47 protein-coding genes, 1 tRNA gene, 1 other RNA gene and 1 pseudogene (1 of these 50 running past the window's edge) are annotated in these 57,671 nt (G+C 42.5%); 28 read left to right on the top strand and 22 right to left on the bottom strand.

The features are described 5' to 3' along the window. Nucleotides 1-219: 219 nt before the first annotated feature. Nucleotides 220-1,515: an MATE family efflux transporter gene (locus ACFO6W_RS19370; protein WP_379999484.1), complete on the top strand. Its 1,296-nt coding sequence runs from the start codon at nt 220-222 to the stop codon at nt 1,513-1,515. Nucleotides 1,516-1,549: 34 nt separating this feature from the next. Next, nucleotides 1,550-2,047: a flavodoxin gene (locus tag ACFO6W_RS19375; RefSeq protein WP_291113102.1), complete on the top strand. Its 498-nt coding sequence runs from the start codon at nt 1,550-1,552 to the stop codon at nt 2,045-2,047. Between the two features lie 152 nt (nt 2,048-2,199). Here ACFO6W_RS19375 and ACFO6W_RS19380 read toward each other — a convergent pair whose 3' ends face one another. From ACFO6W_RS19380 to ACFO6W_RS19390, 3 genes are all read right to left on the bottom strand, one after another. Beyond that, nucleotides 2,200-2,892: a YjjG family noncanonical pyrimidine nucleotidase gene (locus ACFO6W_RS19380; RefSeq protein ID WP_379999486.1), complete on the bottom strand. Its 693-nt coding sequence runs from the start codon at nt 2,890-2,892 to the stop codon at nt 2,200-2,202. 122 nt (nt 2,893-3,014) lie between these two features. Next, nucleotides 3,015-4,349 (bottom strand): NCS2 family permease, encoded by a 1,335-nt coding sequence (locus tag ACFO6W_RS19385; RefSeq protein WP_379999489.1) that lies wholly within the window; start codon nt 4,347-4,349, stop codon nt 3,015-3,017. A 13-nt stretch (nt 4,350-4,362) separates the two neighbouring features. Next, the gene (locus ACFO6W_RS19390) at nt 4,363-5,076 is read right to left on the bottom strand and encodes a DUF5020 family protein (protein ID WP_379999491.1); all 714 of its coding nucleotides are present in this window, start codon (nt 5,074-5,076) and stop codon (nt 4,363-4,365) included. Nucleotides 5,077-5,301: 225 nt separating this feature from the next. Between ACFO6W_RS19390 and ACFO6W_RS19395 the strand changes: the two genes are divergently transcribed. The 16 genes from ACFO6W_RS19395 (at nt 5,302) to xylE (ending at nt 27,266) form a co-directional block, all read left to right on the top strand. Beyond that, nucleotides 5,302-5,376, top strand: a tRNA-Pro gene (locus tag ACFO6W_RS19395). A 239-nt stretch (nt 5,377-5,615) separates the two neighbouring features. Beyond that, on the top strand, nt 5,616-8,270 hold the full coding sequence (gene mgtA / locus ACFO6W_RS19400) for a magnesium-translocating P-type ATPase (RefSeq protein WP_379999494.1): 2,655 nt from the start codon (nt 5,616-5,618) through the stop codon (nt 8,268-8,270). 496 nt (nt 8,271-8,766) lie between these two features. Next, complete coding sequence (locus ACFO6W_RS19405; protein ID WP_379999497.1) at nt 8,767-9,876, top strand: efflux RND transporter periplasmic adaptor subunit; 1,110 nt, start codon at nt 8,767-8,769, stop codon at nt 9,874-9,876. Nucleotides 9,877-9,883: 7 nt separating this feature from the next. Next, nucleotides 9,884-12,985 carry an efflux RND transporter permease subunit gene (locus ACFO6W_RS19410; RefSeq protein ID WP_379999500.1) on the top strand — a complete coding sequence of 1,034 codons (3,102 nt, stop codon included), beginning with the start codon at nt 9,884-9,886 and terminating at the stop codon, nt 12,983-12,985. After that, a complete protein-coding gene (locus ACFO6W_RS19415) occupies nt 12,975-14,225 on the top strand; it encodes a TolC family protein (protein WP_379999502.1) in 1,251 nt (416 codons plus the stop codon). Before ACFO6W_RS19410 ends, ACFO6W_RS19415 begins: the two co-directional genes overlap by 11 nt. A 38-nt stretch (nt 14,226-14,263) precedes the next feature. Then, nucleotides 14,264-14,953: a response regulator transcription factor gene (locus ACFO6W_RS19420; RefSeq protein ID WP_379999504.1), complete on the top strand. Its 690-nt coding sequence runs from the start codon at nt 14,264-14,266 to the stop codon at nt 14,951-14,953. Next, nucleotides 14,950-16,326: a HAMP domain-containing sensor histidine kinase gene (locus ACFO6W_RS19425; protein ID WP_379999506.1), complete on the top strand. Its 1,377-nt coding sequence runs from the start codon at nt 14,950-14,952 to the stop codon at nt 16,324-16,326. The genes ACFO6W_RS19420 and ACFO6W_RS19425 overlap by 4 nt, the downstream gene beginning before the upstream one ends. Nucleotides 16,327-16,436: 110 nt before the next feature. Continuing rightward, on the top strand, nt 16,437-17,918 hold the full coding sequence (gene proS, locus ACFO6W_RS19430; protein WP_379999508.1) for a proline--tRNA ligase: 1,482 nt from the start codon (nt 16,437-16,439) through the stop codon (nt 17,916-17,918). A gap of 247 nt (nt 17,919-18,165) precedes the next feature. Then, complete coding sequence (locus ACFO6W_RS19435; protein WP_379999590.1) at nt 18,166-18,570, top strand: DUF3836 domain-containing protein; 405 nt, start codon at nt 18,166-18,168, stop codon at nt 18,568-18,570. A gap of 302 nt (nt 18,571-18,872) precedes the next feature. Next, nucleotides 18,873-19,319, top strand: coding sequence for a DUF3836 domain-containing protein (locus ACFO6W_RS19440; protein WP_379999510.1), 447 nt, complete (start codon nt 18,873-18,875; stop codon nt 19,317-19,319). A 127-nt stretch (nt 19,320-19,446) separates the two neighbouring features. Beyond that, a complete protein-coding gene (locus ACFO6W_RS19445; RefSeq protein ID WP_379999512.1) occupies nt 19,447-20,289 on the top strand; it encodes a patatin-like phospholipase family protein in 843 nt (280 codons plus the stop codon). Between the two features lie 248 nt (nt 20,290-20,537). Further along, complete coding sequence (locus ACFO6W_RS19450; protein ID WP_379999514.1) at nt 20,538-21,254, top strand: NUDIX hydrolase; 717 nt, start codon at nt 20,538-20,540, stop codon at nt 21,252-21,254. A 57-nt stretch (nt 21,255-21,311) separates the two neighbouring features. Continuing rightward, nucleotides 21,312-22,790, top strand: coding sequence for a xylulokinase (locus ACFO6W_RS19455; protein WP_379999516.1), 1,479 nt, complete (start codon nt 21,312-21,314; stop codon nt 22,788-22,790). Between the two features lie 33 nt (nt 22,791-22,823). Further along, nucleotides 22,824-24,239 carry a glycoside hydrolase family 30 protein gene (locus tag ACFO6W_RS19460; protein WP_379999518.1) on the top strand — a complete coding sequence of 472 codons (1,416 nt, stop codon included), beginning with the start codon at nt 22,824-22,826 and terminating at the stop codon, nt 24,237-24,239. Between the two features lie 44 nt (nt 24,240-24,283). Continuing rightward, entirely contained in the window at nt 24,284-25,612 is a 1,329-nt protein-coding gene (xylA, locus tag ACFO6W_RS19465) for a xylose isomerase (RefSeq protein ID WP_379999521.1), read from the top strand. Between the two features lie 97 nt (nt 25,613-25,709). Beyond that, nucleotides 25,710-27,266 (top strand): D-xylose transporter XylE, encoded by a 1,557-nt coding sequence (gene xylE / locus ACFO6W_RS19470; protein WP_379999524.1) that lies wholly within the window; start codon nt 25,710-25,712, stop codon nt 27,264-27,266. A 91-nt stretch (nt 27,267-27,357) separates the two neighbouring features. Here xylE and ACFO6W_RS19475 read toward each other — a convergent pair whose 3' ends face one another. From ACFO6W_RS19475 to ACFO6W_RS19525, 11 genes are all read right to left on the bottom strand, one after another. Further along, on the bottom strand, nt 27,358-28,788 hold the full coding sequence (locus tag ACFO6W_RS19475; protein ID WP_379999527.1) for an MFS transporter: 1,431 nt from the start codon (nt 28,786-28,788) through the stop codon (nt 27,358-27,360). 21 nt (nt 28,789-28,809) lie between these two features. Next, complete coding sequence (locus ACFO6W_RS19480; protein ID WP_379999529.1) at nt 28,810-29,475, bottom strand: bifunctional 4-hydroxy-2-oxoglutarate aldolase/2-dehydro-3-deoxy-phosphogluconate aldolase; 666 nt, start codon at nt 29,473-29,475, stop codon at nt 28,810-28,812. A gap of 45 nt (nt 29,476-29,520) precedes the next feature. Next, nucleotides 29,521-29,910 (bottom strand): four helix bundle protein, encoded by a 390-nt coding sequence (locus ACFO6W_RS19485; protein WP_379999531.1) that lies wholly within the window; start codon nt 29,908-29,910, stop codon nt 29,521-29,523. Between the two features lie 76 nt (nt 29,911-29,986). Next, the gene (locus ACFO6W_RS19490; protein WP_379999533.1) at nt 29,987-30,781 is read right to left on the bottom strand and encodes a gluconate 5-dehydrogenase; all 795 of its coding nucleotides are present in this window, start codon (nt 30,779-30,781) and stop codon (nt 29,987-29,989) included. An 88-nt stretch (nt 30,782-30,869) separates the two neighbouring features. Continuing rightward, a complete protein-coding gene (locus tag ACFO6W_RS19495) occupies nt 30,870-31,907 on the bottom strand; it encodes a PfkB family carbohydrate kinase (RefSeq protein ID WP_379999535.1) in 1,038 nt (345 codons plus the stop codon). 18 nt (nt 31,908-31,925) lie between these two features. After that, nucleotides 31,926-33,080 (bottom strand): DUF4861 domain-containing protein, encoded by a 1,155-nt coding sequence (locus ACFO6W_RS19500; protein WP_379999537.1) that lies wholly within the window; start codon nt 33,078-33,080, stop codon nt 31,926-31,928. A 105-nt stretch (nt 33,081-33,185) separates the two neighbouring features. Beyond that, on the bottom strand, nt 33,186-34,028 hold the full coding sequence (gene kduI / locus ACFO6W_RS19505) for a 5-dehydro-4-deoxy-D-glucuronate isomerase (RefSeq protein ID WP_379999539.1): 843 nt from the start codon (nt 34,026-34,028) through the stop codon (nt 33,186-33,188). A gap of 103 nt (nt 34,029-34,131) precedes the next feature. After that, nucleotides 34,132-35,538, bottom strand: coding sequence for a glucuronate isomerase (gene uxaC / locus ACFO6W_RS19510; protein WP_379999541.1), 1,407 nt, complete (start codon nt 35,536-35,538; stop codon nt 34,132-34,134). Between the two features lie 87 nt (nt 35,539-35,625). Next, the gene (uxuA, locus tag ACFO6W_RS19515) at nt 35,626-36,801 is read right to left on the bottom strand and encodes a mannonate dehydratase (protein ID WP_379999543.1); all 1,176 of its coding nucleotides are present in this window, start codon (nt 36,799-36,801) and stop codon (nt 35,626-35,628) included. Nucleotides 36,802-36,890: 89 nt separating this feature from the next. Continuing rightward, nucleotides 36,891-37,706, bottom strand: a complete 816-nt coding sequence (locus ACFO6W_RS19520; protein WP_379999545.1) for an SDR family oxidoreductase — start codon at nt 37,704-37,706, stop codon at nt 36,891-36,893. Nucleotides 37,707-37,708: 2 nt separating this feature from the next. After that, nucleotides 37,709-38,788: a LacI family DNA-binding transcriptional regulator gene (locus ACFO6W_RS19525; RefSeq protein WP_379999547.1), complete on the bottom strand. Its 1,080-nt coding sequence runs from the start codon at nt 38,786-38,788 to the stop codon at nt 37,709-37,711. 1,112 nt (nt 38,789-39,900) lie between these two features. Here ACFO6W_RS19525 and ACFO6W_RS19530 point away from each other — a divergent pair. The 9 genes from ACFO6W_RS19530 to queF all read left to right on the top strand — a co-directional run bounded on the left by ACFO6W_RS19530 (nt 39,901) and on the right by queF (nt 45,166). After that, nucleotides 39,901-40,122, top strand: a complete 222-nt coding sequence (locus ACFO6W_RS19530; protein WP_379999549.1) for a 4Fe-4S binding protein — start codon at nt 39,901-39,903, stop codon at nt 40,120-40,122. Nucleotides 40,123-40,136: 14 nt separating this feature from the next. Then, nucleotides 40,137-40,520, top strand: coding sequence for an Asp23/Gls24 family envelope stress response protein (locus ACFO6W_RS19535; RefSeq protein ID WP_379999551.1), 384 nt, complete (start codon nt 40,137-40,139; stop codon nt 40,518-40,520). Between the two features lie 6 nt (nt 40,521-40,526). Further along, a complete protein-coding gene (locus ACFO6W_RS19540; RefSeq protein ID WP_379999553.1) occupies nt 40,527-41,093 on the top strand; it encodes an RNA polymerase sigma factor in 567 nt (188 codons plus the stop codon). 224 nt (nt 41,094-41,317) lie between these two features. Further along, nucleotides 41,318-41,812 (top strand): RNA polymerase sigma factor, encoded by a 495-nt coding sequence (locus tag ACFO6W_RS19545; protein ID WP_379999555.1) that lies wholly within the window; start codon nt 41,318-41,320, stop codon nt 41,810-41,812. Nucleotides 41,813-41,820: 8 nt separating this feature from the next. Then, the gene (locus tag ACFO6W_RS19550; RefSeq protein ID WP_291113181.1) at nt 41,821-42,249 is read left to right on the top strand and encodes a hypothetical protein; all 429 of its coding nucleotides are present in this window, start codon (nt 41,821-41,823) and stop codon (nt 42,247-42,249) included. Between the two features lie 11 nt (nt 42,250-42,260). Then, the gene (locus ACFO6W_RS19555; protein ID WP_379999558.1) at nt 42,261-42,743 is read left to right on the top strand and encodes a DUF6108 family protein; all 483 of its coding nucleotides are present in this window, start codon (nt 42,261-42,263) and stop codon (nt 42,741-42,743) included. 104 nt (nt 42,744-42,847) lie between these two features. Continuing rightward, nucleotides 42,848-43,684 (top strand): hypothetical protein, encoded by an 837-nt coding sequence (locus ACFO6W_RS19560; protein ID WP_379999560.1) that lies wholly within the window; start codon nt 42,848-42,850, stop codon nt 43,682-43,684. 283 nt (nt 43,685-43,967) lie between these two features. Further along, nucleotides 43,968-44,621 carry a 7-cyano-7-deazaguanine synthase QueC gene (queC, locus tag ACFO6W_RS19565; RefSeq protein WP_379999562.1) on the top strand — a complete coding sequence of 218 codons (654 nt, stop codon included), beginning with the start codon at nt 43,968-43,970 and terminating at the stop codon, nt 44,619-44,621. 77 nt (nt 44,622-44,698) lie between these two features. Next, nucleotides 44,699-45,166 carry a preQ(1) synthase gene (gene queF / locus ACFO6W_RS19570; protein ID WP_379999564.1) on the top strand — a complete coding sequence of 156 codons (468 nt, stop codon included), beginning with the start codon at nt 44,699-44,701 and terminating at the stop codon, nt 45,164-45,166. An 86-nt stretch (nt 45,167-45,252) separates the two neighbouring features. Here the strand turns inward: queF and ACFO6W_RS19575 are convergent, their stop codons facing one another. From ACFO6W_RS19575 to ACFO6W_RS19585, 3 genes and pseudogenes are all read right to left on the bottom strand, one after another. Further along, the gene (locus ACFO6W_RS19575) at nt 45,253-46,626 is read right to left on the bottom strand and encodes an MATE family efflux transporter (RefSeq protein WP_379999566.1); all 1,374 of its coding nucleotides are present in this window, start codon (nt 46,624-46,626) and stop codon (nt 45,253-45,255) included. A 26-nt stretch (nt 46,627-46,652) separates the two neighbouring features. Beyond that, nucleotides 46,653-47,972 carry a YihY/virulence factor BrkB family protein gene (locus ACFO6W_RS19580; RefSeq protein WP_379999568.1) on the bottom strand — a complete coding sequence of 440 codons (1,320 nt, stop codon included), beginning with the start codon at nt 47,970-47,972 and terminating at the stop codon, nt 46,653-46,655. Between the two features lie 309 nt (nt 47,973-48,281). Further along, a pseudogene (locus ACFO6W_RS19585) lies at nt 48,282-49,017 on the bottom strand (hypothetical protein). Nucleotides 49,018-49,144: 127 nt separating this feature from the next. Here ACFO6W_RS19585 and ACFO6W_RS19590 point away from each other — a divergent pair. Beyond that, on the top strand, nt 49,145-49,687 hold the full coding sequence (locus ACFO6W_RS19590; RefSeq protein WP_291113172.1) for a hypothetical protein: 543 nt from the start codon (nt 49,145-49,147) through the stop codon (nt 49,685-49,687). A 76-nt stretch (nt 49,688-49,763) separates the two neighbouring features. Here ACFO6W_RS19590 and rnpB read toward each other — a convergent pair. The 5 genes from rnpB to ACFO6W_RS19615 form a co-directional block, all read right to left on the bottom strand. Beyond that, nucleotides 49,764-50,123: RNase P RNA component class A (gene rnpB, locus ACFO6W_RS19595), an RNA gene on the bottom strand. A 142-nt stretch (nt 50,124-50,265) separates the two neighbouring features. Further along, nucleotides 50,266-51,558: an alpha-l-rhamnosidase gene (locus ACFO6W_RS19600; protein ID WP_379999570.1), complete on the bottom strand. Its 1,293-nt coding sequence runs from the start codon at nt 51,556-51,558 to the stop codon at nt 50,266-50,268. Nucleotides 51,559-51,581: 23 nt separating this feature from the next. Continuing rightward, a complete protein-coding gene (locus ACFO6W_RS19605) occupies nt 51,582-53,546 on the bottom strand; it encodes a family 43 glycosylhydrolase (protein WP_379999572.1) in 1,965 nt (654 codons plus the stop codon). 80 nt (nt 53,547-53,626) lie between these two features. Next, nucleotides 53,627-55,630 (bottom strand): RagB/SusD family nutrient uptake outer membrane protein, encoded by a 2,004-nt coding sequence (locus tag ACFO6W_RS19610; RefSeq protein WP_379999574.1) that lies wholly within the window; start codon nt 55,628-55,630, stop codon nt 53,627-53,629. A gap of 13 nt (nt 55,631-55,643) precedes the next feature. After that, a protein-coding gene (locus ACFO6W_RS19615) for a SusC/RagA family TonB-linked outer membrane protein (RefSeq protein WP_379999576.1) crosses the window boundary here: on the bottom strand, nt 55,644-57,671 show its 3' portion. 1,293 nt of this gene lie beyond the right edge of the window; 2,028 of the gene's 3,321 nt are visible here — the last part of the coding sequence; its start codon lies beyond the right edge, outside the window; its stop codon occupies nt 55,644-55,646.

Here is a 57,671-nt window from a genome sequence, read left to right on the forward strand (position 1 = left end):
ATATGTAAATTTTGTACATTTGGTTCTGTGTTTTGTGCGATTTGGTTTTTGCAATAATAAATAAATTCTTTTTACTACTTAATAATGAAATATATTGAAAAAAGTGTCAAGTTTGTCAACTTTTTAATGAGCTGAAATTAGACGGTAAAATAAAGAATGCCTGATTATCAATTTTTCATTCTTTATTATTAACCGATTCCTGTTATTTTTGTAACCATTATGAATAAAAGCATCCTGCGTCTGGCAATTCCGAATATTATATCCAATATTACTGTGCCGCTTTTGGGTATGGTGGATATGTATATAGTGGGCCATCTCGATTCGGAGGATTATATCGGGGCAATTGCGCTTGCGACAATGATCTTCAATTTTATTTATTGGAGTTTCTCTTTCCTGCGCATGGGGACAAGCGGATTTACGGCCCAGGCGTATGGTGCGGGTAACCAACAGGAGCAAACCAATATCCTGCTTCGTTCGCTCGCTGTAGCAACGGGGGCCGGTGTAGCTATTATACTCCTGCAATATTTCATTGCCCATGTAGGTTTTTATTTGCTGAATGGAGAGCCTGCGGTAAAAGGATACGCCCTCGACTATTTTTATATATACATCTGGGCTGCCCCGGCTATTCTGGGTATGTACACATTTAACGGCTGGTATGTGGGGATGCAGGATGCCAAAATGCCGATGGTTGTAGCCATTGGGGTTAATATAGTCAATATCGGGCTGAGTTTTGCCTTTGTCTATGGCTTTGGGATGAAGATAGAAGGGGTGGCATTGGCTTCCGTATGCGCACAGTATACGGGGCTTCTTTCGTTCCTCCTTGTCTGGAATATAAAATATGGCTGGCTGAAACAATATGCCAATCTGAAGGTGCTGAAAGATTTATCGTCTTATATTCCGTTTTTTAAGGTCAACAGTGATATTTTTATCCGTACGATGGCTCTTGTAGCCGTTACTACCTTCTTTATGTCTGCCTCCGCAAAGTCGGGTAAAGATGTATTGGCCTCCAATGCCCTATTGATGCAGTTGTTTATTCTGTTCTCATATATGATGGATGGGTTTGCCTATGCTGCCGAGGCGTTGACAGGCAGATTTATAGGGGCTAAAGACAGGATCAAGCTAAAATTCCTTGTCAGACGGCTGTTTGTCTGGGGTATTGTTATCGCTTCGTCCTTTACCCTTATCTATGTCCTCTTTCTGGATCAGATATTGGGTATTTTGACCGATAAGCAGAATATTATCGAATTCAGCAGGCAATTCCATGTCTGGGTGTATATGATTCCCTTTGCGGGCTTTTCTGCTTTCCTTTGGGACGGGGTATTTGTGGGGGCGACGGCTTCCCATCAGATGCGTAATTCCATGCTCATAGCAGTTGCCGGATTTTTTGTATTGTATTTTGCTTTTTCAGATATTTATGCGAACAATATCCTGTGGATTGCGTTTATTGTGTATCTGGCTTTGAGAGGGATAGTGCAGAGTTTTATGGCTTCTGCTATTTTGAATGATTCCAGATAGTTGATAATCAATTTAATAAATTACTTAACTTGTTATGAGCAAAATTGCAATAGTTTACGGTTCATCTACCGGGGCCACAGAAGCGGTAGCAGAAAAAATTCAGGCATTGTTTGACGATGCTGCACTTTTCAATGCGGAAAGTGTAAGCGTTGATGATTTGAAACCTTATGACTTTTTGATTTTCGGGGCATCTACGACAGGAGTAGGCGATTTACAGGACGATTGGGAAGTTCTTCTGCCTAAGGTTGAAAAGATGGATTTTACCGGAAAAAAAGTTGCTCTATTCTCACTGGGAGACAGTGCTTCATTCTCCACAAGTTTTGCGGGAGCAATGTATTACATATATAAAGCGCTGAAAGGAAAAGTTGAAATCGTGGGTTCGGTATCTACCGACGGTTATACATTCGACGACTCAGATGCTGTTATCGACGGCCGCTTTGTCGGTCTGGCATTAGATGAAGATAACGAGTACAACGAAACCGATGCACGTCTTGCTGCGTGGGTGGAAGATTTGAAGAAATATCTGGACTGATATATTATTTAAGGTTACAGACCTTTTATTACTTTGACTGGTAAAATAGCTTAAGTCAGTTAGAGCTAATAAATATAGTATTGATATTTACTGTTATTTAGTTTGTGTATATAGTAAGAAGCCGGATAATATCCAATATCCGGTTTCTGTCTTTACAGAATGTCCCTGATCTCTTCCAGTCTGGCGACTGTGTGGGTCGGCTCGAAATCTTCGGAGGACTTGTTTTTGGGGTTATACCATATCTGGTCCAGTCCGCTGTTGTAGGCCCCGCCAATGTCTGTAAACAGGTTGTCACCAACCATTATGATGTTTTCGGGTTTAACCCCGATTTCTGTCAGGGCATAAGTGAATATATCCGGATGCGGCTTGTTCACCCCGACTTTGTCGGACAGGATAACCTTATCGAAGTAAGATGAAATACCGGCGCTTTCCATCTTTATGTATTGCATTTCGGTGAAGCCGTTGGAGAGAATATGTATCCTGTAACGGGGATGCAGGTAGTCCAGCAGTTCTTTTGCGCCTTCTACCAATACGCCTTTTTTCATTATCCGGGCTATGAAATCGTCGTTTATAGCCAGAGCCTGCTCTTCGGAGACTTCTTCTATGCTGTTCAGAGGGCCTATAAAGCGTTCGCGTTGCAGTGTCTGCTTGGTGATCTGTCCTCTGCCGTAGAGTTCCCACAAATGGCTTACATTTGCGTAATAGATGGTATAGAAGTCATGGAAGGACGGGAAGTAGCGGCTGAATGCATAGTCATCATATATTTCTGTTAATGTGAGGCGGGTATTCTCTATGGTGTCTATCAGTGTGTCGTCTAAGTCGAGAAGTATGTCGCTGTATTTCATATAGGGATTATCTTTTACGCAAAGATAAGCATTTTAGTGGCAAATTGCAGATATAAAAACCAGAAGTCCCTCCGGTCGGTTAAGAGGGGAGGGACTGTGAGTTATATCATCATGTTGTTTGTTCAACCGGCGGCATTACTCATGATATGAGATGCATCCAGAATTATCTTTAACAGGAATAATATGGCGATTACATATACTGTGGCTGATACATCTTTGTATTTTCCGGCGCATACCTTAATGAAAGCGAAGCTTAGCATACCAAATACAATACCTTCGGCAATGCTATAAGTGAAAGGCATAAATACGATGGTAAGGAATGCGGGAAGTCCCTCGCTCATGTCACTGAAGTTAATCTTGGCTACAGAAGAGATCATAAACAGCCCGACAATAATAAGAGCCGGAGATGTAGCTGCTGCCGGAACCATCAGGAATAACGGAGCAAAGAACAGGGCAAGTATAAACATCATAGCGGTACTGACAGAGGTTAGTCCGGTACGTCCGCCCGATGCTACGCCTGATGCGCTTTCCACATATGCGGTAATGGTGCTTGTACCTAAGATAGAGCCTACTGTAGTTCCTAATGCATCGGAGAACAGAGCTTTTTTCATTTGAGGGAAGTTGCCGTCTTCATCGGCCAGCCCTGCTTTGGAAACAACGCCGATCAATGTGCCTACAGTGTCGAAGAGGTTAACGAACAGGAGGGTGAATACCACCACTAGCATATTGAACGATAAGATATGGTCCCATTCGAATTGGGCAAAGATAGGTGCGATAGATGGCGGTGTACTGATGATACTGGAGTCTGGTAGTGTTACATCGCCCAGAATGATACCGAAGATAGTTGCCACAACTATTCCGATCAGTATGGAGCCGTTTATGTTCCTTACGAATAGTACAGCAGTAACAATCAGACCTAAGAAGGCGATCCATACGCTATGTTGGGAAAAGTCACCCAGTGCGACCAGTGTGGCCGGGCTTGACACCACTATTCCGGCATTCTTTAGTCCGATCAGAGTGATAAAGAGACCTATCCCGACAGGTATGGCGTCTTTCAATACCTTCGGTATGCTCTTTACTATCAACTCCCGTACATTGAAGAATGTGAGGAGTATAAAGATGATGCCTTCGATGAATACAGCAGTCAGGGCAAATTGCCAGGAATATCCCATTACGCCGCAGATGGTGAATGCAAAGAAAGCATTTAAGCCCATTCCGGGAGCTTGCGCTATCGGAAGTTTGGCGTAGAGAGCCATCATCAGGGTCGCGAAGATTGTAGCCAGAGCTGTTGCAGTGAACAGGGCGTCTTTGTCCATACCGGTAGTCGATAATATACTAGGATTGACTATCAGTATGTATGACATGGTCAGGAAAGTAATAAGCCCGGCAAGAAGTTCCTTGCGGATGGTGGTCTTATTCTCTGTTAGTTTGAACGTTTTTTCGAGGAGATTTTTCATTGTTTTTCAAATCTTAGAAGTTCCACTTAGCGGCTATTGTAGGGTTGATATAGGCCTTGTCTTTCTTCGTGAGGAAATTATTGCTGATTTCTATTTCACTACCTAAAGCCAGGTTAGGGGTAACATTATACCAGAACTGAGGTTCGGTCAGGAATACGATTTCTTTACCGCTTTGGGTATCCGCATGGGATTTAGCCTTGTTTTGTGTCCAGACATCCATGAAGCCGCAAACCCTGAATTTGTTGTCGCATAAGTCGACACCCCATGTAACGGTCCATTGTACGTCATTACTTACTTTCTCAAAAGCATTGTATTTATATACAACATACGTTCCTAAAATGGCTTTACCTACCATTGTAGAGTATGATGCACCGGCCATGTACGCATTTGCTATTGAGAACCCAAAGCTTTTGGCATTTCCTACTCCTCCATTAAACTCGACATGAGCCATAACGGGACTTTTGCCTAATTTAATGTCGCGGGCAATTTCGAGATACATAGTACCAATGTTTCCCCGGCTTTGGTTAAAATCCAAATCCACAAACATAAATGTCGAACCCCATTTATCAGGCTTGAACATTTCAAATGTTGCCGTGAAATAGTTTTTTTCGGAGATTTTGTCTCCATGTAATGCATGACGCGGATCGAAATGCAGTTGAAGATTTTGCGCATACGCTGAAAATGAAAGCATTAGTAGCCCTAAAGAAAAGAATACCTTTTTAACCATAATTATAAGATTTGAGATTTAGATGCAAAAATAAACAAAAAAACCACCTGTTGATATTTCATCTGCTATTTAACAGAATAAATTTATCTATGCTATTTTATATGGTATTAAAATGCTTATTTATATAAGAATTAAAAAGTGACGAAAAATATGTTTCGTAATTTTTTGTTTATTTGTTTTGAAATATAAAAAAATGTCATACCTTTGCACCGCTATACGAAAAAACGGGATGTAGCGCAGTCCGGTTAGCGCACCTGCTTTGGGAGCAGGGGGTCCCAGGTTCGAATCCTGGTATCCCGACGGAAAACAGCAAGGGGGTCAGATATTATATCTGACTCCTTTTTTATATCCCAGAAAAGTCAAAACAAAAAATTTCCGAACTTTGTTTGGCTTTAACACCTGTTCTACCAATTTTAACATAAGGAATAAATCTCTAATACATTTCTAATAATATTCTAATACATCTCTAACAGTCTTCCGGATATCATAACCCTACTTTTGTGGCAAAAAAAATAAGAACCATTAAAAGTTATGATATTATGAGGCTTTTCAAATGGAACAAAACGCAGAATACCCAGTATCAATTCAATAGCGAAAAACTATTCCAGGCAGCATCACACTCTAACAAGCACATTTACTCTTTGCTGGATTCGCGAAGAGAAGGGTTGTATGTTGCAGAAGCTGCGGAAAGACTGAGGATTTTCGGCAAAAATGAGATAATAACAGAGAGCAATAATAAGTGGTTTATCATACTCATAAAAGCTTTTATCAATCCATTTATCGGAATATTGATGTTTTTAGCGGTCATCTCCATTATACTCGATGTCATTCTGGCTGCACCCGACAAAAGGGAATGGATAACCGTGGTAATCATAACTTCCATGGTAACATTGAGTGGTCTGCTCCGTTTCTATCAGGAGTGGAAGTCTAACAAGGCCGGCGAAGCCCTCAAAAAGATGGTAAACAATAAAGTCTCCGTTTTCCGTAAAGGTTCGGAGGCATATACCGATATAAATATAGTCGATCTGGTTCCCGGAGATGTTATATTCCTTTCGGCTGGCGATATGGTCCCCGCAGATGTCCGGATTGTAGAAGCAAAAGATTTATTCGTTAGCCAGTCTTCTCTTACGGGAGAATCCGATGCAGTGGAAAAGACCCCTCACCTTATAGAGCATTCTCCGAAAACAGGAAGTGTTATAGAACTGAACAATATATGTTTCATGGGTTCGAATGTGGTTAGCGGCTCCGCTAAGGCAATCGTTATCAACACCGGCAGTAATTCTTATCTGGGAACTATTGCCCGGAATATTGTGGGAAAACGTTCCCAGACCAGTTTTGACAGGGGGATTAACAATATCAGCCTTCTCCTTATACGGTTCATGTTGTTGATGGTCCCTTTTGTATTCTTTATCAATGGATTTACAAAAGGGGACTGGTTCGAAGCTTTTCTTTTTGCTATATCGGTGGCTGTGGGATTTACTCCTGAGATGCTTCCGATGATAGTTACCTCCAATCTGGCTAAAGGGGCCGTCAAGATGGCCAGGCATAAAACGATTGTGAAGAATCTCAACTCTATCCAGAATTTCGGGGCTATGAATATTCTTTGCACAGATAAAACAGGCACTTTAACACAAGATAAGATCATACTTGAAAGATATCTCGATGTCGAAGGCAATGATAGTTTGAGAGTGCTCCGGCATGCCTATTTCAACAGCTTCTTCCAGACAGGGCTGAAGAATCTGATGGACAAAGCTATACTGGCCCATTGCGAAGAACTTCAGTTTCAGGATTTAGGCAAAGAATATAATAAGGTAGATGAAATACCTTTCGATTTTAACCGCCGCCGGATGTCTGTTATTGTTGAGGATAAACAAGGCAAACGGCAAATTATAACGAAAGGGGCTATCGAAGAGATTGTGTCTATCTGTAAATATGCTGAATTTGAGGGCAAGGCGGTTACGATAACAAAACAGATAAAGGACAATTTGCTTAATGTAGGGGCGCAACTCAACATGAAGGGAATGAGAGTGTTAGGTATCGCTCATAAAAGCTGGGTGCAGAAGGAGCATTCTTTCGCTGTAGAAGATGAATCCGAAATGGTACTTATAGGTTATCTCGCTTTTCTCGATCCTCCTAAAGCGTCAGCCTCTGAAGCTATCAAAGCTTTGTACGAACATGGTGTGGAAGTAAAAGTGCTTTCGGGAGACAATGCCTTGATAACTAAAAATGTCTGTATGCAGGTCGGTATTAATGCCGGGAATATTTTATTGGGGCCACAGATTGAAACGATGGACAATGATGAACTTGAAAAAAAAGTTGTCAAAACCAATATTTTCGCAAAGCTGACCCCTTTACAAAAGTCGAGGATAATAGAAATACTGCAAAGCCATAACAATACGGTAGGCTTCTTGGGAGACGGGATAAATGATGCTGCCGCATTGCGTCAGGCTGATATCGGTATTTCTGTGGACACGGCAGTGGATATTGCCAAGGAGTCGGCGGATATTATTCTGCTCGAGAAAGACCTGATGGTGCTGGAAAGGGGTGTTGTCGAAGGAAGAAAGATATTCGGGAATATCACGAAATATATCAAGATGACAGCCAGTTCCAACTTTGGGAATATGTTCAGCGTTCTTGCGGCAAGCGCATTTTTGCCCTTTCTGCCAATGTTGCCAATACATTTGCTCATTCAGAATCTGCTTTACGATATTTCTCAGATAACTATTCCCTTCGACAACGTGGACAAAGAGTATCTGCGGAAACCACGCAAATGGGATGCTTCGGATCTCAGGCGCTTTATGATACGGATAGGGCCGATAAGTTCTATATTCGATATTGCGACTTATCTGGTGATGTGGTATATATTCAAATGTACCACTCCCGATGATCAGTCGCTGTTTCAGTCGGGCTGGTTTATCGAAGGACTGCTTTCCCAGACGCTTATTGTACATATGATACGTACCCGGAAAATACCATTCATACAAAGCCGGGCTTCACTGCCTGTTATGATGACCACTTTTGCCGTAATGGCAGTAGGGATTGTCATTCCATTTACCGGCCTTGGTGCATCTATAGGTTTTGCTCCGCTGCCCTGGTCTTATTTTCCTTGGTTGATAGGCATCCTTTTGAGTTATTGCTTTTTGACTCAACTGATAAAGGGTTGGTATGTCCGCAAATTTTTGAGATGGCTGTAAAAATATAAATAACAATGATTTCATTTACAACAAATATAGGACTGGCTCTATTCCTGGGCATGTATAGGACTCGAATGCCAGTTGCGTCAACGTGTGGCAGGATTGCGTACTAATGCGTTCGTAGCTTTCGGGGCGGCCACATTATGGCGCACCGCAGCTATAGGTGCATTCTGCGGACTCGGTTATATCTATGAGCCATTGATTGGAACTGCATTTATTGTTGCAATACATATATCAGTTAACAGTAAACAGTTAGCAGTAAACAGAGAACTAACTTGTAACTCGTAACTGCCCTAGGGCGAAGTAACTCGTAACTGCTTTAATCAATACGTCAAAGATCTACCAGCTATCAGCTACCTATATAGATAAATTATTTTCCAAAAATCAAACATTCTCTTCTAATGGTTTTCTAATGATATCCTAATACTTCTCTAACATTCTGAGAAAACGTAATACCCTACTTTTGCAGCGAAATAATAATCCTAAAAAGATGAATATGAAGTATCAGGTACAATTGCAGGTTGTATTACTGTCATCGGTAATATGCTTTACTGCCTGTAAAAACAAAGATGTGGAAAATGAGGTGAAAGGCTATCACGTGAAAGGGGATACTGTTTATATAGGCAGTGATAATATCCTTACTTCAAAGATAAAATTATCGGATGTAGAGGTAGAGCCATATTCGAGAGAAGTGATAACGGCAGGAACAGTTCAGCCTATTCCTACGCAGTTTGCATACATAGCGCCGCCTTTTTCGGGACGGATTGTCAAATCGTATATTAAAATGGGGCAGCGTGTAAGTGCAAATACCCCTTTGTTCGAGATAAATTCCCCTGACTTTACATCGGCTCAGAAAGATTTCTATCAGGCGCATTCAGCGAAAGAACTGGTCCAAAAAGAATTGAAGCGCAAAGAGGATCTGATAGAGAACGGAGTCGGTTCACAAAAGGAGTTGGAAGAAGCATTAAGCGCTTTGCAGATAGCCGAAAAAGAGTACGAAAATGCACATGCCGCGCTTCTGGTCTTTCAGGTAACCCCTGAAAATATGGTGCTGGGGCAATCTTTGATCGTACGTTCCCCGATTTCGGGGAACGTTATCGGAAACAATATTGTGACGGGGCAATACATCAAAGATGATTCCGAACCCATAGTCACTATTGCCGATCTCTCACAGGTGTGGGTCACAGCTCAGGTAAAAGAAAAGGATATACGGTTTATCCACGAAGAAGATGATATTGAAATGCATATACAGGCATATCCCGGCAAAATTGTCAAAGGGAAAGTATTCCATATAGAAGAAGCTGTGGACGAAGCTACCCGTTCTATAAAAGTATTGTCTGTTTGCGATAATAAAGAAGAATTACTCAAAATAGGGATGTATACCACTGTACACTTCCTCGACAAATCGTCAGGCTTTGTCCATATACCTGAGACAGCCTTATTGCAGGGCGAGAAATACAGTTATGTATATGTACTATCAGCACCCGATACCTATGTGCGTACACCGGTGGAAGTAGAGGTTTCGAAAAACGGAAAAGCCGTGATCGCAGAAGGACTGGGATCTGGCAGTAAGATAATCAGTGAAGGTGGATATTATTTAAAATAAACGAGTTATGAAAAAAGATTTAATGTTGACAGTGATCCAAAAGCGCTGGGTTATACTCTGCCTTTTCATTATACTCTGTTTTTTCGGATATTATTCATGGAAGCAGTTATCCATCGAAGCCTATCCCGATATTGCCGATGTTACCTCTCAGGTAGTGACCCAGGTGCCGGGACTGGCAGCGGAAGAGGTAGAGCAACAGATAACAATACCTATCGAAAGGGCCTTGAACGGCTTGCCGGGTATGCATGTCATGCGAAGCAAGAGTACTTTTGGATTGTCGATGATAACTGTCGTGTTCGAAGACGGAACAGAGGATTACTGGAGCCGCCAACGGGTTCAGGAAAGGCTCGATGAAGTGGAGCTGCCATATGGCGCTGTGCCGGGACTGGACCCGCTGACGTCGCCGACAGGAGAAATTTATCGCTATATCATTGAAAGCGACAAACACTCTTTGAGAGAGATCACTGACCTGCAAAACTGGGTAATCATCCCACGGATAAAGCAGGTGCCGGGTGTGGCCGATGTAAGCAACTTCGGAGGGATAACCACCCAGTATCAGGTAGAGGTAGACCCTCAGAAACTGGAGCAGTATCACCTTTCTCTAAATCAGGTGATTGATGCTATAAAGAACAATAATTCCAATGTCGGCGGCAGCGTGCTGAACCGTGGCGACTTGGGCTATGTGGTACGTGGTATCGGCCTTATATCCGGTTTGGAGGATTTGGGTAAAATTGTCGTTAGCTCGGAAAACGGTGTTCCGGTCTTCTTGAATGACATAGGTAAGCTTAAGTATGGAAATCTTGAAAGAAAAGGTGTTTTCGGATACACCGACCGTAAACGTGAATATTCGGAAAGCATAGAAGGTATAGTCCTGCTACTGAAGCATGAAAATCCTTCCACTGTACTGGAAGGCATCAAAAATGCAGTAAACGAGCTGAATAATGAGATCCTGCCCGATGGGGTAAATATCCATACCTTTCTCGACCGTACCGAACTGGTGGATACAACCCTTCACACCGTATCACGGACCCTGCTCGAAGGAATGGTCTTGGTTACCGTTGTACTTATCGTCTTTCTGGGAAGCTGGCGCGGAGCTTTGCTGGTGGCCGTTACTATCCCTGTATCGTTGCTTATAGCCTTTATATTGATGCATTTGACCGATATTCCCGCTAACCTGCTGTCATTGGGCGCTATTGATTTCGGTATCATAGTTGACGGGGCTATTGTGATGCTGGAGACGATACTCAAAAAGCGGGAAGATCATCTACAGGAATATCTGGACGAAAAAAGCATATCGAAACGTGTTATAGAGGTTGCCAAGCCAATTGCTTTTGCCACTGTCATTATTATCACTGCATATCTGCCCCTTTTTGCTTTCGAGCGTGTCGAACGCAAGTTGTTTACACCTATGGCATTTACTGTGAGCTATGCCCTTTTTGGAGCCTTGTTGGTAGCTTTGTTCCTGATGCCGGGCATCGGATATGCTTTGTACTGTAAACCGAAGAAAGTATATCATAACAAATGGCTGGAAAAACTCACTTTGAAATATTCCGCTGCGATAAACAAGATATTGGAAAAACCCCGAAAAGTGATTGCATCCGTTGCGGTGATTTTCATTTGTGCCATTGGCCTGACTATGTTTGTCGGAAAGGATTTTCTTCCGGTACTCGACGAGGGTTCGATCTGGATGCAGGTAAACTTGCCACCGGGGATATCAGTGGAAAAATCGAGGGAGCTGTCCGATACGCTTCGTCAACGGACAATGAAATATGCCGAAGTTACATATATTGCCGTTCAGGCGGGACGGAACGATGATGGAACAGACCCTTTCACCCCATCGCATTACGAAGTGTCGGTAGGCATAAAGCCATATAATGAATGGCCCGGAGGGAAAACCAAGAACGACCTGATAGACGAATTGGCGAAAGAGTATGAATCGTTACCGGGTTTCCGTGTAGGTTTCAGTCAGCCTATGATCGACGGGGTAATGGATAAAATTGCAGGGGCTCACAGCGAACTGGTTGTCAAAGTGTATGGCGACGAATTTAAAGAGACACGGAGGATTGCCGAAGATATAATGAACACATTGAAAAGTGTGGAGGGCGCGGTAGATCTGGATATAGACCAGGAACCGCCTTTACCCCAGCTCCAGGTTTACATGAACCGGGATGCCATTGCACGCTATGGTTTGAATGTTTCGGATGTAAGCGACCTGATCGAAGTTGCCATCGGAGGGAAAGCTATATCGCAGGTTTACCAGAACGACAGGGTATATGATATTACCTGCAAGTATGAAGAAAATTCGCGCAATACGCCTGAAAAAATTGCAGGACTGATGCTTACATCGCCTGCCGGAGCAAAGATCCCCTTGTCGCAGGTCGCGGATATTAAAATGAGCACGGGAGAGAGTACCATTACACGCGAAATGAACAAACGTCATCTGACGGTGAAATTAAATCTTCGCGGGCGGGATCTGGCTTCATTTTTGGATGAGGCGCAACGCTCCATTGAAAAGAATGTAAAATATGACCACAATGATTATCATATCAAATGGGGAGGGCAGTTCGAAAATAAGAACAGGGCTTATTCCCGGTTGGCGGTTATCGTTCCGTTAGCATTGTCCATAATGTTTGTCCTTCTTTATACCGCATTCGGTAAGTTCCGGCAGGCAGGCCTTGTGCTTTCCATTGTTCCGCTTGCTCTGTTCGGGGGTATGCTGGCGCTGAATGTACGGGGCATGACCCTGAACGTATCTTCTGCCGTTGGCTTTATCGCCCTGTTCGGGGTAGCTATCCAGAACGGGGTGATCATGATCTCGCATATCAACGGTTTGCGCAAGAACGGTATGCCTCTCCTGAAAGCGGTATCCGATGGTTCCCGCCATCGTTTCCGCCCGGTGCTGATGACTGCTACGGTAGCCATATTGGGTTTGCTGCCTGCTTCCCTGGCAACAGGGATAGGTTCCGATGTGCAGCGTCCGCTGGCTACAGTTATCGTTTACGGGCTGATATTCTCTACCGTTATTACATTATTTGCCCTGCCTGCTTTCTATTATCTGATAGAGTCGAGAGTTGAAAAATCAAGAAAAGAACCTGAGTATGAAAATTAATAAATTGAAATCCATAATAATAATAAGTTTCATCTCTGTGAATTTTGTGACTGGTATCCGGTCGCAAAATTCTGTGGATGGGACGCAGCAAGCGATATCTTTCTCCGAATTTCTAAACCGGGTCGGCAGAAATAATCTCGGTTATTTAGCGGAAAAATATAATGTAAGTATAGCCGAAGTGGAAATAATTGCCCAAAAGGTATTGCCCGATCCCGATTTGGTGTTTGAAGCCGCCGATGAAACTTTCACTTTAGGTCTGGCCTATAACCTGGAGTTGGGGAATAAACGCGGTGCAAGGGTACGGCTTGCTAAAAGTAAGGCAGAACTGGAAAATCTGGCTTTGGAATATTATTATCAGGAATTGCGGGCTGAGGCAGCCAACTTGTTTCTGGATGCTATTCAGCAAAAAGAGCTTCTGTCCGTGAAAAAGAGTTCTTATGAATACATGCTCCAACTGAGCCGGTCGGATAGTGTCCGCTTTAAACTGGGGGAAATAACGGAAACAGATGCAAGACAATCGAAACTGGAAGCCGCAACTTTGCTCAACGATGTATTCGAACAGGAAGCAGTCTATAAATCCGCTTTGGTTGTTCTCAATCAGTTTATGGGAAGATCATCCGACACATTGAACATTCCATCGGGAAAGTGGGATCTTTTAAACAGGGATTATATGCTCCCGGAGCTTACTGCCACAGGGCTGTCCAATCGTATAGACCTTCTTGCCGCCCGCAAGAATGTTGAGGTCTCGGTCAATCAGCAAAAGTTGGTGAAGGCGGAACGGAAAACGGATCTGGGTTTGTCCCTCAACTACGAACGCGACTGGCATGGATTTATGCCACCTTCCCGTTCCTATACGGCTGGCATCTCTATTCCCCTGAAAATATCCAATCTTAACAAGGGGGCGGTAAAGGTTGCGCAACTGGGTATTGAACAATCGGAAGTGCAGAGGCAAAATACGGAATTGCGGCTTCATTCTGAGATTTCACAGGCTTTTTTTCACTTCGAGGCAGCAAAGAAAAAGGTAAGGCAGTATCAGACCGGCCTTCTGGAAGAATCGTATAAAATACTGGACGGGATGGTTTACAAGTACAAAAGAGGGGAAACCAGCATTATGGAGGTATTGATCGCTCAGCGGACATATAACGAGGTTCAGGAGCAATACCTTGAAACGATGAAAGGGTATGCTTCTTCACTGGTCGATTTGCAAAAAACATGTGGTATATGGGATATTGAGTTTTAAAAAAGCTATCTTTGCTTTATACCTTTTGCCCGTAAAGTATGAAAAAAATACTTGTTATAGAAGATGAGAAACGGATAGCCGAACTTCTGCAAAAAGGTTTAGCGGAATTTGGGTTTGAGGTTAACGTGGCTTTTGACGGAGATACCGGAAAACGGCTGATTAACTCAGATTCCTATGATCTGGTTATCACAGATATTATCCTGCCGCACTACAACGGATTCGAACTGACCCAGATAATTAAAAGTAAATATCCGGATACTCCTGTTATTATGCTTACGGCTCTGGGAGCGACAGATGATAAGCTGGATGGATTTGATGCCGGTGCGGATGACTATATGGTAAAGCCATTCGATTTACGGGAGTTGAACGCCCGGATAAATGTCTTGTTGAAAAGGCATACCGGCCAGACGGAAAAAATTGTAACCGCCGAATTAAGATATGATGATCTGGTCATGCAGCTGAACACCCGTAAGGTGTTCCGTATGGAAAAAGAAATAAAACTGACCCCGAAAGAGTTTAATCTCCTGAAATATCTGCTCGAAAATCCTGAAAGGGTATTGCCCCGTACCGAAATAGCCGAAAAGGTATGGGATACACACTTCGATACAGGTACTAATTTTATAGATGTATATATTAACTACCTGAGAGGCAAAATTGATAAAGGTTTTGATAAGAAGCTTATCCGTACAAGCCCGGGTGTCGGATTTATTCTGAAATCGGAAGAATGAAAATAAAGACTAAAATAGCGCTCAGGTATTCCATTGTCACAGCAGTACTGGTTACAGTTTTTGCGACCATAATCTATTTTGTTTCAGCTCACGACAGGAAAATTGAGTTTTATGACGATCTGTATAAGGAAGGTATCTCTAAGGCTAATTTGTTCTTTGAAGCTAAAGCCAGCCCCGAAACAATGCATTCCATCTATAAAAACAATATCGAGTATATTGATGAAGTGGAAGTCGCTATCTACGACACGCAGTTTGGCCTCCTGTATCACGACGCGAAAGATATAGATATTGTAAAGGAAACACCCGAGTTGATAAGAAATGTAATTAACAGTAAAAAGAACATTGATTTTTATGTGGGGAAATATCAGGCTGTAGGTTTTATTTTTCACTATAATGCTTCCCGATATGTAGTCACTGCAGCGGCATATGATGGGTACGGCTATAATAAGTTGCACAGGCTTGTCGTTAATCTGGCTGTATTGACTTTTGGGTGTATCATATTGTCTTTTTTACTAGGGTATTTCCTTGCCAGAAGGGCATTGAAACCTGTTTCCATGATGTCTGACAAAATGAAGGATATTACCGCAAAGAATTTACACCTGCGTTTGCTGAATTACAATCAGTACGATGAATTCGGAGAACTTGCCGCTTCTTTCAACAAGACACTCGACATTATCGAGTCTTCATTCGAATCGCAAAAGATGTTTGTCAGCAATGTATCCCACGAATTGCGGACTCCGCTTGCTACCTTGATCGGCGAGATAGATTATGCACTTTTGAAAGAGCGCACTGTCGGGGATTATATCAATACCTTACAAAACTCAAAATATGATGCTGCCCGGTTAATTAAGCTGGTCAACGGATTATTGGATCTTGCCAAAGCAAGCTACGAAGAAAGTAAGATATCCATGAGCGAAGTGCGTATCGATGAAATAGTGCTGGATGCCAGGGAAGATGTATTGAAATCCAATTCTTTGTATAAAGTTGAACTGCAGTTCTCCCATCCCACGGAGAGTGATGCGGAGCTAATCATTACAGGTAATGAATATTTACTCAAAACAGCCTTTGCCAATCTGATGGAAAACAACTGTAAGTTCTCGGATAATAAGAAATCTACCGTTAAAATATCTTCGGAAGAAAATGTTATTCATCTAAGTTTTACCGACACAGGTATCGGCATTCCCGCCGAAGACCTGGGTAATATTTTTAAGCCGTTTTACAGGGGTAAAAACAAGGAGTTCATTGATGGAAATGGGATAGGACTGGCCCTTGTTGACAAAGTTATCAGAATTCATAAAGGAAAGATCAGCATTGATTCGGTTACGGATATGGGGACTGTATTTAATATTGATATGCCTAATATCAGGCAGTAGTTTCTTACCTTCCAACGGGATCTTATTAGTTTGATAAATCTGTTTGTTACCTATAGTTTAATTAATGGCTTTTGTTAACTTTGTAGCGATTTTGAGAAATTCAACAAAATATGGCAAAAGAATTAAAAGAACTGACACCAAGAAGTAAGGATTACAGTCAGTGGTACCTCGATTTGGTATTGAAAGCGGATTTAGCGGAGAATTCCGCTGTGCGTGGTTGCATGGTGATCAAACCATATGGCTATGCAATATGGGAAAAAATGCAGCGTCAGTTGGACGATATGTTCAAAGAAACAGGGCATATGAATGCTTATTTCCCGCTTTTCATCCCCAAATCATTTTTAAGCAAGGAGGCCGACCATGTGGAAGGTTTCGCCAAAGAGTGTGCTGTAGTAACTCATTACCGCCTGAAGAACGATCCGGACGGGAAGGGTGTAATCGTAGACCCTGAAGCAAAACTGGAAGAGGAACTGATTGTACGTCCTACATCAGAGACTATTATATGGAATACTTATCGCAACTGGATACAGTCTTATCGTGATTTGCCTATTCTGGTAAACCAGTGGGCGAATGTTGTCCGTTGGGAAATGCGTACACGCCTGTTTCTTCGTACAGCCGAATTTTTGTGGCAGGAAGGGCATACCGCTCATGCAACAAGAGAAGAAGCTGAGGCGGAAACTGTACAGATGCTGAATGTGTATGCGCAATTTGCCGAAGAATATATGGCAATGCCTGTTATTAAGGGTGTAAAATCGGCTTCGGAACGTTTTGCAGGAGCTGTCGATACATATACTATTGAAGCTATGATGCAGGATGGTAAGGCTCTGCAATCGGGTACATCACACTTCTTAGGCCAGAATTTTGCCAAAGCATTTGATGTAAAATTTGCGGACAAGGAAGGTAAAATGGATTATGTATGGGCTACTTCATGGGGCGTTTCTACTCGTTTGATAGGCGCATTGATAATGGCACATTCAGATGATAATGGTCTGGTGCTTCCTCCAAAACTCGCTCCGTTTCAGGTTGTAATTGTTCCTATCTATAAAGGGGAAGAACAATTAGCCCTTATCAATGAAAAAGTGGATGGTCTTGTAAAATCGCTGAAAGCATTGGGCATCAGTGTTAAATATGATAATGCCGATAATAAGAAGCCGGGCTGGAAATTTTCGGAATACGAATTGAAGGGGGTGCCGGTACGTCTGGCAATGGGTGCGCGCGACATGGAAAACAATACCGTAGAAGTTGCCCGCCGTGATACACTGACAAAGGAGACTGTGTCGTGCGACGGACTTGATGTATATATCAAAAACCTGCTGGATGAAATTCAGGCGAATATATACAAGAAGGCTTTCGACCATAGAACTGCGCAGACCATCACTGTCGATTCTTATGACGAATTCAAGGAAAAAATAGAAGAAGGTGTCTTTATTCTTGCTCACTGGGATGGAACAGCCGAAACAGAAGAAAAGGTAAAAGCCGAAACCAAAGCTACTATCCGTTGTATTCCTCTCGAAGGAGGTAAAACACCGGGTAAGTGTATGGTGACAGGTAAGCCGTCGGCTCAGCGGGTGGTATTTGCACGCGCATATTAAAAATATAATATACTTACTTAAGCCTTTGAAATTCTGATTACAGAATTTCAAAGGCTTTTGTTTTATCTATTTTCATGAAATACGCAATCAAACATTAAGCAATGCGGATTGAATTACATGTTCTTTTTTAAGATCTCCTTATTTTTCCACAAGAATCTGTAACGTTTTATTTTTATATGCGTCATATATAATAGAAAGCGCTTCAATAAAATTCAGTAAAAGGAAATTTTAAACCAAAAAGAGTGTAATCATGAAAACGATATTTTTATCCATTATATTAGCTGTGTTGTTCTCTGTAACAAATCTATATGCAGGCGAGCCGGAACCTAAAATTTTTACCAATGTAGAACCTACCGGATGGGGTACATTGAAAGAATATACTTACTTTGATGACAGCGGTCTGAAAGCTGTTAAGAAGGAAGTTTGCAGTTATGATAAATCAGATAAGCTATTCAATAAGACAATTTATAAGTGGGATGGCGATTCCGGATGGACAAACTTTCAGCAATATACTTACGAATACAACGATAATGGGCTGGTGGCTAAAATAGTTCGTGCCGACTGGAATAAAAAATCAAAGAGCTGGTCAGCTAATGTCAAAGAATTTATTCATACCTATAACTCCGCAGGCGAATTAATTGCCATAAAATGATAATAAAGAGAAGTCAAAGCCTTTGGCAGTAATGGTAACACGCTGTTAAAGGTTTTGATTTTCCGGTGATTATCTGTTCAGAATATATTTTTTATTTTATGTAGTATGTATAACATAGTATTATTGTATATATTTTATTATGTATTGTGTATTACATCTGATTATTAGTGATTTAAATATTGTTAAATGAAATATTTTATTGAAATAATCTGTAACTATTATCATGCCGGTTGCGTCATATTAATAGAAAACGATTAAAAATCGAAAAGAAATAAATAACAATAACTATAAAAGATACAATCATGAAAACAATTATTTTAACTTCAGTCCTTACAGCTTTTTTATCAGTAACAAGTCTTTATGCAGGTGAACCTAAAACAAGAGTTTATAGCAATGAAGAAATCTCCGCGACAGGAGTAGTTAAAGAACTTATCTCTTACGATATGGAAATGGGCCGTCCGTTGGATAAAGTTGTATATTATTACAATGCAGACGGACTTATTCAGAAAAAAGTCTTATATAAATGGGATGGTAATGGCGGTTGGATCGGTAGTCAGAAATATGACTATGAATGTAATGGTGAGGGAAAGATTATAAATCTTATCTATACCGAATGGAGTGATAAGTTAAACACGTGGTCTTGCCGCTCGGAACAGCTGGTGCATATATATGACAGTGAAGGGGAGTTGCTTGCAACAAAGCAGATACACCTGAATAACGACGGCGATTATCTTATGTCCCAGAAATAAGAAGTATACACTCTTTCTCTATATATAAAAGCCCTGCTCCCCGGATGAATGACGGGGGCAGGGCTTTTCCCTTTTTTGTTGTCCGGAAAAATATGTAATTTTAGAAATTATATCAATGTTATAACTGATGACTGACACAACAAATGTAGGACTGGTATTGGAAGGCGGTGGTATGCGCGGGGTTTTTACATGTGGCATACTCGACTATTTTATGGATAATAATATTACGTTTCCATACGCAATCGGGGTATCTGCCGGTGCATGCAACGGGCTGTCTTATATCTCAAAACAGCGGGGCCGTGCCAAATACAGCAATATCGACTTGCTGGCTAAATATAAATATATAGGGTTCAAACATTATATTAAGAAACGCAATATCATGGATTTTGACTTATTATTCCATGAGTTCCCCGATAATATCATTCCCTACGATTATGAAGCCTATTTCTCTTCTCCCGCCCGTTTCGAAATGGTGACATCCAATTGCCTGACGGGAAAAGCGGAATATTACGAAGAGAAAAGCAATAAGGAACGTGTTATAGATATTGTTAAGGCTTCGAGCAGCCTGCCTCTGTTATGCCCCATCACATATGTGGATAATATCCCGATGCTCGATGGGGGTATCTGCGATTCTGTACCGGTTGTCCGGGCAATGGAACAGGGATACAGCAAAAACGTAGTGGTACTTACCCGCAACAAAGGCTACCGCAAGGAAGGCAAAGATATAAAAGTACCTTCTTTCATATATCGTAAATATCCGGCTATGCGTGAGGCATTAAGTAACCGGAATAGCTTGTATAACGCCCAGCTCGATTTAGTTGATAAACTGGAAGAAAAAGGGCAAATATTCGTCATCCGTCCGAAAGAACCCATATTGGTAGACCGCATAGAAAAAGATGTGGATAAACTGACCTCTTTATATGAACAGGGGTATGAATGCGGAAAAGATATTTATACAATGAATATTTAAATAAAAAATACACTCTGCCTTATTGTTTTTTTTAACATATATATACAATTCTCATCTTTGCCTGTAACTCCTTTTGTGTAAAAGGATGCTTAATGTATTTATTACAATATGACGGGTATTCTTATTGTCTTGTGTATGATATTTAAGTAGCAGTATTACAATTATTTACGATAAGTTTTTCTCTGTAATAGTTTGATGTGTAAATATTATTTGTACTTTCGTGTATCACATTCTATGATTAAGATACCATGAAAGCAAATTTTATCCATACATATGTATCAGTAGACTGTGTTGTCTTTGGCTTTGAAGACGATCAGCTAAACATTCTCCTTGTTCAGCGTGGTGCTGATAAAAAAGGGGTGAAGGATATGAAATTACCCGGGAGCCTTATATATACCGAGGAAGATGTAGATGATGCCGCCCACAGGGTTCTTTTTGAATTGACAGGGATCAAACGGATGTCATTGAAACAGTTCCGTTGTTTCGCCTCACCCGACCGTGCAAAGAATCCGGATGATGTAAAATGGCTCGATGTAGCCTATCAGCCCAATATAAACAGGTTGATAACCGTTGCTTATCTCTCCCTTTCCAAGGTGGACCGTAAACTGAATAATATCTCGAAATATAAACTGACAGAGTGGTGCCCGATCTCCAAACTTCCACAAATGCCGTTCGACCATAACCGGATAGTGAAAGAATCCCTGACCGAGATCCGCCAATGGATAGAATTTGATCCCGCAATTGTTTTCGAACTACTCCCTCAGAAATTTACAATAAGCCAGTTACATAAATTGTATGAGGCAATCTACAATAAAGCGATCGATATACGCAATTTTCATAAAAAGGTAGCTGCAATGCCGTATGTTATGGCATTGGAGGAGAGGCAGAAAGATGTTTCTCACCGGGCTGCCCGCTTCTATAAATTCGACAAAAAGGAGTATAATAAAAGAAAGACTAGTATATAATCTGCCTCTCTGGCTATTCCCCATCTGGGGGACAGGGGGCTAATAATTTTGAAAAACATGTATTTATTAGGTTACGACATAGGCAGTTCGTCTGTAAAAGCCTGTCTGGTAAAAGCCGATACAGGCACGATCGTTGCATCGGATTTCTTCCCGAAAGAAGAAATGAAAATCACCGCGGTAAAATCAGGCTGGGCGGAACAAGACCCTGCCGACTGGTGGACAAACCTGAAACTGGCCCATCAATCGGTAATGCAGAAAGCTGGGGCTAAGGGAGAGGATATTCAGGCCATAGGTATTACCTGGCAGATGCATGGATTGGTATTGGTAGATAAGGACAAAAATGTCCTGCGTCCTTCCATTATCTGGTGCGATAGCCGTGCCGTGCCATATGGCGAAAAAGCCTTTAAGGCGATAGGTGAAGAAAAATGCCTTTCTCATTTGCTGAACTCTCCGGGTAATTTTACAGCATCCAAACTGGCATGGGTGAAAGAAAACGAACCACAAGTATTTGAAAAAATAGATAAACTGATGCTTCCTGGCGACTATATCGGCATGAAACTTACAGGAGATATTGTGGTAACTATCGAGGGTATGTCGGAAGGTATCTTTTGGGATTTCAAGACAAATGCATTGTCGGAAGACGTACTCAACTATTATGGAATACCGAAAAGCTTTTTCCCTGAGATAAAACCGATATTTGGCGTACAGGGAAATGTGTCGGCTGAGGCAGCAAAGGAACTGGGATTGAAAGAAGGTACTCCTGTTTCTTACCGTGCGGGCGACCAGCCTAACAATGCGCTGTCTCTGAATGTATTCGAACCGGGAGAAATAGCATCTACGGCCGGAACATCTGGTGTTGTATATGGCGTATTGGATCAACTCAATTATGATAAACTTTCGCGTGTAAATACATTCGCCCATGTTAATTATACCCCCGCCCTGACCCGCCTTGGAGTTTTGCTGTGTATCAACGGTACAGGTATCCTCAATTCGTGGCTGAAGCGTAATCTGGCATTGGAAGGCCTTTCATATGCGGATATGAACGGCTTGGCTGCTCAATCTCCGGTCGGAGCCAAAGGGTTAAGTATAATCCCGTTTGGTAACGGGGCAGAACGTGTTCTTGAGAATAAGGATGTAAATTGTTCTATACACGGTATTAATTTCAATATACATGACAAGAAAGATGTACTCCGCGCAGCTCAGGAAGGCATCGTGTTCTCATACGAATACGGAATGGAGATAATGCGCGGGATGGGTATGGATATTCATACCATAAAAGCCGGTTATGCCAACATGTTCCTCAGCCCTGTTTTCGCGCAAACGCTTGCCAGTGTGAGTGGAGCAACCATAGAACTCTACAATACGGACGGTGCTGCCGGAGCTGCAAAAGGCGCGGGTATCGGTATCGGGCTGTACGCATCGAATAAAGAGGCTTTCGCTTCGCTCGAAAAATTGTCGGTGATAGAACCGGATACAGCTCATAGGGCGGAATACAGGGAAGCGTATGAGCGTTGGAAAAGTCTTGTGACAAAATAATATTTAATAGTTAACCAATTAGAAGCGGAAATTATGAAAAAAGTATTGTGTATAATTGGACTTGTCGGTTTAGTTTGTTCGTGTTCTGAGTCCCGTCAGGTAAAATGGGTAAGTACAACACCCGATTCCTGTTTTGTAGAAAACCCGTCGATAGTCATGACAGAGGCAACTGCTGAAGCTGATGTAACGATATTGACAGATAAACATCTACAGACCGTAGATGGTTTTGGCGGGTGCTTCAATGAACTCGGCTGGGTTACTATCTCGGCATTGAAAGATGCAGATCGGGACGCTGTGATAAAAGACCTGTTCAGCGAAGACGGGATGAATTTTACGCTCAACCGCATGCCTTTGGGCGCGAACGATTTTTCCCGGGACTGGTATTCGTACAATGAAACGGATAAGGATTTCGAAATGAAAGACTTTTCTATCGACAATGACAAGGAAACGCTGATACCTTTCATAAAAGCTGCTCAAAAAATAAATCCTGATGTGAAAATCTGGGCATCGCCCTGGTGTCCGCCTTCATGGATGAAATATAATAAGCATTATGCATGTAAGCCGAATCCGAAAGTGAATGATCTGGAAGGAAGTCCCGCTCAGGATCTGGAAGGAACAAATATGTTTATTCAGGAGCCTGAATACTTCAAGGCTTATGCCCTATATTTCAGGAAATTTATAGAGGCTTATAAGAATGAAGGCATAAACATCGGAATGGTCGCCCCTCAGAATGAATTTAATTCATGCCAGATATTTCCGTCCTGTACATGGACAGCCGCAGGTCTCAGCACATTTATCGGCGGTTATCTGGGGCCGCAAATGAAGGAGATAGGAGTAGATGTGATGTTTGGGACAATGGAGAGAGGAAATGCTTTGCTGGTCGATACCATCATGCAGAATAAGAGCGGAGAATATATTTCCCAAATCGGCTTCCAATGGGCCGGAAAAGAGTCTATTGCCAAGATACACGAAACATATCCCGGAATGAAGCTGATGCAGACCGAAAGTGAGTGTGGCGACGGAAAGAATTCATGGAGCCAATGTTTCTATATATGGAATTTGATGAAGCATTACTTTAACAATGGCATATCTGCTTATATGTACTGGAATATCTCACTTGATAAAGACCCTGCAAACAACCGCTGGCAATGGCCGCAAAATTCATTGATTTCGGTAGATCAGGAAAATAAAACATACAGGTATAACCCTGAATATTATCTGATGAAACAGTTCAGCCATTTTATAAAACCGGGAGCAAAGCGTCTTTCTACTGAAGGTAGTTATGAAAACATGCTCGCGTTCCTCAATCCTGACAGTTCGGTGGTGATAGTGGCAGCAAACGAGGAAGATGCCAACCGGATTCTGAGGATTAAAGTAGATGACCAGATGATGACCGCGGATATGAAGATGAAGTCTATTAACACATTCCTGATAGAAGCGAAAAAGTAAAATTATTATACATTGATCAATCATTTTAAATAACAAATTTAATTATGGAAATTTTAAAAGGTACAAAAGAATTCTTTCCGGGAATCGGAAAAATCAAATTTGAAGGAAAAGAAAGCAAAAACCCGTTAGTTTATCGTTTCTACGATGAGAATAAAGTAGTGATGGGCAAGAGCATGAAAGACTGGATGCGTTTTGCTATGGCTTACTGGCATACATTGTGCGCTAACGGCGGCGATCCGTTCGGCGGGGCAACTATCCATCATCCGTGGAATATCGGCAATGATGCTATCAGCAATGCCAAATACAAAATGGACGCGGCTTTCGAATTTATGACTAAAATGGGAATACCATACTATTGTTTCCATGATATAGACTTAGTAGACGCAGGTGGTTCCTGGACAGAGTATGAAAAGAATCTACAAACTATCGTAGATTATGCTAAAGAAAAACAAGCGGCCTCAGGTATTAAACTTCTGTGGGGTACAGCTAATGTGTTCAGCCATGAGCGTTATATGAACGGAGCGTCTACAAATCCTGATTTTGACGTTGTTGCCTGTGCAGCTACTCAGGTAAAGAACGCGATCGACGCTACTATCGCTTTGGGTGGTTCTAACTATGTATTCTGGGGCGGTCGTGAAGGTTATATGAGCTTATTGAATACGGATATGAAACGTGAAAAAGATCACCTTGCACGCTTTCTGTCAATCTCCCGTGACTATGCCCGCAAACAAGGATTTACAGGTACATTCCTGATTGAACCTAAACCGATGGAACCTACTAAACATCAGTATGATTTCGATACAGAGACTGTCATTGGATTCCTTCGTAACTATGGTTTGGATAAAGACTTCAAAGTAAATATCGAGGTTAACCATGCCACACTGGCAGGCCATACATTCGAGCATGAATTGCAGGCTGCCGTTGATGCAGGGCTTCTGGGTAGTATCGACGCTAACCGAGGCGACTATCAGAACGGATGGGATACAGACCAGTTCCCTATCGACCTGTACGATCTGGCTCAGGCCTGGCTGGTATTGCTTCCGGCAGGAGGTCTTGGTAATGGCGGTGTTAACTTCGATGCTAAGATCCGTCGTAATTCAACAGACAGAGATGATTTGTTCATTGCGCACATTTCGGGTATGGATGTATTTGCCCGTGGTCTTTTAATCGCTGCTGATATCCTTGAAAAGTCTGATTATAAGAAACTTCGTCAGAATCGTTATGCTTCTTTCGACAATGGAGATGGTAAAGCATTCGAAGATGGTAAACTGACTCTTGAAGATTTGCGCACAATTGCTCACAAAGTAGGCGAACCGCAACAGATAAGCGGTAAGCAAGAGCTGTATGAAGCTATTGTAAACATGTATATTTAATTAGTTAGTTACAAGTTACGAGTTACAGGTTACGAGTATATCTTAACCCTGCCTGCTTGTAACTTGTAACTCGTAACCTGTAACTAATAAAGAACCAATGAATAACGAAGTAAGTAAATCATATACCATAAAACTCACGCTCATTGCTACCCTCGGAGGGCTGCTATTCGGATACGATACGGCAGTTATATCGGGTACAGTGGAGTCACTGAGGCATTTTTTTATAGACCCTATGGGTTTGCCTCTCAATGAAGCAAATGCAATGGAGGGGTTTGTTATAAGCAGTGCGCTGATAGGCTGTATCTTCGGTGCAGCAATGGCTGGCTGGGTAAGTCAGACTTTTGGCCGCAGAAAAGCATTATTTGCGGCTGCTATCTTGTTCTTATTGGCAGCTATCGGTTCGGCATGGCCCGAAATAGGCTTCCGTATGCCTGGCGAAAGCGACCATTCATTTGTATATCATTTTGTATTTTACCGTATAATAGGTGGGATAGGAGTAGGTATAGCCTCAATGGTGTCGCCTATGTATATCGCCGAGATCGCTCCACCGGATAAACGGGGAAGCCTGGTAGGACTGAACCAGTTTGCTATCATTTTCGGTATGCTTATCGTGTATTTTGTCAATTACTTTATCGCTAAACAAGGCGATACCGAGTGGCTGCATACTACAGGCTGGAGATATATGTTTGCCTCACTGGCAATCCCGTCTGCTATTTTCTTTTTGTTGCTGTTCATCGCACCAGAAACTCCGCGCTGGCTGGTAATGAAAGGACGTATACAACAAGCGGAGGGTATCCTCAATAAACTTGTCGGCAGCGTAATGGCAAAAGCTGAGATAAAGGAAATACAGGATAGCTTCGATAAAGAAGAACCCGTATCTCTAAAGCCTTACTACCGCTTTATGATGACATGGCTCATATTGTTTGTTGTCGGCATCATATCCCTTTCTCTGGCGGGGATTCCAAGCGCGTTGGAGATATCTATGATTGTAAGCTTCCTTATAGCACTGTATGTCCCGATCAAGTCATACGGGTTCCTTATTATTATGACAGGTGTTTTATTATCTGCATTCCAGCAGTTCGTCGGTATCAACGTGGTATTGTATTATGCTCCTGAAATATTCAAGAGTATGGGATCGGGTACCGATTCGGCGTTATTGCAGACAATTATTGTCGGTATCATCAATCTGTCGTTTACTGTACTGGCTATCCTGACGGTGGACAGATTCGGGCGTAAACCATTGCTGATAACAGGCGCTTTGGTTATGGCCGTATCCATGTTAGGTTTGGGGACATCCTTTTCGCAAGGCCTTCCGGGAGGACTTAAACTTGTGTTCATGCTTACATACACAGCCGGGTTTGCCATGTCGTGGGGACCTGTTTGCTGGGTGATGCTGGCGGAGATATTCCCGAACTCGGTTCGCTCCAGCGTAATGTCTATTGCCGTAGCTGCACAGTGGGTATCGAATTTCCTTATTTCGTGGACATTCCCTATTATGGACAAGAATGATACGTTGGTGGGTATGTTCAATCACGGATTCTCATATTGGATCTACGGAGCATTGGCGATCTTTGCAGCATTGTTTGTATGGAAGCGTTTGCCGGAGACAAAAGGAAAGACGTTGGAAGATATGGAAAAACTCTGGAAAAAGTAAAACTGTAGAATTTAATCTTTTTAGTTAATAAAAAAGCAGAAGAAACTCAATGTATTCTTCTGCTTTTTGTTTTGTATATTGTCGTATCCGGTTAAATATTATCGATTGGCTTATACTTAGGGACTAATGATTTCATTATGACCCAGCCTATAAGATAAGCTACAGCACAAACACAGAAAATAATAAAGTAACCTGCCGGTTTTCCTTCAAATCCCATAAATGTCAATTGAGTTTCATCTGCATATACAAATAAGTTACCTGCGGATTTTTGCAATATCATGGAACCGATACCTCCGGCCATACCCCCGATACCGGTAATGGATGCGATCGCTCCTTTAGGGAACATATCGCCTACCGTAGAGAAGATGTTGGCCGACCACGACTGGTGGGCTGCACCTCCGATACCTATCATTATCACAGGCAACCAGGGCGAAATTGTACCTAATGGTTGAGCGAATAAGACCACTAGCGGGAAGAATGCGAATATTAACATCGCCCTCATTCGTGCGGCATATGGGTTCAATCCTGTTTTATTCATAATGATGGTCGGTAATTTTCCGCCGAAAATGGATAACATGGTAATCGCATACAGTGTAAAGATTAGCGCTATTCCCAGTCCTTCGGAAGTTTTAATACCAAACTGTGTGTTCAGGTAAGATGGAGTCCAGAAGAGGAAGAACCACCATACACCATCGGTCATGAATTTACCGATAGCAAAAGACCAGGTCTGCTTATAAGAGAAACATTTCCAGAAAGGAATCTTTTTTTCTTCAGTCTCTTCTCCGCTATCTACTGTTCCGTTTTCATGTTTGTCTTGTTCGATATATTCAAGTTCGGCTTTATTCACATACTTGCTTTTTGCAGGGGAATCATATAGGAATATCCAGAATCCCATCCAGATAAAACCTAGCGCACCGATAACAATAAAGGCCATTTCCCATCCCCAGAATTTTGCCAATAGAGGAATACTTAAAGGTGCGACTAACGCACCGATCGAAGCCCCGGCGTTGAAAATAGAAGTGGCATAAGCCCGGTCTTTTTTAGGAAAGTACTCAGCGGTTACTTTGATAGCAGCAGGGAAGTTCCCGGCTTCTCCTAATGCCAGTACGCAGCGGGCAAATAAGAAGCAATACATACTGAAAGTCGCAATTACCACAGCTACTTCACCAGTAGCGGCAGCCAGTTCGGCAGCGCTATGCAGTCCTACATGTGCTTCTGTGACAAGTCCGCAGACAGCATGAAGGCAAGCTCCAACGGACCATACCCCGATAGCCCAGAGGAACCCTTTCTTACTGCCCAGCCAGTCGATGAAGCGACCTGCAAACAACATACAAGCTGCATATACAAAAGAAAATACAGATGTAATTGTACCGTAATGGGATTCATCCCAATGGAACTCCGGCTTGATAAATTCATCCCAGGTGAGAGACAATACCTGCCTGTCCAGATAGTTAACTGTCGTGGCGAAGAAAAGCATTGCACAGATGGTCCACCTGTAGTTTGTCATTTTTTGATTATTCATGGAATTGTTTTAAGATTTATATTATTTCCTGATTTTAGCTATTATGGCCAGTGCATCCTTACACATTTCCGTTATTTTGCCCCAGTCTTTTGCTGCAATCACATCTTTAGGAAACAGATTAGATCCCATACCTACACAGGTTACTCCGGCTCCGAACCATTTACTCAGGTTCTCTTCGGTGGGGGTTACCCCGCCTGTTACCATTAGGCTCGACCATGGCATAGGTGCTTTTATCCCTTTTACAAAAGCAGGGCCTACAACGTCACCCGGAAAAACTTTTACAACTTCGGCTCCCAATTCCTGAGCATAACCTACTTCCGATACGGAACCACAACCGGGTATATAGGCTACCTGACGGCGATTACATACCTTAAAGATATCAGGATTGAGCAACGGACCTACCACAAAGTTTGCCCCGAGTTGTAAAAACAAAGAAGCGGTACCTGCGTCAACAATTGAGCCGATACCGAGTATCATATCCGGGCATTCTTTTGCTGCCCATTTATTCAGTTCGCCGAATATCTCGTGTGCAAAATCTCCACGGTTGGTAAACTCGAAAGCCCGTACTCCACCTTCGTAACAAGCTTTCAGTACTTGCTTGGATGTTTCGAGGTCGCTATGGTAAAATACCGGTACCATTCCGGTTTCTGCCATTACTTGGCAGGCTTTTATCCTTGAGAAACGCATATAAGTGAAAAATTAAAAGTGAAAAGTGAAAAATGGAAGAAATCTTCATTTCTCACTTAAGTTATTTTTTACAGTTTTAACAGATGATATCAAAATATAAATTAGTTCGGAACAATCAGAAGCTAAACTTTCGTATTCAGATACTGATATATAGTTGGTATCTTTTAAAAGACAAATCCAATAGTCAGTTTCATTCGCTTCTTTAAGAGCAATACTTAATTTATGCACAAAGTCAGATTTGCTTTGGGCAAATTCAGCTTCTCTTATTAAAGCTCCGACTGCTGTACCACTACGCAAAACCTGTTTTGATAATACATACTCAGATTTTTCTTTTTGTAAAAACTGAATAAGATTGACTATCTTGACAGCAAAAGCATAACTTTTTACTACAAGTATTGATTTTTCTTTTTTGATTATATTTTCGTTATTATCCATCTTTAAAAATTTGAAGTGAAAAGTAAAAAACTACTGATACATATTTTTAGTTTTTCACTTTTCACTTTTAATTCATTTACGGTTGCTTACCAATATAAGCCAATATACCTCCGTCTACATACAATACATGCCCGTTTACGAAATCCGAAGCTTGTGATGCGAGGAATACTGCCGGACCATCGAGGTCTTCCGGAGTTCCCCAACGTGCGGCAGGAGTTTTTGCTATGATAAATGAATCGAACGGATGGCGCGAGCCGTCAGCCTGTTTCTCACGTAGAGGAGCAGTCTGAGGAGTTGCAATATAACCCGGTCCGATACCGTTACATTGAATGTTGTATTCTCCGTATTCGGATGCGATATTGCGGGTGAGCATTTTCAGACCACCTTTGGCGGCAGCATAAGCCGATACCGTTTCGCGGCCGAGTTCGCTCATCATAGAACAAATATTGATAATCTTACCATGACCTTTTTTTATCATGCCCGGTATAACAGCTTTTGCAACGATAAACGGTGCATTGAGGTCCACATCTATAACCTGACGGAATTCGGCAGCGCTCATTTCTATCATCGGGATGCGTTTGATGATACCTGCATTATTTACGAGGATGTCGATAACGCCCACTTCTTTTTCTATCTGCGCAACCATTGCATTTACTTGTTCTTCGCTGGTCACATCACATACATAACCTTTGGCTTTTATTCCGGCTTCTTCATATGAGGCCAGACCTTTATCCACAAACTCTTGTTTCAGATCGTTGAAAACAATAGTAGCACCTGCTTTTGCCAGTGCGGAAGCGATAGAAAAACCGATGCCGTAAGATGCTCCGGTAATTAAAGCTATTTTTCCGTTTAATGAAAATTGATTTTGCATATTTTTATTTTATTAGTTAACAAGTTAACAAGATACGAGATACGAGTCAACTCGTTTACTTGTATCTTGTCTACTCGTATCTGTTTATTTATCTCGATACCCTTCCCGAGCCGTCACCTTTCATCAGGTTCTCCACCTCCGAAACAGTAACAAGGTTGAAATCTCCATATACAGTATGTTTCAGACACGATGCAGCTACTGCAAATTCCAGTGCTTTCTGATCATCATCCGGATAAGAGATAAGTCCGTAGATAAGTCCGCCCATAAAAGAGTCACCTCCACCTACACGGTCTACGATATGTGTGATGTCATAACGTTTCGATTGATACAACTTATCTGAATACAGACATCCTCCCCATGTGTTATGGTTGGCATTGATAGAGCCACGAAGCGTAATGATCACTTTCTTGGCACGGGGGAAGCGTTTCATCATTTGCGTACATACCGATTCAAACTCGGCAGCGTTCACTTCTCCGCCGGTATGAGCTACATCGAAGCCTTCCGGTTTGATACCGAACACTTTCTCAGCATCCTCTTCGTTACCAAGGATTATATCACAACCTTCTACAAGTGCAGGCATAACCTCCGTTACATTTTTGCCGTACTTCCACAAGTTTTTGCGATAGTTGAGGTCTGTAGAAACGGTTACTCCCATTTCGTTCGCAACTTTGATCGCTTCCAGGCATGCGTCTGCTGCGCCCTGCGATATAGCAGGAGTGATACCTGTCCAGTGAAACCATTGCGCGTCTTTGAATACTTCTTTCCAGTCCACCATCCCCGGCTTGATGTCGGCAATAGCTGAATTGGCCCTGTCGTAAATTACTTTCGATGCACGTGCCACGGCCCCCGTTTCAAGGAAATAGATACCGACACGGTCACCGCCACGGATGATATTGTTCACACCTACATTATATTTACGGAGGTCGGAAATACACCATTCCGCAATATCATTTTTAGGCAGGCGGGTTACAAAATCGGTAGGAATACCGTAGTTAGACAACGATACGGCAACATTAGCCTCGCCTCCGCCGAATGTGGCGTTCAAGTTATTAGATTGTATAAATCTCTGGTATCCGGGAGCTGTCAAACGCAGCATGATTTCTCCGAATGTTACTACTTTCTTCATAGAGTGCTTAAGTCTGAATTATTTATTATATGTTATAACAAGAGGATTGTCCAACCCTTCTGAAAATTCTTTTATATAGTTTTCGAAATCGGCAACTGTCGCGAACCCGAATTTAGACCATCCGTAACCACTGTAATAAGTTACAGGAATATTCGGTTGCTGGGTAGTTATCGCCAATACATGCGAATATGCGTCTTTCTTCTTTGTCTTAGGGTTGTCTATAGTGTATGTGTCTACAATTGATTTATCTATACCCTGAGGAAAAACCAATGCCAGATATACATTGTCTACCATATCGCTCTTCGGTTCGGCATATACTACGTATTTATCCGAAGAGATAATAGAGTCGTTTTTCTCTCTTTTTACGATTCCTGCTGCTACCGGCATAGGTTCTTTTATTGTATAAGCCTGTACGATCTTAGACAATTGGGAACCTGCATCAATTGATATAGTACGGTTTTCCGCTACAGACTTTCCATCTACATTCAGATTTTTATAAGTCAGTTTGAAGGTTGTACGGAGGGGACCATTATCCAGCAATTCTTCCGAAGCAAAATTTTCATTCAGCCACAATTTGTCATTTACATACGGAGCCATTGCCCCGGCACCCAGTGAGCGTCCTACTTTATAATCATCCTGTCCTTCGCCATGATCTTCGTGATATGATGCTTCTCCGGCAAGGTCGGCTTTATACCATTTGTCGATGATCAGGTTGTTTGTACGCTTGTACCATGCGTCGATACCGTTGCTCGGGCCGTCTATTTCTATCAGCGCAGGGCCGTAGATACGGAACGCCACACGGTCATTTTCCCATGCAAAGTCATCTTTGCGTTCGGTGATGAAGCGTCCGTATGTTTTAGGGGCATATGTTTGCGCAGTATCGGTGGTGATAATAAAGCTTTTCGATTCTTTGGCTTTCAGTTCCGGCTGGAAAATAAGCTTCCTGTCGTATGTTACCTGAGACGGAATGATTTCACCGGCGCTGTTTTTTACTACATAAACAGCACTATCGGTCAATTTTATTTTCGCTTTGATGCTATCTAACGGAATCTCTACCAAATCGGCCACACGGTCAAAGCCGCTTGTGTTCTCTACAGTTATATTCATCTCTTTGTTTGACGAACAAGAGAACAGGAATATAACGGAAAGAAAGAAACTAAATATTTTTTTCATATACTCGTTTATTTAATTGTTTAAGGTTTAAATATTTAAGTATTAAACTATAAGATGTTGCCTATTTTGTTTAATTTTTTAAACTATTAAATCTCTAAATTTTACTTAACGCAATTTATCGGCAGTGAAAGTGTCCATATCGTCATAATCGAGGTTTTCGCCGCACATAGCCCAGATAAACGTATAGTTGCTTGTTCCCGCAGCCGAATGTATAGACCATGACGGGGAAATAACAGCCTGTTCGTTACCCATAAAGATATGGCGCGTTTCCTGAGGCTGCCCCATAAAGTGACATACAGCCTGCTGTGCAGGAACTTTGAAATAAAAATATGCTTCCATACGGCGCGAGTGTGTATGAGGAGGCATCGTGTTCCATACGCTTCCTTCCTTGATTTCGGTCATACCCATCTGCAACTGGCAGCAAGGAACGATCTCGCTCAATATGATCTGGTTCAGCAAACGTTCGTTGGATGTAGCAGGCACACCCAAATCCCTTGTACGGCGCATAGACGATGTGATCTGTGCTGTGGGATATTCTTTATGTGCCGGAGAAGAGGCAAAGTAATATTTTGCGGGTTTGGCCTCATCGTTACTTTTGAAAATAACTTCTTTGGAGCCACGGCCAACATATACGGCATCCTTGAATCCCATACTATAATCTTTTCCGTCTACAGTGACTACTCCTTCACCTTCGATACAGATGATACCCAGTTCGCGACGCTCACAGAAATATTCTGAACGGATAAGGTCTGCCGTTTCCAGTTTCAGGGCCTCTTTCACCGGCAGGGCGCCTCCGATTATCAGGCGGTCGTTGTGTGTATAGGTCATCAGTACACTATCGGCCTCAAATAATTTTTCTACTAAAAACTCTTTCCGCAATTGTGCGGTGTCGTAATGCTTTACGTCATCGGGATGCGTCCCCCAACGTTCTTCAATTACTGTTTTCATTTCTTTATCTTTTGTTATTATGTGATTTATTGTTTTGGGATTTCAAGATTTTATACGGGAAAAATATAAATACTCATATTCTATAATCTTGAAACTTACTTTGTTAAAATTTAAAAAATTCTTTTGCGTTATAATATGATACGTTTTCAACCAGTTTGCCCAGAAAATCCAATTCCGATGAAGGCAGCAGGCCTTGTTCTACATCTGTTCCTATCAGATTACACAATATGCGGCGGAAATATTCGTGACGAGGATATGACAGGAAGCTGCGCGAATCTGTCAGCATACCTACAAACCGGCTCAACAAGCCGAGATTAGACAATGAGTTCATCTGCGCTTCCATGCCTGTTTTCTGATCGAGGAACCACCATCCCGAACCGAATTGTATTTTACCGGCAACAGAGCCATCCTGGAAGTTCCCGATCATGGTAGCGATCAGGTCATTGTCGCGGGGATTCAGGTTGTAGATGATTGTTTTCGCCAGCTTATTGTCTGTATCCAGCCTGTTGAGGAATTTCGACATGGCTTTGGCCACACTAAAATCCCCGATAGAATCAAAACCAGTATCCGGCCCTAATTTTTTAAACAGGCGTGTATTATTGTTGCGGATAGCGCCATAGTGGAACTGCTGTGTCCAGCCTTTTTCCCAGTCCATAATCGCGCCTTCGACAAGCATAGCCGACTTGAACCTGATGATTTCATCATGTGTAAGTTCTTTGCCTCCATATACTTTATTGAAGATAGCGTCGATTTCGCTTTGCGTGTAATCTTCGGCATAGAATTCTTCGATACCGTGGTCGGATAGTTTACAACCGGCTCCGGCAAAGAAATCGTGACGTTTTCGCAAAGCCGCAATGAGGTCGCTGTAATCGCTGATGGCTACGCCCGACACTTCCGATAGTTTTTCCACATATCCCCTGAACGCGTCAGGAATCTCAACAGCCATAGCCTTATCGGGACGCCATGTAGGAAGCACTTTGACAGAGAATCCTTCATTTTTCAAAGCGATGTGATATTGCAGCGAATCGATAGGGTCGTCTGTCGTACAAACAGCTTCTACATTATAATGTTTCATTAGTCCGCGAGCCGAGAATTCCGGGGTGCGGAGCTTTGCTGTACATTCGTCGAAAATTTCTTTTGCTGTTTCGGGTTTCAGTATTTTTGTTACGCCGAATCCCGTCTTTAGTTCCAGATGTGTCCAGTGGTAAAGCGGGTTGCGCATCGTATAAGGGACTGTTTCGGCCCATTTCTCAAATTTCTCCCAATCGCTGGTGTCTTTTCCGGTACAGTAGCGTTCATCCACTCCGTTGGTACGCATCGCGCGCCATTTGTAGTGGTCGCCACCCAGCCATATTTCACCGAGATTGTCGAACTGATAATCTTCCGCAACCAGTTTTGGGTCCAGGTGGCAATGGTAGTCTATTATGGGCAGATGTTTTGCATGCTGATGATACAGATACTCTGCCGTTTCATTCTGCAATACGAAGTTATCGTCTAAAAATTGTTTCATATTTTTAGCTTTTAGCTTTTAGCTCTTAGCCACCGGCTGTCAGACCTTTATCGGCTAACAGCTGGTGACTAATGGCTAACAGCTTATTTATATTATATACAATGTTTTCGCTATTCCCAGTTCAAGGCCTCTAAGTTCGGCTAGTCCCCTGAGGCGGCCGATACATGAGTATCCCGGATTTGTTTTTTTGTTCAGGTCGTCGATCATCTGATGCCCGTGATCGGGGCGGAAAGGTATGGAAATGTTACGTTTTTGCTGAACTTCCAAAAATCCTTTCATTACGTTGTACATGTCCACATCCCCTTCCAGGTGGTTCGCTTCGTAGAAGTTGCCTTCCCTGTCGCGCTGGGTGGAGCGCAGGTGAACAAAGTTTACCCTGTCGCCAAGTCGTTTTATCATGTTCGGCAGGTCGTTGTCCGCTCTTACGCCAAATGAACCGGTACAGAAGCACAGCCCGTTCGATTTGTTCGGTACGGCTTCTACCAGCTTATTGAAATCCGATTCGGTGCTAAGTATGCGCGGAAGACCGAGGATAGGGTAGGGAGGATCGTCGGGGTGAATAGCCAGTACCGCGTCCACTTCGTCGGCTACAGGCGCTATTTCACTGACAAAGTATATCAGGTTTTTCCTTAATGTTTCAGCATCTACATTCTTGTATCTGTCGAGTTGAGCCTGAAATTCCTGAAGGGTAAAGCTTTCTTCGGCACCGGGCAGTCCGGCTATCATATTACGTACCAAAAGATCTTTTTCTGCTTGAGACATGCTTTCATAGCGTGCCTTCGCTTTTGCAATATCTCCGGCTGAATATTCTTTTTCCGCACCCGGACGTTTCAATATGAACAATTCGAAAGCCATAAACGCGGCGCGCTCGAAGCGCAGGGCTTTAGACCCGTCGGGCATGGTATATGCCAGGTCGGTGCGTGTCCAGTCCAGTACGGGCATAAAGTTATATGTGATAATCTTTACACCGCATTTAGCCAGGTTGCGTATACTTTCTTTATAGTTTTCGATGTATTGCTTGTAATTCCCTTCCTGTGTCTTGATATGTTCATGTACGGGAATACTTTCTACTACCGACCATGCCAGTCCTGCCTTTTCGATAATATCTTTACGCTTTTGTATTTCTTCCACAGTCCATACTTCACCATTTTTGATGTGGTGCAGGGCCGTAACGATTCCGGTTGCTCCGGCTTGCCTTATGTCTGCTAATGATACTGGGTCGTTTGGCCCGTACCAGCGCCATGTTTGTTCGCTTAATATCATATATGAGTAATTAGTAAATTAGTAAATGTGCAGATTAGCAAATTCTTATAGATATAATTATCAGATTTCCGAATATGCTGATTTGCTGATTAAATAGAGAACGCATCAAATCCGCCGTCAATTACGAGCATCGTTCCGGTTACGAATTTAGAAGCGTCACTTATCAGGTAATGAACAGATCCCAGCAACTCGTTAGCATCTCCGAATCGTCCGAAAGGAGTGTGAGCCAGAATTGTTTTGGAACGGTCGGTGTACGAACCATCAGGATTGATGAGCAAATCGCGGTTCTGATTGGTTACGAAGAACCCCGGAACCAGGGCATTTACCCTGTAATCGCCTTCGAATTTAATACTGAGTTCGCCCGCAAGATATTTGGTAAAGCTGGCCACAGCCGCCTTAGCCGCGCCATAACCGGCAACACGGGTAAGCGGACGAAGCGCCGACTCGGATGCGAAGTTTATAATGTTCCCCTGTCCGTTATCGACCATCGATTTAGCAAATACCATAGACGGGATCACAGTTCCGAAAAGGTTAAGGTCTACAACTTTTCTGAAGTCGTCGATATTCAGGTCGAAAATGTTTTTATCGGGCGGAATGGTTGCCCCGGGCATATTTCCACCGGCTGCATTTATAAGTACATCGATACGTCCGTATGTTTTGAGTATATCGGTACTGTTCTGCTCCAATACTTCTTTTTTCAACACGTCGGTAAGCAGGAAAATGGCATCGCCCCCATCGGCTTTGATCTTAGCCACCAATTCGTCGCCTTTGTCCTGCAATCTGTCCAATATTACCACTTTACAATTCTGTGCAGCCAGATATATTGCAATATCTGTTCCCAGTACGCCACAACCTCCGGTAATGACCACTACTTTCCCCTGAATGTCAAATAAGTCTTTTTTCATATTTATAATTTATAGTTGTTATAATAATCTACGTTTTCTTTTATCAGTATATCTATGGGCATAAAGTTGGTTTTTTCCGGTTCTTGTTTAAACAGGAAGTAATTTGCCAGTGCTTTGATAGCGTCATATCCTTGCAGTTCGGGCCGTTGGGAAAGTATGAATGAAATCCCGCCGTTTTTGAGGGCCCTCACATTGCGTTCTATAGCGTCATGGCCAACAAGGCGGACCCTTTCACGTAAAGCCGGCCTGGCCTTTTCCAGCAGCGCTATAAGTTCGTAAATCCGCGAGTTTAAGACTATGCCGCCCACCAGGGTGTTGCTTTGCAATAAGATATTTTCCAGCTTTTCCAGCCCGGCAGGGTGGTTGTCCGGATCAATTTCCACATGATGTATTTTACCCTTATAGTCAGATTGGGTAAGACATTTCATAAATCCCTGTTCGCGGGTTTTCATCTGTACCGATATTTCTTTATACTTGAACCGTATATGCGCGATGAAAATATCGGCGTCGAGGCCTATCTCTTTCAGAAGTAGCTTCGCTGCTATATTGCCGCTTCCGAAAGAATCTCCGCCGAAGTATGCCAGATCTTTCTGTTTCTGGATATCCGAGTCAATATATATATATGATATACCTTTTTCATCAAGTTCTTTCGACAGGTTTACGACAAGTTCGCCGAAAAGGGTGGCCAGTAATACTCCGTCAAATTCTTTTTCTTTAAACTTTTCAGCGGCTTTCAGAAAAGAGAAACGGTCGTATTGGTTGAAATGGAAGTATTCGACACTGATATTGAATTTTCTCATTTCATCTCCGGCACGATTTATGCCGTCACAGACAAGCTCCCAATAATCCCCGTCTGAATAGGTAGGGGCGATAACGGCAAACTTGTAACTACGTTTTGATGCGAGGAAACGTGCTACGAGATTAGGTTCGTAATTAATTTCTTTCAGGATGGCTTCTACTTTCACGCGCTTTTCTTCCGATACCCGTCCGCGGTTGTGGAGTACCCTGTCTACGGTGCCGGTAGAAACTCCTGCTAGTTTGGCGATATCTACAATTCGTATATTACTATTATCCTTTTTCATATTTCAGAGAAAAACTGTTTGTGTGCGCACACACTTTTATGCAAAAGTAATTATTTTTATCAATTATGCAATGCGTGTGCGCACACATAATTTGTATTTGTGTTTATAAATTATTTATTTACAGAAATTTGGTCTGTTTAGTGAAGTGAAAATATGTTGTAGGGCATGTTTTTATTGTGAAGGATATAGATTCATATAAGGAATGAAGAATCGTGTAAAAATAAATAACGGGTAATAAAAAACTTTATCTATAGAATAAGAGCCGATAGCCTTTAGCTGTTGGCTGATAGCTCTTTGATGTATTGATTAAAGCAGTTACGAGTTTGCCTCGCCTTCGCTTCGGCGAATGTTATTTCTTCGCCCTAGGGCAGTTACGAGTTACAAGTAAACGAGATGCAAGTAAACAATATACGAGATACAAGTTGTTAACTGATGACTGTTTACTGTTCACTGAAACAAGTGTAACCTTTGTTACCTTGCCCGCTCGCGCAGACGTCCCGTCTGTGTGTTGCGTAGCAAACATTTTTGCACCGTCAACAAGACACGGACTGGAAGTCCGCGCCAGCAGGACCCTCAATCCCCCAAGGGCAGGGCTGTTAAGTTCTCGACTTTGTTCTGTTATTTTCTGCTGTCATTGGCTCCGCTTCGCTCTGCCGAACGTTGTTTCTGAGTGGAACGAAGGATCTCGACCCTGAGAAACGAGATGTTTCACTCCGTTCAACATGACACAGAGGGTATAAAAAATTAGAACTTAACAGCCCTGCCCAAAGAGGACTTACAGAGAGGGTAAAAAGTAATAAGTAAAAAAGTGTAACCTTTGTTACCTTTTAACAGTTACAAGTTACTGTGCCCTTCGGGCAGTTACGAGTTACAAGTTAGTTCACTGTTCACTGTTTACTGCTAACTGTTTACTGTTAACTGATATATCTGTTACCTTTTTGAATTTTCAATCGCCGAAGCGAAGGTGAGGTAAAACCAGCGGAGCCAATAAGTATTCGGTACTATAATGAAAAAAAGAAATAATTTAAAATATTTTTTCGCCCTGTTCGTCATAATTTATAGAGATGCATCTTACTTATAAAAATGAGTATGAAAATAAAAACAAGTATGAAATGTTTAACAGAAGAAGCCGTGAAGTCATATCTTTACAAATATTCGAACGAAAATGCACCGGCTGCGAAAAGTGTGTGGAAAAATGCCGCCGTAAAGTTATCGGCATGACATACAAAGACGGACGCAGTTATGCGACAGTGGAATATCCCGAAAGATGTGCCGGATGCGGGAAGTGTAAGTTTGTATGCCCTTCGGATGCAATAGAATTAATAACAGCATAATAACATAAAATAAGATGAATAAGAAAAAGAAGTTTTTAGGTATATTGATATTTATAGCGGTGTTTGCCGCGTCCATAGCCATAGTCATGTTACTCTGGAATGCATTGATCCCGTCCATCATAGGCTGGACCACAATAAATTACTGGCAGGCCGCAGGTTTGATGATATTGTGCCGCCTGTTGCTCGGAGGATTCGGGCGGTTTGGAAAAGGCCATTTTTTCAGAGGGCGGGGCCATCATGACCATCGTCACTTTCACGACCTGAGAGAACGTATGAAAGGTATGTCCCGGGACGAACGTCGCGACTATATCCGTGAACATATGAGAGCTGCACATTCCTTCGGTGAACGATTCAAAGAAAACAGAGAAAATCCTCAATCCCGCAATAAGCCTGAATAAGCAAATATGACAACAGATTTGCCGCAAGAGCAGGATGCTTCGGGTATTTTCAAAAAATACCGGACACAACTCAGGAATTATATCTCCAAACGGGTATTCTCTAAAGAAGACGGGGAAGATATCTTGCAGAATGTCTTCTACCAGCTTTCAAAGATAGACCTGATAGAAAAGCCTATCGAACAGGTTTCGGCATGGCTCTATTCGGTTGCCAATAACCAGATAATAGACCGTAGCCGTAAACACAGGGAAGAGGAGATGAAGACCGTTGTCTCCGACAACGGTGAGGAACTTTTCCTTGCCGAAGTTACAGGGTTATTACTCGACGAAGATTCATCTCCCGAGACGGAATATTTACGCTCTCTGGTTTGGGTAGAACTGGAGGCGGCACTGACCGAACTACCGGAAGAGCAGCGCGAAGTATTCGAACTGACAGAGTTGGAAGGCTATTCTTTCAAAGAAATATCCGAAGCGACCGGTATAGGAGTCAATACGCTTATCTCCCGTAAACGCTATGCAGTGTTGCATCTGCGCGAGCGATTAAAAGACCTGTATGACGAGCTACTTTACAGCTAACAATCGAGCTTTGTTTTTTCCATCCTTTTATCTACAGCTACCTCCATTTCATTCCTTTTATCGTTATATACATCTTTCGCCCGCTATCTGTAAAAAATAAACACACCGATACCGCAATCTACATAAGACTTTACTATTTTTATAAAAAAAGATTATATCCGATGTTACAATTTTTTGAGACTTACGTTATCTATATAAATAACGAATAGGTCTGCGACCTTAAAATGGAATTAGAGAGATTTAAATCGACAGTGATACCCTTACGTGAAAAACTGCAGATTTTTGCAAAAGGTATACTGAGGAATGATATTGACGCGGAAGATGCCGTTCAGGAAACATTCCTGAGGCTATGGAATGTGCGTAGTCAGCTCAATACACATCCCAACATCGGAGGATTTGCAATGCAGACATTGAAGAATATATGTATCGACAGACTGAGGAGCGAAAGCCACGATATCGCCATCGACAATGTGGCTGTGAGCACTACCGCTGTGACTCCCTATACATATACCGAGCAAAACGATAGTGTGACTGTCATACGAAAAATTATAGACACGTTGCCCGAAACCCAGCGAAGAATAATGCTGATGCGCGATGTGGAAGGTTATGAACTGGACGAAATAGCGGAAATTATGGGAGCCGGGGCCGCCACAGTAAGAGTCAACCTCTCCAGAGCACGGAAGACGGTCCGGGATAAATTTTTAAGTATCAATAAATGACATGCAATATGATGAATGATATTGATAAAATATTAGAAAAATACTTCGACGGAGAAACATCTCTCGGAGAAGAAAAGATACTTCGGCAATATTTCCGGCAACCGGAGATTGAAGAGCGGCACAAAATGTATGCCCCCATGTTCAATTTCTTTTCAGAGGAACGGAAAGAAGCCGGTATTGAAAGAAAGAAAAAGAAAATACCTGTATATGCATGGGTAAGCATAGCCGCAAGCATACTGATACTTCTTACTATAAAATCCGTCCATACCGGTATGGAAAACGAAGCAGCCAAATCGATGCTGTATATCGACGGTAAGAAAATAACGAATATGCAAACAATCAATTCAGAAGCGCTGATATCGATAGAGAATGTATCGGAGGTGGATGCCGATGTCATCGATTCGCAGATAGGAATACTGGATTCTTTCACAGAATAAAACAACTGATTATGAAACATGGAATATTTATATTAACCCTCATGCTGCTGACAGCCACAATCACGGCTTCGGCTCAGGACGGTCTGAAAATCAAAGACATATTCGACAAATATGGTAAACGTGAAGGTTCAGTATTGCTGCAATTGTCGTCCGATGTACTTTCACAGGGAAGCAACATCACTTCCTACAAAAGTCTTATTCTGGACGAGACCACCCAGAACAGGATGGATATAGCAGAAGCACTGAAAGACGATATCCGGGGAAAACTAACTATTTCAGAAGTGAAGAAAGACGGCGTAATAGAATCCGGTTCTTATTATCTGGGAAAGGATAAAACGAATAATAATGGATTTATCCTGTATAAGAATAAAGGCAGGAAGATCACCCTTGTTTATCTGAAAGGTAATTTCCCGTCAGGGCATCTGGATACCGAACTTAAAAAGCTGAAAGACCTCTTTATTTATGTCAATAACAAACGTATCAAATTACAATAAAACCCAATAAGGTCGCAGACCTTTTTATCACTTTGGTAAGTATAAGAACCAAAACCAATTATGCATTAAAAATATATCATTAAATACATTCAATTACTCATATTATGAAACAACTTATAATTATACTTGCATTTTCCTTATTTACAATATCTGTATTTGCCGACGATATAAATCAACCGCAAGATACAATCATCAGAACGGTGGTAACCGAAACCGTTACAGATACCGTTACCGGACTGGTGACCACAACCCGTACCGAAACGGAAAAGATAATACCGACAGTCGTTGAACCCGAAAGCTCTGTGATGTACGACGGGTCGTCTTACAATTTTATCTTTTCGTGGAAAAAGAAAAAACGGCTTAGTCCGCACTGGACCGGTATAGGGATGGGTTTTATGAATTATGACGATATCCCCAACGGCAGGCTGAAAATGAGTACATCGCATAACTTTACCGTAAATTTAGTTGATTTCCATAAACAGATAAAAAACTCCAATTGGCTTCTGGTAAGCGGTATCGGGAGCGAATGGTCACGCTATCATTTCGATGATAATTCCGCACTCACAAAAAGGGACAGAATCACTGTTTTTGAGCCTGCACCGGAAGGTGTTAATTATAAAGCCACTCAATTGATCGCTTATTATGTTACCATCCCCCTTTTACTCGAATACCAGACTTCTAATTTTCATATATCGGGGGGTGTAGTGGGCTTCCTTAAATACTACTCCAAATCGCAGGTGAAATTCAAAGATGATAAAGGTACACATAAAGTAAGTATGGGACAGGACCTGAATATCCGCCCTATAGATATGAGGTTCAGGCTTCAGGTGGGAATAAACGATGTAGGCGTTTATGCTTATTATGCCCCGTTCTCTATGTTCAGCAAAGATAAAGGCCCCGATTTAAAGACGTATACCATCGGAGTTATGATCGGGATCTGAACAATTAGCCTTGCATAGCATCTATTATATTATAAGAGTTACATTTACCGACTGTAACTCTTTTTTCATAATCATCCGTTTGTTTCAGATCGCCATCGTTTTGTTCTTATACCGTGTACTAATAAGATTCAATACCCGCCGGGAAGTAAACGTTTGCAACAAACGGATCGTTCTTTCTTTATTATCTTGAATTAATTCTTATTAAAAATTACTACTTTTGCAATCGAAAGGCTTTCGCCTGTCCGTGTAGCTTAGGAATAACCACGTAAAAAACAAAGAATTAATGAACAAAAAAGAACCAGCATTGGTCTTGTTCTCAGGTGGACAGGACTCTACAACATGCCTTTACTGGGCTATTGAAAACTTTTCTTCCGTTCGCACTCTATGCTTCACTTACGGTCAACGCCACTCTAAAGAGGTAGAGGTGGCGCAGGCAATTGCCGGACATGCAGGTGTACCCTTCCAGTTGTTGGATGCCTCCATTATCAGCCGGTTGTCTGTAAACTCTTTGACAAGCGATATTGTAATGGATCAGGAAAAGCCGGCCGACTCGTACCCGAATACATTTGTTCCCGGACGGAATCTGTTGTTTCTGACTTTCGCGGCTGTCATAGCCCGCTCGCATGGTATCCGTCACATTGTGACAGGTGTATCCGAAGCCGATTACAGCGGTTATCCCGATTGCAGGGATACGTTTATACTATCGGCGAATGCCTCGATCAATCTGGCGATGGACGAGCATTTCCAGATTCATACACCGTTGATGTGGCGCGATAAGACCGCCGTATGGCAGTTAGCTGACCAACTGGGTGTTTTCGACATCGTGCGCACTCAGACCCTGACCTGTTACAATGGCATTATAGCTGATGGTTGCGGACATTGTCCCGCCTGTAAGCTGCGTAAACAAGGTTTGGAAAATTATTTAAAAAATATTTAGTTACAAGTTACCAGTCAATTGAAAATTGAAAAGTAAAAATTCCTAACTTGTAACTCGTAACCCGTAACTAATAAACAATGGAAATAGAAGGATTGAGCCATCTTGGCGCTAAAACAGAATACAAAGATGATTATGCTCCCGAAGTACTGGAAGCATTCGAAAACAAACACCAGGATAATGATTACTGGGTAACATTCAATTGTCCCGAATTTACAAGTTTATGCCCGATTACCGGACAACCCGATTTCGCAACTATCCACATCAATTATATTCCTGATGTAAAAATGGTGGAAAGCAAAAGCCTGAAGCTATATATGTTTAGCTTTCGCAATCACGGAGCTTTTCACGAGGATTGCGTAAACATCATAATGAAAGACCTTGTAAATCTGATGAACCCGAAATATATTGAAGTAGTAGGTATATTTACCCCGCGCGGAGGAATCAGCATCTATCCTTTTTGTAATTACGGACGCCCTGATACAGAATATGAAATAATTGCCAAAGAACGCCTGTTGAAACATAACCCTCAACAAATATATAGATAATCTTATCCGGGAAAAATGCAGATTTCAAGTTTCAATATCTCAAAAATTAAGTGCGAAGTTTTCAATCTTGAAATCCTGAAATTCCCTTATCCTATCTTCGGTTTCTTTTTCTTTATCTTACGGTACACAACAGCAAACCACGTAGGTAATATAATTCCTTTACAAATGGTGGAAATGGCAATTGCCCACCAGACACCTGTTATACCCATTTGTGCCGCCAGATAGTAAGCGAGCGGGATGCGCAGCGCATTGAATACTATACTGATAATGGCGGGTTCTATGGTGCGTCCGATTCCGTTGAACATGCCCTGCGTGGTAAGTTCGAACATCATAAATATCTGAACCAGTCCCATAACGAACAGGTATTGAGCCCCCGCCTGCATCGCATTCTCTTCGGGTACGATGATACCGAATATCTGCGCCCCGAACAGGATAAAGCAGATACTGACAACAATACCCAGCGTAAGCATTACCCGTATCGTATAGTAATAGGCTTTCTTTCCTCTTTCCAGCTTATTGGCAGCATAGTTCTGAGCTACAAATGCGCTGAGGGCGGTAGAAAATCCCTGCGATGTGTTCCATGTCACGGCTTCTATCTGCCCACCTGTGGTCTGCGTCATCAGTCCCAGATGCCCGCCATGAATGGATGCTACCCTCGCCAGATTCATATTGATGATAGCATAAAGCGAATTCATTACGGATACGGGAGTCCCGAGGAAGAATATACGTTTCAGATAGATCGCTTTAGGCTTGATAAAGAATGGGAAGTTACCCAGTATGCGGCTTCCGAATTTTATCTGGTAGAAGAACAGTGAGAATACGAACAACTGCGCGGCAACCGTTCCTATAGCAGCCCCATGCAATCCCAATCCCATCACAAACATCAGTATAGGGTCGAGGATCATATTCAGTACAAGCCCCGCGGCATTATTGCGGAAAGGTACGATACTGCGTCCGGCTCCGTTGTATATACCCGTAAAGTTGTAGGACAGGAACTGAAACGGCAGGCTGACAGTGAGTATGCGGAGATAAAGTACGGCATCTTCCGTAATGTCGGCTTCCAGCTTGAAGAACGATAGTATCTGATTGGCAAATATAAAGAGAATGGCAATCCATATCACACCCAGCATTATCGAGGTAGTGGTGGAATGGGAAGCATAGATTGCGGCACGTTTCATTTTCTTCGCACCTATGGATTGGCCGACAGCCACTTCCGAACCTATCATGGCCAGATAAGCGACCGATGCAGTCAGCCACAGGAGCATGCCGATGGCACCTATCGCTGCTTCCGACTTAGTCGCGATTTCGGGATGCGATACAGTCCCCAGCCGTCCCACCCACGACATAGCCATGAGTGTATACGCCATTTGCAGGAAGCTTGTGCCCATCAATGGAAGCGCAAGACGTATCAGGGTAGAAAATATTTTCCCTTCCGTTAGATTATGTATGCCTGATTTCATTTAGTTGCGGTGTTCTGATACATTATTTACAAATCTTTCAACAATTTATCACTGCAACTATTGCTTTCTGCTTCCCGCATCGAGAGGATAGTCTCCCATTCGCTGCGGAATAATATGTCGGTGTCGATAACGAAGTCTTCCGAGCCATGCAGATCTATTTTTTCGAAGAGGTAACACACTGTTATATGATTGATATCCATAGCCGGAATATAAGCGGGGACAAGAGTGTCTGCCGACGGGGTTTCTACAATAAGGCCTATTTCCTGCAGATAGAAGAGGCTATCGTTGGTCAGCTTGGTCGGTATTTTGTAATATTCCGACAATTCGTCCGCGGTGTAAGGCGTATGGCCTTTTTCGAAACGTTTAACGATGAGTGTCATTATCAGTAGCAGGACAAAATCTTTATATCTGCGGCTTATGCTGGATGTTTCGTGTTCGAAACTGAATTTATTCACGTTCTGATAGGCAAAGGATAGCTGTACCCCGAACAAGACGAAGAACCATGTAAGCTGCAACCACAGCAATAATAACGGCAAGGCCGCAAAACTACCGTAAATGGCATTATACTTCGATATCCATATCTGCCCGTTGATATACAACATCTGAAATACCTGAAAGGCAATACCAGTGAAAATCCCCCCGAACAGAGCGCTGGTAAACTTCACTTTCGTATTCGGTATATAGATATATAATATTGTAAATAACAGGATTGTAATCAGGAATGGGATCACCTTCATCATCGGGCTTATTACCAGTCCCAGCAGATATTGCTGTTCGGCCGTGGAATTCAGTAAAATCGTAATACCGGCATTACAGATCAGGAATACAGGTGTGATGATTATCAGGGCAAGGTAGTCGGTAAACATACGGAAGTATGACCGTCCTGTTTTTACCTGCCACATCTTGTTGAAGTTGTCCTCGATGTTAGACAACAAGTTGATAACCGTATATAGCAACAATATTACACCAATACCCAGAAATACACCACCCTGAGCGTATTCGATAGACTTATCGATAAAAGCGGTAGCCTTATTTAATAATTCTTCCTGCCCTGCAAAGTAACTGAACAACTGGCTCTTCACTATATTCTGAAACCCGAACCCGCGGGCTATGGCGAATAATACGGCGAGCAATGGCACTATGGACAATAGGGTGCTGTAAGTAAGAGCCGATGCGCGCGTGAAAAGCTGTGCCCCGTCGATATTACGGATAGCAAGAATAAAGGATTTGATTATATTATAAAATCCTATTTTCCGCGACGACCTGTCTTTCTTGTTGATTCGCCAGATGTCGTAGGAAAGGAAACGGATAACCCTTTTTACAAAATTCGTTATTTTTTCAATCATATAATATCCAGAATATTGACAAAGATAGTTTGTTCTTTTAATAGGGAACACATGAATGCCATATATTGTTGTGAAAAGGTAACAAAGGTAACAGAAATATCAGTTAACAGTAAACAGTTAGCAGTAAACAGTGAACTAACTTGTAACTCGTAACTGCCCGCAGGGCGAAGTAACTTGTAACTATTAAAAAAGGTGACAAAAGTAACACTATTTACAGTCATCAGTTAACAGTCATCAGTCAACAACTTGTATCTCGTATAATTTTTCGTTCTTCACTTTTCACTTATTACTTACTACTTTCCTCCTTCCTCAATCCGTTCTCGATGTATATCCCGGCGGCAGAAACGGATGGGGATTCGGCTTGGGCTTTTCTACCGGAGTGGCAGATGGTTGAGCGACAGGTAGCTGTTCCATAGCTTGCCCTTGCTCATTTTTCACTTTTCGTTCTTCACTTTTCACTTCTAGCCCTTCACTTTTCGCTTCCGGTTCTTCATTTTTCACTTTTTCCTCCTCCTTCAGTTCCTTGTCCACGGTCGCTAATATCTCCGGATTGAGCGAACCGCCCGAACGGAAGCCGTTCTCTTTTAATATCATCAACTGACGCCTGGTTTCTTCGTCCTGCACTTCTATGACCAGCGGACAGCGTTCCGATGCCAGTAACCGGTCTTTGTCTTTCTTCCGCTCCTCGCGGTCGAGCACGTACTTTATAGCGCGGATGCTCGGCGGACAGAATTTCTTTTCCACCACACGACATTTTTCATAGTCTTCCACAGGATTCTTCTTGTCGGTGACATAGGTGATCTTTTCTTTCTTCTGCACATAGCCTTCCCAGTTGCTTCAAACCTATGCGTGCTGAGGCTATCATCACCTCTTCGCGATGGTCGATGGCTTCTTCTAGCGCTTCGCTGAACTCCGGTTTTGCCTTTTTCCATTCATAGAATGTCTTGCGGCTGATTTTTAACGATTTGCATATTTCGGATATACTGCACAGATCCTGTTCTATCATCTCTACTATGTGCACGGCTAATTTGTTCGTGTATTTCATCCTGTAATTTTGTTTTTGTGATGGATTATTAAAATTTATATATTGTTATTTATTCATTGTAAATTATTAATTAACTTGCAATGGCTTTCTTATATAGATAAATTAAAACTAATATCATCACAACCCCGTGAAAGAATTTAAGTTTTGGGCAATCCCATATCCGATAAAGCAGATTCTTCTTATGGCTGCTCCCATCTGGATATTATATATTCCTGTCTTTTTCTGTCTCGGAATCGAGCATATCCATTACTTTATCTTTGGTACATGGGCATTAGCCATATGCTTTGTCCTCATCTTTGTAAGGCGCGTTAAGATATCCTTTACTCCGGCTAATGAAATAAATATTTTTTTTAACGGTAAACTTAAGTATTCGGGGAGTCCTGTCAATCTGGAATATGTGCGGGGAGCAAATATCGCAGACGGGCGGTCTAATACCGTACTATACTTTTCCTTCAGTGACAAAAAGTTTATGTTTAATATATTGGAAAATAGAAATTCATTTACTTCCGGTACTACTAAACAGGTTGAACTCTTGAGATATATGGTAACGGTATTCAACCTGAGAACAGAATATTATAAGGATAGTATGCAAGGCCGGATATTTACATATTGGAATCCTATATACAAAGAATCCCTTCGGCCGAAGGAATATAATAAAAGTGAGCGCTGATATGACAATGTAAGGGATATCGGGAATATGGCTTATCAAAAACGAAATCTATAGTCTTCCGAATTGAAAAGTAAAAAAATACAGCAGGCCTGTAAGCCGGGTTCTGTTCCTCGCGTAAGCAAGGTGTCTGCCATTTATCTACGCCGGCCGTCACCGGCAGGCTCTAGCGACCTACCCCCCGGCATCGGGCGAGCAGCCCTACATGCGCCGGTATACATGGTCTTACAACTCGCAAGTGGTACGGCCCCGATACATTGCTGCACGGGCGGTGGGCTCTTACTCCGCCTTTTCACCCTTACCCCAAAGGGGCGGTTATTCTCTGTTACCTTCAACTCTGCCCTCACAAGCAGCTTCCCATTAAGAAGTACGATGCTCTGTGTTGCCCGGACTTTCCTCTTTCCGCCTTACGGCAGCCAGCGGCAAACCGGCCTACTGTATTAGGGTACAAAGATAGGCGTTTTATTTGTGATGTCGCATATTCATATAAAAATTGCTGATAGGAGGATGAGACATCTTCAAAAGCGAGGACAAGCCCGGAAAGGTTCAAAATCTGATTGGTATTGTTTATTTATACCGGTTTATTCGACCTCCAGTACATTTACCATCTGAGGTTCTACATCAGCTTTACCTTCTCCGTCTACCTGCTCTACCTTCTGAATGAATACATGCAAGAGGCCTTTGTCGCGCCACAATTCGGTGTCGAAGGACGGCTCCCATGAGCCGAGGGAAAAATCGGTCAGATCTTCGATTTCCCATTTATTTTTCTTTACATCTTTACAGATGGCAACCGAAGCCTTTTCTCCTCTCTCCTCATCCCGGAACAGGAGGCATAATTCGGTCGATTTGCCTTTTATCTTAGCAACTACCTGCGGACGGGATACGGGGATACGTTTTGTCCCCGTTCCTTTCAGGGAGAAGGGTGTTTTGCGGAAACCCAGATTCAGGTCATTCCATTTCTTACCCGTATAGTAAACGATATGGTATTGTGGAATATCCGTATCCTGTTCCCTCCAGTAAGTCGCTATATAGGGATTACCTTCAGCATCGGTAACCATTGACGTCTGATTGATCAGCTCGCTATTTTGGGGAATGGAACAAGCTATTTCCGATTTTGCCGCGGTAATGGGCAAACTATACTTTTCACCTTTCGAGTTTTCCCACGACATACCGCCATCGGAAGACCTCGCATAACACAAATCGTGATTGGTAGCTACATCCGCAGTTTCACGCCATACCCACGACAGATGGATCGTTCCTCTGTCATCGATGCAGGATTGCCAATAGGCATTGCGCCGGTTTTCACCATCAATAAAGTTTCTCTGTATTTGAATCCATGATTTTGATTTCAGGTCATATCTGTTGATTACGAGGTTGCCCCTACCCGATTGTCCGTCCCGGTACATAAATATCAAATCTCCACCGGGCATTTTCAGGAATTCGGGATAGGTGACATTCGTTTCAAGGCTTCCGGTCATAGGCTGTTTATCTCCCAACTCGAGGGAATAAGGCGCTATCCCTTTTGCATAACGCAACGGGTGCCCGTGATGATCCCATGATACATGCAGATAGCCATCGCCGTCAGTCATAATGCTGATAGAATTATGAGCATCGGAAACGTTGCCTTTATAGCTGGTTTTATTTATAGTCCAGCTATCTTCCCCTATATTGCGTTTACCTAATGTAAGGAAGCCGTCGGGATCATAATAGGCTATAAACTGGACATTGTTATGGGTAACCAGTGAATTTTTGCGAAACACGGTCACATTCACGGAATTGTTTGACCAGCCCGGCGCTACGGGTATTAACTTCTGAGTATAAGCGGATACAGAGAGGAGTATAATGCTTAATAATATATACTTCTTTATTTTCATGTTTATAATTTTCAGTCCGGACTCTATTCGGCTTTTTGATAAACACGTACATAGTCGATTTCATAGGTCAAAGGAAAAGCATCATCATCCGGTGTGCCGCCATTTCCTCCTATAGCCAAATTTAGTAAAATATAATGAGGCTGCCTGAACGGATTTGTATTTTTACCTATCGAGCCATTGTAAGTATTCTCAAGTAAAGTTTCATTTACCATCGCATTGTCTATATACAGACGGATGGCATTTTCGTCCCAGTCCATACGCCATACATGGAACTTATCGGCCCAAAACGGATCTTTATCCGTGAAATTGGTAAACGGGATTATTTCCGAGTCCCATCTGGCATCGTATCTTTTATCCGTACCCCATGCTGTATTGGCCAATATGTGAGGCTTTCCTCCCACCAGATAATATTCCATCAGGTCTATTTCCCCGTTCGACGGCCATTCCATAGAAGTCCCCAGTGTCCAGATGGCAGGCCAGGAACCTGTTGCTGTGGGTATCTTCGCTCTGATTTCGAAACGTCCGTACCGGAATTCTTTCTTCCCTACCGTTTTTATGGAAGATGAAGTATAGCCCGCATATTCACGGTTCCTCCTCCAATCGGTGCTTCCCGGTTCATAAGCAGGGTTCTTTACCTGTTCCTTCCTGCCCTGTATATTGAGTACCCCGTTCTTGCATACCGCGTTGTCCGGCTGATACCATTGCAGCTCCTGATTCCTTACAAAGCCATTTTCATAGCTCCATACATTGGAATCAGGTTTACCATCTTTGTCAAACTCGTCGTTCCAGACAAGATTCCAGCCTTGTATATCTTTGGGAATGCCATTATCTGCGTTTATATGACTGAAGATATCCAGGCTCCATTCGTCCATCCATTTCAATACAGGCATACCGTTTTCGAAGAGTATCGGAAGCCATATATATCGTCCGTCGGCAGGGTCCTTAGGAGTCCATCTGTCTCCCATAAAAATAAAGGCGTCTTTCTTCCCCGCTACGGGTAATATGTATGTACTCTGGGAATGGAAAGTGAGTTGCGCATCCTTTCCGACACACGGATTCGGATGCAACGTCCAGGGCCCCCGGATATTACCGGCAGTGAGTAAGCGTGCAGCATTGGGTGCCCAGCCTGTACATCCTGATGTTATCATAAAGTAGCGTCCATCTTTCTTAAACACAGCAGGAGCCTCGTTATGGCCACCCGGTTCTATTCGGATATATTTTCCCGTATAATCTAAATAATCGTCTGTCAGTTCGGCTATCTGAAGTGTGAGGTTTTCTTCCGATGCATAAATATGATAGGCCTTACCATCATCATCTACATACAAAGTCATATCTCGGGACATCTGCCCTCCGGTAAAATCGCGGCGGACGAATAACCCGTCATCCACAGCTTTATGCCATTGGGGTGTCCACCAGTCTTTAAAGTCGGTAGGTTTTATTGTTGAAGTTTGCTGCTCTGCGGTCATATTCAAAGGCCATTTACCGGCATTCACCCTGCTATTCTTAATAAACAGGTAGGGACCCGTTACATTATCACTTACAGCGATCCCGACATTGGCTGCCGCATAGCCTTTACCCTTGAGTTCGAGGTGAAAATACATCACAAACTTTTTAGTATTCTCATTATATATCACTTTGGGGCGTTCTATTATGCAACCTCTTACGACAGGACTATTCGGGTCCTCCGAAACAGGCAGAGCGACTCCTTCATTCTTCCAGTTATACAAGTCATCGGATGAGTAGCATGTGACTCCGACAAATGCAGAGTTGGACTTTCCTCCTTTATGTTCCCCAAACCAATAGTACTTCCCATTGTGATAGAGGGTACCTCCTCCATGCGCGTTGATATGAACACCCTTATCATCGGGCCAAAGCCGGCCGGGACGAATAATCTGCTCCATCTTTTGCTGCGAAAATCCGGGAAGGCCCCATAACATCAGTAAGCCTGTCAATAAAAAACCATAAATACTTTTATGTATATTTTCCATCATTATAGTCTTAAAACACCAAGATAGGAAATCCTTCCTCAGAACTCCTATCCTGGCAATCTATTTATTTACAATAAATCTTAATTTATCTTATCTTCATCGGCGACAGCATCCTGCCAAGAATCCCATTTAGGCGTTGCAGCATCATAGCCATCATAACCGTAGTTCTGGCTAAGCTCTCCTTTATTGTTAGCTGTAATCGCTGCATTCGGAATAGGCCATAAGAAGTTACATTTGTCCATCTGGTAATTGAATGTATTAGGGCGGACACTTCTCGGTCCCTGATTGTACATACCATAGCGTGTTACCCTCTTATACCAGTAACTACCCCCATTCAGATCGGTACCGGACTCTTTATATAATGTGTTTACATCATATGTATTACCCCATTCATCAGGCTTGCCGCTCAGGGCAAGGCAATACGAAACTCGTTTCATCTCCACATTACGCCATTCTTCCAGATATAGTTCACGCGCGCGTTCGTCCATAATATCGCCGATAGTCACTGTAGTGTATAATTCCGTACATTTGGCCCTCTTCCTCACTTCGTTTACATCTGAAGCTGCCCCTGCCGGGTCACCCAGATAAAACTTAGCTTCGGCACGGAGAAGGTACGCTTCGGCCAGGCGGTAAAGATACCAGTCGGCAATACCTCCGTTAGTAGCTCCATTAAACTGGTTGGCACCCTGATTAGCTTCCGCCAGTACATCATTCAAATAAATTTTGTACTGAGGCCAGTCGAACCAAACACGAAGGGAGTCTGTACACAATAGAGTGCCTGTATCCGGATGTTTGAACATAATATTCTTGCCAAACCATGCAGATGACGGGTCGTTATACTTAATAGAATCCATTCTACCCCAGTTACCGACCGTACTGTTGTGACGCAAATCGCCCTTATCGTCCATCCCATTTACTTTCCACATTGCATTGGTAGCAAACCAGGTCAGACGCCATGTAGCAATACCACGTCCGATAGACCTGATGTAATCATAATTCGCCCGGTAATTTGTATTATTACGGGCATAATTCTGTACTGCTTGCTTTCCGTCAGGTGTCTTCAGGTCTGATCCACTCGTATAACTGGGCCCGAAAATACGCATTGTAAGGAACTCGATCATTGACCCTGCAGTCGCGCCCCGGTTCACCATTCCCATTATCACTTCTTTATTTGCAGCAGTAAGCTTATTTTCAGGACGGTGCAGATCCCATATCACATTACGGGTCACTTTCCATGTCTGAGGTGAATAACTATTCACAAAAGAACCGAAATTATCCTGCATCAATGAATAACCGGAGCTGTTGATCAGGATATCCGCCTGGTCTTTTGCCTTCTGAAACTGGCCTGTAGCCAGATAACATTTGACAAGCAACATACGACAAGCCCCTTTATTTACCATTCCTGAATATTTCATATCTTTTTGGTCCGGCACCCATTCTACGGCAAATTCCATATCTTTGGTTATCATTTCCAGGATTGCCTCTTTTTTGGCAGATCGATAGTTTTGTTTCGGTACTTTGATGATTTTTGTTATCAAAGGGATATCCCCAAATTGGAAAACCATAGCAAGATAGCGAAATGAACGGTGAAAATATGCCCTGCCCAGATAAGCATTTTTGGTTGCTTCATCCAAACCTGACACGTTATCAATGAAGGTAGTAATAGTATTAGCATATTTTACCCCGTTATAACCTTCGTCCCAAAAATAGCTTCTCCAGTCACCCGCATCGTATCCAGCCCCGCTTGTAGGTGTCATCCGTGTAGCTACGTCCGCAAATAATGCCGCATCGTCCGTTTTACTTGCCACTGACAGTTCCGAAAACAAATACTCTGTACCGATGGGTACGGATATGTTTCTGTTTTCAAAACTCGTCCAATAGGAACGGAGATGGCGATCAGCCTGAGCCATTACGGCCTGCATACCCGATTCGGTAGTAAATGTAATCTCCGGTTCGTAGAATGACAGTGGATCTGGTTTCAGGAAATCATCGGAACAACTTCCTAAAAATAACGAACTGCACATTGCGGTTATCAGCCCTATTGCCGATAATCTGTTCTTCATGTTCTTATATATCTTTTTCATGTTTTATTACAATTTAGAAGGTTAAGTTTAAACCAATCGAATAAATACGGGATGCCAAGCCTCCATTATCGCTGGCTCCTGTTTCAGGATCGCCATACTCCCAGTCTTTTTTCCATACGGCCACATTGCGGACAGATCCAAAAATTTTAACATTTTCCACATCAAATTTTTGTATCCATTGTTTAGGTAATGTATAGCCCACCGATATATTCTCGAGACGAATAAATGAGCGATCGTGGAGTCTGCCGGGAGCAGTAGCTCCGGCTGGTCCTTGTGCATCTAAACGCCCGTACTTATTAGAAGGATTTTCAGGCGTCCAGTATTTCTTGAAATATGTGTTCAGACCGTTAGTAACCAGTGACCCCGCATTATCCTGGTTCATATAGTATGTCTCCAGGGATTTGTGGCCCATATAAGAATATATATTAAAGGACAGGCTCAAATTCTTCCACAATGTAAAATCATTACGGATCGACCAATGAACGGGAGGAGACGTTTGTCCCAGGAATTCCTTATCATTATCATTATACACAGGTGTAATGCTGCCATCGGCATTAACCTTATCGTCTGCCGTATAAGTATTCGCTACTTTCGGATCGCCCGGTTTCTGCCCGTGTCTTTTGGCTTCTTCCACTTCATCTGCCTGCCAGATACCGGTTACACGATAATTCCAGATTGTATTTATCGATTGCCCTATGAACCATCCTTGGCCATCTCTACTGCTCTTATCGTCCATTTCTTTAGATCCGATAACATTTCCGTTTGTATCGAGAATATCCTCGTATTGGTAATAGAGGTGTTTAATCTCATTCTTATTGTAAGAGAATCCGGCAGTTGTTCTCCATTCAAAATTATCAGTTTTCATATTAAGAGAGCTAATCGCAAGCTCAATACCCCGATTCTGTACCTTGCCTAGATTGGTGGTTATGTTTGGAAATCCGGTAAAGCCCGGCAGGCGTTGAAGCATAATCATGTCTTTGGTATCCATCAGATAGTATTCAATATTCCCTGTTATGCGGTCGTTAAGGAATCCATAATCCAATCCGAAGTTCAAAGCCTCCGTCTTTTCCCATTGCAGACTCGGATTCGCCATTCGGCTAATCCGCAAATAATTCATATTTACCAGATTGCCGGAGCTGTCCAGATATCCTTGCGTACTAGTAGGTGATTCAAGGTTAGCAATCGACACATATGGATCTTCAAGTGAGCGGTTACCATTTTTACCCCACGAAACCCGCAACTTTCCAGTACTCATCGGCTTCCATTTGAAGAACTCTTCATTGACAAATGACCAACCCAGCGCTGCCGAAGGAAAGGTGGCATGCGGATAGTTTTGGCCGAACGCCGAATAACCGTCACGGCGAACAGTCGCAGTCAGCATATACCGCTCGTCATATGAGTAAAATAAACGCGTAAACAAGGCATCTCCCGTATAGTGAGTATCATAAGACGAAAATGTACTTTTCAGTTTATCCCCATTGGTCGTATTATGGAATCCAAGAGCATCCGAAGGCAATATATTGCGGGCTTCAACCCTGTCTTTCCAAGATCTTTGCTCTTCTGCTTCCTGAACCAGAGTAAGATTCACGATATGCTTTTGAGCAAAGGTATGTTCCCAATTAATTGTATTGTTGATCGACCAGTCGAAACGTTTTGTCTGCTCACGATTTGCCAACCCGCCTGTACTTACCCAATCCGGATGTTTTGACGATTCAAAATAACGATCGTAGAAATACTGATAACGCGGTGATGCATTGAAGGAATAAGTGATATTGAAAGGTAGCTTTACTTTAGCAGTGAAAATACTGTTCAATACCTGATAGCCTTTTTCCAGATCCATATACTGACGGTTGTAATCATAGTTCCAGCCATAATTCTGACTGGCTCCCATCGGACGATACACTAAGTTTCCATCACTATCGCGATAGGATGCATACGGGCTAAGACGCACCTGATTGGCATCCCAATAGTTATGCCCCAGTCCCGGCTGAATATCTCCGTCACTACGATCCTGGAAGTTTACATTCGCTCCTATTTCAAG

The sequence above is a fragment of the Dysgonomonas termitidis genome, from assembly GCF_042654545.1.
GTDB classification, from domain to species: Bacteria; Bacteroidota; Bacteroidia; order Bacteroidales; family Dysgonomonadaceae; genus Dysgonomonas; species Dysgonomonas termitidis.

Coding starts and splice junctions, on each gene's coding strand:
- ACFO6W_RS19415 (WP_379999502.1), top strand. CDS start 12,975: ATGAAAATTAATAAATTGAAATCCATAATAATAATAAGTTTCATCTCT.
- proS (WP_379999508.1), top strand. CDS start 16,437: ATGGCAAAAGAATTAAAAGAACTGACACCAAGAAGTAAGGATTACAGT.
- ACFO6W_RS19530 (WP_379999549.1), top strand. CDS start 39,901: ATGTTTAACAGAAGAAGCCGTGAAGTCATATCTTTACAAATATTCGAA.
- queC (WP_379999562.1), top strand. CDS start 43,968: ATGAACAAAAAAGAACCAGCATTGGTCTTGTTCTCAGGTGGACAGGAC.
- ACFO6W_RS19375 (WP_291113102.1), top strand. CDS start 1,550: ATGAGCAAAATTGCAATAGTTTACGGTTCATCTACCGGGGCCACAGAA.
- ACFO6W_RS19560 (WP_379999560.1), top strand. CDS start 42,848: ATGAAACAACTTATAATTATACTTGCATTTTCCTTATTTACAATATCT.
- ACFO6W_RS19475 (WP_379999527.1), bottom strand. CDS start 28,788: ATGAATAATCAAAAAATGACAAACTACAGGTGGACCATCTGTGCAATG.
- ACFO6W_RS19550 (WP_291113181.1), top strand. CDS start 41,821: ATGATGAATGATATTGATAAAATATTAGAAAAATACTTCGACGGAGAA.
- ACFO6W_RS19520 (WP_379999545.1), bottom strand. CDS start 37,706: ATGAAAAAAGACTTATTTGACATTCAGGGGAAAGTAGTGGTCATTACC.
- ACFO6W_RS19410 (WP_379999500.1), top strand. CDS start 9,884: ATGAAAAAAGATTTAATGTTGACAGTGATCCAAAAGCGCTGGGTTATA.
- ACFO6W_RS19600 (WP_379999570.1), bottom strand. CDS start 51,558: ATGAAAATAAAGAAGTATATATTATTAAGCATTATACTCCTCTCTGTA.
- ACFO6W_RS19575 (WP_379999566.1), bottom strand. CDS start 46,626: ATGAAATCAGGCATACATAATCTAACGGAAGGGAAAATATTTTCTACC.
- ACFO6W_RS19610 (WP_379999574.1), bottom strand. CDS start 55,630: ATGAAAAAGATATATAAGAACATGAAGAACAGATTATCGGCAATAGGG.
- ACFO6W_RS19485 (WP_379999531.1), bottom strand. CDS start 29,910: ATGGATAATAACGAAAATATAATCAAAAAAGAAAAATCAATACTTGTA.
- ACFO6W_RS19605 (WP_379999572.1), bottom strand. CDS start 53,546: ATGGAAAATATACATAAAAGTATTTATGGTTTTTTATTGACAGGCTTA.
- ACFO6W_RS19580 (WP_379999568.1), bottom strand. CDS start 47,972: ATGATTGAAAAAATAACGAATTTTGTAAAAAGGGTTATCCGTTTCCTT.
- ACFO6W_RS19545 (WP_379999555.1), top strand. CDS start 41,318: ATGGAATTAGAGAGATTTAAATCGACAGTGATACCCTTACGTGAAAAA.
- ACFO6W_RS19445 (WP_379999512.1), top strand. CDS start 19,447: ATGACTGACACAACAAATGTAGGACTGGTATTGGAAGGCGGTGGTATG.
- ACFO6W_RS19425 (WP_379999506.1), top strand. CDS start 14,950: ATGAAAATAAAGACTAAAATAGCGCTCAGGTATTCCATTGTCACAGCA.
- xylA (WP_379999521.1), top strand. CDS start 24,284: ATGGAAATTTTAAAAGGTACAAAAGAATTCTTTCCGGGAATCGGAAAA.
- ACFO6W_RS19370 (WP_379999484.1), top strand. CDS start 220: ATGAATAAAAGCATCCTGCGTCTGGCAATTCCGAATATTATATCCAAT.
- ACFO6W_RS19380 (WP_379999486.1), bottom strand. CDS start 2,892: ATGAAATACAGCGACATACTTCTCGACTTAGACGACACACTGATAGAC.
- ACFO6W_RS19455 (WP_379999516.1), top strand. CDS start 21,312: ATGTATTTATTAGGTTACGACATAGGCAGTTCGTCTGTAAAAGCCTGT.
- ACFO6W_RS19450 (WP_379999514.1), top strand. CDS start 20,538: ATGAAAGCAAATTTTATCCATACATATGTATCAGTAGACTGTGTTGTC.
- ACFO6W_RS19390 (WP_379999491.1), bottom strand. CDS start 5,076: ATGGTTAAAAAGGTATTCTTTTCTTTAGGGCTACTAATGCTTTCATTT.
- ACFO6W_RS19555 (WP_379999558.1), top strand. CDS start 42,261: ATGAAACATGGAATATTTATATTAACCCTCATGCTGCTGACAGCCACA.
- xylE (WP_379999524.1), top strand. CDS start 25,710: ATGAATAACGAAGTAAGTAAATCATATACCATAAAACTCACGCTCATT.
- kduI (WP_379999539.1), bottom strand. CDS start 34,028: ATGAAAACAGTAATTGAAGAACGTTGGGGGACGCATCCCGATGACGTA.
- ACFO6W_RS19420 (WP_379999504.1), top strand. CDS start 14,264: ATGAAAAAAATACTTGTTATAGAAGATGAGAAACGGATAGCCGAACTT.
- uxaC (WP_379999541.1), bottom strand. CDS start 35,538: ATGAAACAATTTTTAGACGATAACTTCGTATTGCAGAATGAAACGGCA.
- ACFO6W_RS19480 (WP_379999529.1), bottom strand. CDS start 29,475: ATGCGTTTCTCAAGGATAAAAGCCTGCCAAGTAATGGCAGAAACCGGA.
- ACFO6W_RS19460 (WP_379999518.1), top strand. CDS start 22,824: ATGAAAAAAGTATTGTGTATAATTGGACTTGTCGGTTTAGTTTGTTCG.
- uxuA (WP_379999543.1), bottom strand. CDS start 36,801: ATGATATTAAGCGAACAAACATGGCGCTGGTACGGGCCAAACGACCCA.
- ACFO6W_RS19385 (WP_379999489.1), bottom strand. CDS start 4,349: ATGAAAAATCTCCTCGAAAAAACGTTCAAACTAACAGAGAATAAGACC.
- ACFO6W_RS19525 (WP_379999547.1), bottom strand. CDS start 38,788: ATGAAAAAGGATAATAGTAATATACGAATTGTAGATATCGCCAAACTA.
- ACFO6W_RS19405 (WP_379999497.1), top strand. CDS start 8,767: ATGAAGTATCAGGTACAATTGCAGGTTGTATTACTGTCATCGGTAATA.
- ACFO6W_RS19490 (WP_379999533.1), bottom strand. CDS start 30,781: ATGCAAAATCAATTTTCATTAAACGGAAAAATAGCTTTAATTACCGGA.
- ACFO6W_RS19440 (WP_379999510.1), top strand. CDS start 18,873: ATGAAAACAATTATTTTAACTTCAGTCCTTACAGCTTTTTTATCAGTA.
- ACFO6W_RS19540 (WP_379999553.1), top strand. CDS start 40,527: ATGACAACAGATTTGCCGCAAGAGCAGGATGCTTCGGGTATTTTCAAA.
- ACFO6W_RS19535 (WP_379999551.1), top strand. CDS start 40,137: ATGAATAAGAAAAAGAAGTTTTTAGGTATATTGATATTTATAGCGGTG.
- ACFO6W_RS19500 (WP_379999537.1), bottom strand. CDS start 33,080: ATGAAAAAAATATTTAGTTTCTTTCTTTCCGTTATATTCCTGTTCTCT.
- queF (WP_379999564.1), top strand. CDS start 44,699: ATGGAAATAGAAGGATTGAGCCATCTTGGCGCTAAAACAGAATACAAA.
- ACFO6W_RS19495 (WP_379999535.1), bottom strand. CDS start 31,907: ATGAAGAAAGTAGTAACATTCGGAGAAATCATGCTGCGTTTGACAGCT.
- mgtA (WP_379999494.1), top strand. CDS start 5,616: ATGAGGCTTTTCAAATGGAACAAAACGCAGAATACCCAGTATCAATTC.